This is a genomic window from Bradyrhizobium sp. dw_78 (assembly GCF_018449525.1).
Classification (GTDB): domain Bacteria; phylum Pseudomonadota; class Alphaproteobacteria; order Rhizobiales; family Xanthobacteraceae; genus Bradyrhizobium.
Map to the genome: position 1 here is coordinate 111479 of NZ_JAAVUS010000010.1, position 50752 is coordinate 162230.

Sequence of the window (50752 nt, forward strand, 5' to 3'; positions counted from 1 at the left end):
TCGGCGGACCCACAGACCTCGATGCCGGAATGCTTCTTGGCGAGGTCCGAATACGGACCGATCTCTTCAATCCTGCCGCCGATTTGAAGAATTGCGCCGTCATGCAGAATGTCGACCGTGTCGTCGTCGAGAGCCTTGAGCAATATATGCCGGCCGCGGACCAGTGAACCGCTCTTCTCGCGCGAAGCCATCGTCGAATTGTCCGTCATTCTTTCGGTAGTTGGTCCGGAGATCCTGTCTCGATCACGGCTTGCCGGCGGAAGCCGTGATCGTCCCCGTCTATTCCGCGGCCTTCATCGAATGCAGGGGACCGACCGCGTTGGTCATGGCATCTTCGTAGGCGTCCAGCCAATCGGTGCCCTTCTGAACAATGATGTCGCCGCCGCGCGCATCGCGGCAAAGATGCGGCTCGTCGACGATGCGGGGCAGCTTGCCGTTGTCCCGATAATCGATCGCGGCTTTCAGCAGGGCCCGGCGCGTCAGCATCACCATCCGGTCGCTGGCGGCCAGATGCTCCATGGTGCGATCGACAATCGAACCCATGCTTTCCTGGATCGCCTGGTCCTGCAGCGGAATTCCGATGATCCCGCTGTAGCTTTCTCCCGAGCGCTGCATGTCGCGGTCCATCAGATAGTCGTTGGCCGCATTTCCCTTGGGGCGCCAGCGTCCCATCCAGTCGGTCGTGCGCGGCAGGTATTCCACCGGCCGCGCCAGACCCGGCACCAGCGAGCCGTCGGCGTAGCGCATGGCCGTGTCCTTGCCGGTGCCCCGATATACATCGATATTGAAAATCATGGTGTGCTCGTCGTCGATCGGAACCCACGCATTCGCGGATACGTTGTTGGTGACGACATCGCTGGGATACGTCACCCAGAACGGAAAGATGAACGATGCGAACCGGTGATGTTCGTTGCCTTCATCGGCATCGCGCTGCGCCGAGTACATCGTCCCGTACTCGGTCTCCGTCACGTTGATTTCGGGCGACTTGTTGATGATCGTGTAGCTGAGCGGATCGTTCAGATCCAGCCGATCGACGTCGATGTTGCCGCCGTGCAGGAAGCCGGAATGCGATGTGTCGATATCCCCTTCCAGCGCCTGCAGCCAATTGCAGTCACGCTGCGTCAACGCGATGCCGACATCCTTGGTATCGACCATCGTGGCTTCGATGTCCGGCAGCGGCGGCGGAACTTCGCGGGCGCCCATGTAGAGGAAGACAATGCCGCCCCGTTCGGTGACCTTGTAGGCTTTCGCCTTCGTTCCCGCCGGATAGCGCTTCTTGTCCGGAACGTTCGGCTGGTCGAGACAATTGCCGTCGACGTCGAATTTCCATCCGTGATAGATGCACCGGATACCGCCCTGCTCGTTGCGCCCGAAAAACAGCGAGACGCAGCGGTGCGGACAGAGGTGATCCAGTATGCCAACCCTTCCCGCTGAATCGCGGAACGCGACGAGCTTTTCGCCCAGCAGCATCAGCCGCATCGGATCGCCGTCCGACACCAGCTCCGACGACAGGCATGCGGGGATCCAGAATTGACGAAACAGATTGCCCATCGGCGTGCCACGGCCGACGCGGGTAAGCAGTTCATTTTCCTCTGCAGAAATCATATCCACTCCTCATTCTGATCGCGGCTCGCTTGCGTTATGGTCGACAGATGCCAGCGCGGGACAGCGCGTCGATCGCTTCTCGAACGATCGGAATCGTCGCGTCGGCGTTGGTCATCGGCGTGTCGAGAAAACGGTTTGGCGGATAACCAACCGCGGCGGCGTAAAACGGCCGATACATATCCCATCGCGCCCGCGCCAGGGGGTTGGCGATCCCGATATCGTTGCGCGCCTCCCGGAGGCGCTGGAGGTCTATCTCCGCCGATACCGCGAGCGTTTCCCCGGCCCCCTCCTCAAAGGCGAGCGTGCATCCCCGGTAATCAAGGATGTGGGACCGTCCGCCCAGCACGCTTCCGTCTTTCGAGAATCCGATGCCGTTGGCGACGTTGGCGCTGACAACATAGACCATATTTTCCGCGGCGCGTGCCACCTTGGCGGCTTCCTGCGCCGCGCTTCTCTCTTCATTGGTCGGATGCAGGATGACTTCGGCGCCCCGCATCATGAAGACCCGCGCGACTTCGGGGATCGCGATCTCGCCGCAGGCCATCATCGCCAGCCGACCGAGTTCGGTATCGACGACCGGGAACGCGCCCTCGAACCCCTCCTCGGCGATGTAGGCATCCATGAAATCGTGCGGAGAAGGCCAGACGGCGGTATTGATCCGCCGAAACCGCAGGATGATCTCCCCGCTGGGATCGATCAGAAAGCACGCGTTGAAAAAGCGGCCGGGCCATTTTGCGTCGATCTCGAACTGATTACCGGCGATGAAGATGCCCTGACGACGGGCCACCTCCTGTAGCGGCTTGGTAATGGGCCCGGGTATCGGGGCGCAGGCTTTTTCAATCCATTGGCCAATGGTGGCGCCGTGCGGCGGCCCCTGCATGGCGAATTCCGGAAGCACGACAAGCTGCGGCTTTGACGCGGCACCGGCGCAGGCTCGATCGATCAGCCTTACGGCCCGCGCGATATTGCCATCGATTATCTTCCATGCCCCCTCCCGATCATCCGAAAGGGCCGCAAGGTCGCTCGTCATCTGAATGCAGGTCGCGCGCCATTTGTTCATAGAATTTCAATTCTCAACGATCGCGCGCCTCAGTACACAAATGGAATACCAACAGAATCCTGAGATGAAATCAACCATTTTATGATCGCCGGAAGGACGCCTTTATGGCCGCGGAAAAAATGGGCCGCCATCAAGGCGGCCCACGTCCGGCAGACCGATCGGTCGAAGCGCTATTCGGCGCCCGGCAGGAACTTGCTGGTGAAGATATCGCCCGGCTTCACCCCCTCGCGCATGCCGAAATACTTCTCCTGGATTGAAATGGTCTGCACCAGATCCTTTTCGGCGACCCAACCATATGGCTTGCCCGCGCTGTTGTCGGTGTGCAGGAATCTCGGCAGTTCCTTCATTTCGATGGCGAGAATCTCCGGGTCCGTTTCCGCATTTGCGGCATGGACGGCGGCAACGCCGGCCGCCGGATCCTTCTCGACGGCGTCAGCGCCCTTTTCCGTCGCGGTCATGAAGCGCTTGAGCACGTCGGCTTTCTTTTCCAGCGTGTCCTTGGTGACGAAAATGCCGGTGCCGAGGGTATTGATCCCTGAGTCGGAGAACATCATCGGCGGATTGATCGGCTTCACCTTGTTCACCTTGGTGCCATCCGGCACGGCCCAGGCGGCGATGAAGTCGACATCGCCGTTCAGGAGCGAGGAGTACATCGAGGCATAATTCAGCGAGATTTTCTTGATCTTCGACATGTCGATCTTGTTGACTTCCGCGTAGGCGTCAAACAGCCGCTGCGCCTGATCGCCCGGAACCGCGCCGAACTTCTTTCCTTCGAGATCGCTCGGCTTGGAAATGCCGGAGGTTTTCAGCGAAATCACCGACTCCGGGGCCCGTTGCATGATGCCGGCAATACCGATCACCGGGGCTCCCTTGGATTCCGCCAGCGCGAGCGCCGACAGGCTGGCAAGGCCAATGGTCTGGTTTCCGGAAGCCACGAGTTGCAAGGTCGGGACGCTACCCTGGCCGCTGAGGATTTCGACGTCGAGCCCCTGCTCTTCATAGAACCCTTTTTCCTTTGCAAGAAACAGCGCCGCATGGTCCGCGCCCGGAAGCCAGTCCAGCCTGACGCTGACTTTCTCGAGCGGCGCCGCGTCAATCGAGGGCATGTGGACGAACGCGATCGCTGCCGTGAGACAGCCCAGGATAAATCTACGATGGAAATGCCGATTAAAACTGAAACTGCGCATCACGGTTCCTCTTTTTGGAAGCTGCCGGCTCTGGGATAGACGTCGTCCGAACTCGTATTCACCTGGTATTCCATTAGTCGCCCGAAATAGATCATCAAATTTCAGCCTCTTCAAGAAGGCCTCTGCAAAGTTTCTTTATTGAGGGCGCGATTCGATGAAAACGCTTGTTATGAAGTCACGATGATCAATCCGAAAGCATGCGATGCCGTGAAAGAGGGCAAGTAAGCTCGGGCTCAAGGTGGAATGTTTGCGGCGACGCCGATCAATGCTGCGCGATGGAGGCGCGGTTCGGTTGCAGGCGCGTTGCGTGTTTTCCAACGGTCCGCGACGGGCTCAAGCGGCTCCGTCAGCCGATCCGGAGGATCGCCTGACCTTGCTAGGTCCCGGAACTCTGCATGAGGTTACGAACCGAATCCGACAGGCGCCGCCCGGACACGCGATCCGTAAATGTCATTCGACCTGCACGGCTCGCGAACAAAGAGCCTGGCTCATTCCGCCGCCTTGAGGGCCGAAGCTGCGGCGTCATCTTCTTCATGTGTCGAACGGGCAAGTCCGTAGCCAAATCGGTCGTCCATCTCGCGCAGCTGCGGCGAACGTTCCGACGGTTCACCATATCCGCCGCCGCCCGGGGTTTGCACATGGATGACATCACCGGCGCGAAGCTGGATGTCCTGATCCTTTGAGAGATGCAACGGCACATAGGTCTTGCCGGACTGGCGGATTTCGATGCGGTTGGGTTTGCCTGAGCCGCCTCCGAGAACGCCCGGTGGGCCCACCCGGCCATGATCCATGACGAAGGAAGCCCGCGCTTCGCCGCGCCGGAGAACGACGGCATAGCGAACGCCGAAACCGCCCCGGTGCCGCCCCGCTCCGGCCGAACCCTCGGCGATGGCAAACTCGTTGAAGAGGACGGGAAAGCGCTGCTCGAGAATTTCGATCGGCGGCGTCTTGGCGATGCCGATCGTGGAACAGCCATTCGAAATGCCGTCGAATTCCGCCGAGCCGCCATAGCCCCCGCCCGTCACGATGTACATGACGAAGCTGTTGCCGGTTTGGGGATCCGTGCCGCCGATCGCCAGATTGCCGCTGGTGCCGGCGGGAGCCGCAAAGAGGCGATCCGGCAGCGCATCGGCCAGCGCCAGAAACACGGCCTCGGCGATACGCTGGCTCACCTCGGCCGCGCAGCCGGAAACCGGCCTGGGATATCTGGCATCGAGGAAAGTCCCCTCGGGCACGGGGATGGTCAGGGGTTCGAATGTGCCGGCGTTGATCGGCACTTCGGGAAAGATGTGCTTGATGGCCAGGTAAATCGCCGATTTCGTGGTGGCGATCACGCTGTTCATCGGCCCCCGGCAAGGCGGGCTCGATTTCGAGAGATCGAATTCCATGCCCTCGCCGCGCTTGCGGATCAGGAGATTGATCTCGAGCGGCTCATCGATCACGCCGTCGGAATCAACGATCGCGACGCTTCGGTAATCGCCGTCGGGGATGGTGGCGATCTTGGCGCGCATCTGTTGCGCGGCGCCCCGCTTGAGCAGGTCGATGGCACGCTCGACCGTGTCTTCGCCATATCTGTCGAGCAAGGAAGTCAGGCGGCGTTCCCCGATCTCGAGCGCGGCGGCCTGCGCCCGGATGTCGCCAATACGCTGATCGGCGATCCGGATATTCGAGAGGATGATGGAGAGGATTTCCTCGTCGATCTCGCCCTTTTTGTAGAGCTTGACCGGCGGAAGCCGCAGTCCTTCCTGCTCGACCTCGGTCGCCTTCGCTGAAAACCCGCCGGGCACCATGCCGCCGGTATCCGGCCAGTGACCGGTATTCGCAAGCCAGGCGAACAGACGCCCTTTGTAGAAGAACGGCTTGACGAATTTGACATCCATCAAGTGGGTTCCGCCGAGGTAAGGATCGTTGACGATGAAAATATCGCCGGGGTCGATGCTCCTTGCGCGATCGATGACCGCCCGGGTCGAGAACTGCATCGTCCCGACGAAGATCGGAAGACCGAGTTCGCCCTGCGCGATCAACTCCCCGGTCGTCCGGTGATAGATGCCGTCCGAGCGGTCCAGCCCTTCGGCGATGACCGGGCTGAAGGCGGCGCGAACGAAGGCGGTGTCCATTTCGTTGCAGACCTGCTGCAGGCCGTTCTGGATGACCGCGAGCGTGACGGGATCAATTGCTGCCATCGTCATTGTCCTTCGGCGACATGGATGATGACGTTCCCCAGCACATCGACCTCGATGCGATTGCCGGGATCAACGACCGTTGTCGCGTCAAGTTGTTCCAGTATCGCCGGACCGCGGAATTCGCTGCCGAGCGGCAGGCGGTCGCGATCGAAGATCGGCGTGTCGAACCAGCCATCCTCAAACCAGACGCGGCGGGTGCCGCGCTTCGCATCGGCGACGGTCCGGGCCGCGGTGCGCGAGGTCAATGCATCGACGGGAAACGGCTTTCGCTTGCCGATGACCGCGGTGTGGAGATTGGCAAGGACGGGTTTGATTTCCGGAAGCGCGACCCTGAAGCGGCTCCAGTATGCTTGCTCAAACGCATTGTGGAGAGCCTGCGTTTCGAACTTCCCTTCGGGAATGGCGACGTTGAGGATATGTGTCTGGCCCTGAAACTGCATGTCCGCGGTGTGGAAGACCCGCACATCCTCGATCTGGACATCTTCCTTCGCGAGGATGCTTCGTCCCTCCTCGACATGCGCGCTCAACACGGCGGCCAATTCCTGCTCGCTGACCGCCGAAAGCGGCTTGTTGATCGTTCGCACGAAGTCGTGCCGCAAATCGGCGACCAGGCAGCCCAGCGCATTGGTCAGACCCGGGCGAGCCGGGATCAATACCTTGGGGATGCCGAGCTCCTTTGCCAGAGCCGCGGCATGCAAGGGTCCCGCGCCCCCGAATGCCAGCAGTACGAAGTCACGCGGATCATGCCCTCGCGAAAGTGATACGAGGCGAATGGCGCCCGCCATCTTGTCGTTTGCGACGCGAATGATCGCGGCCGCCGCCTGTTCTCCGGTAAGGCCGAGCGCGTCGCCCACATGCTCCCGCATCGCGCCCGCAACGGCGGTCATGGTCGTCGATCGTTCCACCCCCAGCAGCCGCTCCGGGTTGAGACGGCCGAGAACGAGATTGGCGTCGGTGATCGTGGGCTCCGTGCCGCCGCGCCCGAAGCAGATCGGACCAGGAATCGCGCCGGCGCTTTTCGGCCCGATCTGGAGAAGTCCCGCTTCATTGACGTGGGCGATGGATCCGCCACCCGCGCCGACGGTATGAACATCGACCATCGGAACGTGGATCGGCATCGCATATTCGATTTCCAGCTCCGACGAAACCAGCGGCACTCCCTCTTGAATAAGGGCGACGTCGGTGGACGTTCCGCCCATGTCATAGGTGACGACATTGGGGAATCCCGCGGCCGTCGCCGTGCGCGCGGCGGCGATCACTCCCGATGCCGGACCCGACATCACGGTATGAACGGCCGAACGCGTCACGATCGAAGACGATGCCGTGCCGCCATTGCCCTGCATGACGAGAAGCTGCCGCCGGAGTCCGCGCTGCTTCAGCTCCGCCTCCAGCCTGTTGAGGTAACGGTCCAGGATCGGCTGCACCGATCCATTCACCGCGGCGGTGACGCCACGCTCATACTCCCGGCATTCCCCGATGATCTGATGCCCTGCGGTGACATATTCGTTCGGCCATATCGCGCGGATGATTTCCGCGGCCCGCAGCTCATGCGCCGGATTGGCGTAAGAATGCAGGAAATGCACGACGACGGATTCCGCGCCGCGCGACAGCATTTCTTCGGCAACGGCCCGAACTTCCGCCTCGGAAAGCGGCTGGACCACCGCACCCGTTGCATCCATTCGTTCCGTCACCTCAAAGCGCAGATCGCGCGGGATCACGGGAATGAAGGTGCCGATCAGGCCGTATGGATGTGGCCGCGTGCGCCGGCCCAATTCCAGCACGTCCCTGAATCCCCTTGTCGTGATCAACGCGCATTTTGCGAGTTTTCGCTCAAGGAGAGCGTTCGTGGTGGCTGTCGTGCCATGAATGAAAAGATCGATTCCGTTGGGGTTCTTGCCCGTCTTCTCCAGCGCGGCGAGCACGCCGTGCGCCTGGTTCGCGGTTGTCGTCGGCACCTTTGCAAATTGTAATCCGTTGACGGGATCGTGCAGGATGAGGTCGGTAAACGTGCCGCCGACGTCGCAACCGACAATGACCGATCCCATCGCACGCTCTCCAGCCTTCTCTTCCATGGATTCCCGATGCATTTCCCGTGCCTGCCTCATGCGACCTAGCGGCATAGCCGGCTTGTTTCCCGGTCGCGGCGCGACATCGGCAGATCGTTCATGGCTTTGGCTGTTCCGGAATATTTTACATCCATGATATTTATCAATGTATCCAGAACGATTAGCATGCGAAACTATAGACGGGAAACGCCTTGTTTCGATCGGTGCTTTGGCCGCGCGCCATCCTATGGAAATCTATATTCCGGGGGATTGGCTTGCTCCCAATGTGATGTCTTCGTGCGAAACGACGAATTTAAAGAGAACAAGAGTGGCATTGAAAACCGCAGATTCTCCGAAGCTCATTGAAGACCTCGCCAACCGCATTCAGGCGAAAATCATCACCGGAGAATATCCGCCGGGAACGCGTCTCAAGCAGGAAGTCCTTGCGCAGGAATTCGACGTAAGCCGGACCCCGATACGGGAAGCCCTCTCGCGCCTCGAAGCCAAAGGCATTGTCAGCCAGGCCCAGCGTCGCAGCGCTGTGGTGCGAACGCCCTCGAGCCGGGAAATAACCGAGATGTACCAGGTCCGCGCCGAGCTGGAAGGGCTTGCCGCGCAACTGTCCGCGCGATGGATCACCGACCAGCAGCTTGTGGAGCTCCGCACGGCCCATGACGAGTTCGTGCAGGCGGTGAAGGAGCTGCGCAGCACCCGCGATTCAGAGGCCCGCTCGAAGCCCGATCCGAACTGGTTCGAACACGCCGCGCAGCGCTGGATCGACATGAACGCCAGGTTCCACAAGACCATCAACGATTCTTCGAACAACCGGTATCTGGCGCGCACGATCCAGGACGTGACCTCGGGATATGCCCGCAGCGTGTTGCTCTCGTCGGCATTTGGAATGAACAGCTTCCGCATCGAAGCCAACATCAGCCAGCACGAACGAATCCTCAAGGCGCTTGAAGATCGTGAACCGGCCCGGGCAAGGCGCGCGATGGTCGAACACATTCTGAAAGCGAGCGAATTCGTCATTGCGTCATTTGCAAATCACGTTGCCGAGGCGTGACGTCCGCCTTCGATAGATCGACCGGCCCCGCCAGTCGCTCCAGGCGCACACGCGTCTCGCCATAGGCGGCCATTTCGCCGAAATTCGATATCACGTCTTCGGTGAGAACGTTGGCGCCGCCGCCGCGCTTCATCCAGGTCCCGACCGGCATGATCACCATCCCCCGACCGACCCGCGGATCGACCAGCACTTCAACCTGAAGTTCGCCTACCGCCGACTTCAGGCGCGCGATCTCACCATTCTTGATGCCGGCTTCATCCGCAGCGGCCGGTCCAACCCGAACGGATGCGACTTTGGGATGTTCGGTCTCCAGCATCTGCGAGAGCAGCCATTTCTTGCTGAAATTTGTTACGAATGTGAGGGGAAATCCGGAATCCGACCGGGGCACGATATCGACCTCGGTCAGAAATTCGAATCGGCCGGATGCGGTCGGAAACTTCTTGTCGGCGAACGGGACCTGTGGCGCGACGGGGCAGCGTACCGGACCCTTCATCAATTCATCCACCGTCACGCCGTTGTTCGCCATCGGCTGGAGAAGGCGTACCAGCCATTCGCGCGGCGAACCGGCCATCTCCTCGCCGATGCCGAGACGTGTCGCGAGCTGCTGATAGATCCAAAGGTCGGAACGAGATTCTCCGACAGGCTCGATCGCGCGATTGACACCGCCGAGGATGTTGTGCCCCCAGGACACCAGCACATCCTCTTCCTCCAGGAAGGTGGTGGTGGGAAGAAACAGATGCGCGTAATCCGTCGTGTCGGTCAGAAAACTGTCGACGACCACGACACATTCGAGCTGGCGCAGCGCTTCCGCCACCAGGTTGGAGTTGGGCGACTGATTGACCGGATTGCCTCCGTTGACGAACAGCATCCGGACCGGCGGATCGCTGGCTTCGAGCAGCCCCCGTCCCAATAGCGGTTCAGGAATGGTGCGGTGATATTGCGCGCGGTCAGATGCCTCCAGGCGCTTGTCGAACAGGCGCTGGGTGTCGAACCCGTGCGTCACGCCGCCGCCGGCGATTCCGATCTGGCCGCAGATCGCCGCGAGCGCATCGACGCAACGAAAGATTTCGGCGCTGCTCCTGTATTTGTTGAGGCCCCAGCCGAGCATGATCGAGGCGGGCTTTGTCGTTGCGAATTCGCGCGCGAACCGCTGCAATTCCGCAATCTTGATGCCGCATCGGCCGCCGAGATCGTCGAGCGAATGCCGGTCAAGCAACGCACGGAACGTCTCGAAGCCGTGGGTATGATTGTTGATGAAGTCGCGATCTTCCAGGCCTTCGGCAAGAATTATCTTCGCAAGCGCCAGGGCGAAGGCGGCATCGGTCGCGACCAGCGGCTGGATGTGCTCATCGCAGATCGTCGCGGATTCGCTCTGCACAGGATCGATCAGGACGACCCGCCCGCCCTGCTCGCGAACCGCCTTCAGCAGCGGAACGAGATGAAGATTGGTCGCCAGCGGATTACGTCCCCAGAGCAGCACCAGCCGGCTGTTGAGAAGATCCGATGGATCGTGGCCGAGCCTGACGCCGAAATCGAGCTTCTGGCCCGCGCGAGCCGCGCCGCTGCACAGCGAGCCGCTGGCTGTCGTCACGCCGCCGAGCAGATTCCAGAAGCGATGGCTTAACTTTTTGGTCGCGCCCCAGGAGCCGGTGCGCTGATAATGCATGATCGACAACGGGCTGTCTTCACGCCTGAAAGATTCGATCTTCGAAGCAATGGTTTCAAGCGCCTCGTCCCACCCGATCCTCACCCACGGCGAGTTGATCGAGCCATCCTGCCTCCGGAGCGGGTGCAACTGACGTTCCGAACTGTAGAGACGCCGCGGAAATCGGTACGTCTTCGCGCACAAATACCCCTTCGTGAATTCGTGCCCCGAATGTCCTTCCAACTTGGTGACACGACCGTCTTCGACATGCGCGATGATGCCGCAGCCATCAGGGCAATCCAGCGTACACGAGGTGTAGATTTTTTCCGTCATTCAAGCGGCCGCCCAGAACAATGCGAATGCCGGCGCGCGAGCCGCGCAGTGCTGTCATCGATACAATATTGTATCCAAGATTACATGTCATGCATTCATAAAGAGCAGCATGGCGATCTTTTATGCAAGCTCAAAAGAAGCGCAATTAGCGATTAGAGGCCACATAAGTATCTGTAATTATGATATAATTTATAATCCATGCACGGCCCAGAGCGTCGAACGGGAGGTGGCACGGGTCTTGCGAACCGTGATTCGTCATTCCTTCATGGAGAAGCAGGATGAGCGCAGAAGCCGCCGTGACAATCGAGCGTCAGCCAGTAAGGGCGGCGGCCGCCGCCTTCGCCGGCACCACCATCGAATGGTATGATTTCTTCGTGTACAGCACGGCGTCCGCGCTGGCCTTTCCGCAGCTCTTCTTTCCAAACACCGATCCCACGGTCGGCCTGCTGGCATCGTTTGCGACCTTCGCCGTGGGATTCTTCGCCCGCCCCTTCGGCGGCTTCCTGTTCGGTCATCTTGGCGACCGGTTCGGCCGCAAGCGGGCCCTCATCGCCACGCTGATCCTGATGGGCACCGCGACGACGGCCATCGGATTTCTCCCGACCTACGCGCAGATCGGAATCTGGGCGCCCGTCCTGCTGATCCTGTGCCGCGTTATCCAGGGCGTCTCCGTCGGCGGCGAATGGGGCGGCGCCGTGCTGATGGCCGGTGAGCATGCCCCCGAGGGTCGGCGAACCTGGTATGCCTCGTTCGCCCAGCTTGGCAGTCCCGCAGCGGTGCTGCTCTCGATGGGCATTTTCGCACTGGCCACCCGCATGGCGGGAGACAGTTTCATCAACTGGGGATGGAGGGTGCCGTTCCTGTTAAGCTTCGTGCTGCTTGTGATCGGATTGCTGATCCGCCTCGGTGTGAAGGAATCGCCGGAATTTGCCGAGGCCAGCGAACGCGAGAAGCTTTCGCGATTTCCGATCATCGACGCGTTCCGGAATTCAACGAAATCGATCATCTTCACCTTGCTCGCATTCACGATCGGTACGGCAGGATTCTATTTCACCAACACCTTCCTGATCGCCTATTCCACCAGAACGCTCGGAATTGACCGGTCGCTGGTTCTGGAAAGCCTCACGATCGTTGCGATCGTGCAATTCATCGGACAGATCGCCGCGGCGCGGATCGCCGAAAAAATCGGCGACAGCAAGTTTCTGCTGGCCGCCTCGGCGCTCGCGATACTGGCTCCCTATCCGATGTTCAAGCTGGTGGAGTTGAAGAGCCAGTTTGGAATTGTAACGGGCGTATCGATCGCGACGCTGTGCGCGTCCGGTTTCTACGCCGTGATCGCCGGCTATGCGAGCAAGGTCTTCCCGGTCGAAGTGCGCTACACGTCGATCTCCGCGGCCTATCAGCTCGGCGGAGCCATCTTCGGCGGCTTTACGCCGATGATCGGCGTGGTCCTGTCCAACAACTATCCCGGAAGCTGGATGCCGCTGGCGATCTTCTACAGCATATTGGCCGGCATTTCGTTCCTGGGCGTATTCCTGCTTTCATCCGCCGGATTTGCCGGCAGCGAACAGCCATCCGGCGTCGCGTCCGTGATTTCCCCGGAGATCGCCGCGACAAACTGATCAGCGACGGGAGGCGACCGCGGTCGCCTTCTCTTTTTCGGGGCATGGAAGTCTTGATCGAGCGGCGAAACAGGCCGGCATCTACCGGCCAGGACATCTCGATCAGCATCGATGTCAGTTTCGAAGGATCGATGATCATGACGTCGTGCCCAGTGTCGATCTCGGCAACCTGCCAACCTGGCTGGCCGCGTATCTTCGCAAGATTGGCATCGAATGTCGGGCTGGCGTATCCCTTGGCGCGGATATAGTTGCGCTTGGCAATCTTGTCGCGGCCACCTTTGAAACTCGATTTCTCGGTGTAGGTGCCGATCGGTTGCGGGGTCGTCTTCGAATCGACCCACTCGCGGTCCTGTTGCGCAACGCCGAAGGCAGAGGCCGGCGGTTGCTTCACCGATATGTCACCACGGCCAAGCGCCGCCTCGATCGCGGACTTGAACGCCGGCGACGATTTGTCGAGCAGCGTGTCGCCGTCCTCGGGGAAGAACGCATCCAGGAATATGATGGACGATATCCGATTGCTCAGCTGATCGGCCACACCGCTGATGGCGAGACCTCCATAGGAATGCCCGACGAGTACGATGTCCGAAAGATCTTCCCATTTGATGACATTTGCGACATCGGCTACATGCGTGGAGACGTTCACGTCCTTCGAGACGAGATGGGAGCGTTCGCCCAAGCCGGTCAACGTCGGGAGGAATACCTTGTGGCCGCCCTTCTCCAGCAAGTCCGCCACCCGCCGCCAGCACCATCCACCATGCCAGGCACCATGAACCAGCACGAAGGTCCTGGTAGCGCCTTGCGCATGCAAGGCACGCGTTGAAACGGCACCATAGGCTGCCGCGGCCGCGGCAAGAGCCCCACGCCTGCTGAATCGCATTGCACCCATCGTTTCCTCCTCGAAGATTGTTCGTTTTGTGTTTGCCCAATAACGCGGGCTTGTTCGAGGCGGCAATCAGACGGAGGTCGTAACTAGAATTGGGACAATCACACAATTGTCGTACTGCGCGGAGAGTCGGCATGGAGGCGCGCAACAAAAAACGCAGGCCACGTTTCCGTGGCCTGCGTTTGGTTCGACCTGAATTCTCAGGGCTTCGCGATGCCCGCGATCAGCGCCTTGTCGAATTTTTCCGGGTCCGACATCTGCGGCGCGTGGCCGAAATCCGGAAACTCGACCAACTTGGCGCCGGGAATGGCCTTTGCCGCCGCCTTGCCCAATTCGGGATAATTGCCGAGCTTGGGCCGCAGCTCCGGCGGCGCGAAATCCTTGGCGATCGCCGTGGTGTCTTTCTGCCCGATCATGAGCAAGGTAGGCACCGAGATCTCGCTGAACCGGTACAGCACCGGCTCGGTGATGATCATGTCATAGATAAGCGCGGAGTCCCACGCGACGGCTTCCTTGCCCGGGCCGTTGTTGAGACCCGCGAGCATGTCGACCCAGCGGTCATAGCGCTCCTGCCACTGGCCCGCGTAATAGGTCGATTTCTCGTAAGCGCGGACGCCGTCGGCGTTGAGCTTCAGTTCGCGCGCATACCACTCGTCGACGGGGATCGGGGGAATGCCTTTGGCGGTCCAATCCTCGAGTCCGACGGGATTGACCAGCACCAGATGGCTAACGTCCTTCGGGTAAAGCAGCGCATAATGCGCGGCCAGCATGCCGCCGGTCGAATGGCCGATCACGACCGGTTTCTCCACGCCAAGCTTGGCAAGCAAAGCATGGGTGTTGCCGGCCAATTCCTTGAAGGTGAACTGATAGGCGGGGGGCTTGCTGGATTTGCAAAAGCCGATCTGGTCGGGCGCGATCACGCGATAGCCGGCGGCGGCGAGATCCTTGATGGTCGGCTCCCAGGTCGCGGCGCAGAAGTTCTTGCCGTGCAGCAGCACCGCCGTCCGTCCGTTCGGATGCTCCGGCTTGACGTCGAGATAGGCCATGTGGAGCGACTGCCGCTGGGAGGTGAAGTCGAAACGCTGCACCGGGAAGGGATAGTCGAATCCCTCGAGTTCCGGCCCGTAGGACGGTCCCGGCGCCGGCTTCTGGGCCGAAGCAGCCCCCATGACAGCGGCCGAAAGCATGGCGCCAGCGAAGATCGTCCATATCCTGAATTTCATGATTTTCCGCACAAGGCTGAGAGATTTCGAGTTTTTACCGTCGGTTGACTACCTGCCCACGGGCGGCACCGATAGTCAAAATACCTTGATGCGGCTGCGGTTCCTAGTCGCGGCCGCGTAACCGTTGCGGGGAAACCCAATCGGCCGCCGCGCCGCCGCGCCGCCTCGTCCAGGGCGGCCGGAACCAGGACCGGTCAGTCCGGGTTTCGGCTCTACCGCCCCTTGAAACGCGGCTTGCGGCGCTCGAGGAACGCTTCCACTCCCTCCTTATGATCCTCGGTCAGGCTCGCCAGCGCGAACTGGTCGACGTCCATGTGGCTGGCGAGATCGTCGAGCGCATGCGCCAGACGATTGACCGTGAGCTTCGTCATCGCCACCGATAGCGGCGGCTGCGCGGCCACCTTGTCGGCGAGCATCATCGCGGCATCGAATGCCTGGCCGGGATCCGTCACCTGCTCCACCAGCCCCCATTCATACGCCTCCTCGGCGCTGATACGCTGGTCAGCCAGGATCACCGCCTGCTTGGTGCGCGCCGGCCCCATCAGATGCAGCATGCGCGGGACGCTTTGCCAGCTCATATTCATGCCGAGACCGATTTCGGGGACCCGGATATGGGCGGCGCGGCTCATGACGCGAAAATCCAGCGCCACCGCCAACGCGACACCGCCGCCGATGCAGAATCCCTCGATGGCGCCGATCGTGACCTGCTCCATCTCCTGCCAGGCATGGCTCAGCCGGGGCCCGAGTTTCAGATGGCGGCGCAACGAACCGATATCCATGGTCCGGCGCGAACGGCCTTCGGGATCCTTGAGGTCAAATCCGGCGCTGAATGCCTTGTCACTGCCGGTCAACACCACGACCGAGCTGTCGCTATCATCCTCGAAGCTGCGCGCCGCGTCGGTCAGCTGGCGCAGCGCTTCCGGCGACAGCGCATTGACACCGTCGCCACGGTCGAACCGCACCACGGCGACGCGACCTTCGGGCCCGAGGCCTTTTTCAATGGTTACGAACCCGGTCAACTCTGCCTCCCCGTGCGCTATTGTTGTGTGACAATAGCGCACAAGTCGGCGGCGGAGGAAAGGCCGCTAGGCTGCGCTTCGCTGCGTATGCCTGCCCTCGCTGACCTCTTCGATGATCTTGGCGCTGAAGGCATTGAGGTCGCCCGGATTGCGCGACGTGATCACGCCGTTGTCGACCACGACCTCGGAATCCTCCCATTTCGCGCCGGCGTTCATCACATCGGTCTTGATCGACTTGTAGGACGTCATCTTGCGGCCCTTGGCGATACCGGTTTCGATCAGGAGCCAGGGGGCGTGACAGACCGCGGCGACGATCTTTTTCTGGTTGAAGATGTCCTTGATAAAGGCGAGCGCCTTCGGCTCGACGCGCAGCAGGTCCGGATTGATCTGGCCGCCCGGCAACACCACCGCGTCGTAGTCCGCAGCCGAAACCTGAGCCAGGGTCTTGTCGACCTTGACCGGCCGGCCCCAGTCCTTTTTGTCCCACCCCTTTATTTCGCCGGCCTCCAGCGAAATGATATCGACCGTGGCGCCGGCCGCCTTCAATTTGTCGCGCGGAACTTCCAGTTCGGCCTGTTCAAAGCCGTGGGTGGCAAGAATCGCTATCTTCTTGTTGTCGAGTTTCATGGATCGCTTCTCCAGAAGTGGCCGGCCCCCCAACCCGGCAATAAAGCCGTCGGGCGATGGTTCCTCGCGGCAAGGGCCCTTGCGTTCAAATCGCGCTCATACCTGCGTTGCCCGGAGAGGCCGGACCTCGACATTAAAGGGGTATTTCGCCTATCTTTGCCGCATGACCGATCATGACCACCATCACCACGAACACGACCATTCGGAATTGTCCGAAACCGAGCTGCGGGTGCGCGCGCTCGAAACCATCCTGACCGAAAAGGGCTATGTCGATCCGCCCGCGCTCGACGCCATCATCCAGGCCTACGAGACCAAGATCGGCCCGCATAATGGCGCGCGGGTCGTCGCCAAGGCCTGGTCCGACCCGGCGTTCAAGCGCGCGTTGCTGGAGGACGGCACCAAGGCCGTCGGCACGCTGGGCCATGTCAGCCGGGTCGGCGATCATCTCGTCGTCGTCGAGAATACGCCGCAGCGCCACAACATGGTCGTGTGTACGCTGTGCTCCTGCTACCCCTGGGAAATGCTGGGGCTGCCTCCCGTCTGGTACAAGGCCGCGCCCTACCGTTCCCGTGCCGTCAAGGATCCGCGCGGCGTATTGGCGGATTTCGACGTCAGCCTGCCGAACGAAACCGAGATCCGGGTGTGGGATTCGACCGCCGAGACCCGCTTCCTGGTGCTGCCGATGCGGCCCGCCGGCACCGAGGGCTGGAGCGAGCAGCAACTCGCCGAACTGGTGACGCGCGACTCCATGATCGGCACCGGCTTTCCCAAGATTCCGGGCGCCCCCTCATGAACGGCGTACACGACATGGGCGGCATGGACGGCTTCGGCAAGGTCGAGCCGGAGCCGAACGAACCGGCGTTTCACGCCGCATGGGAAGGCCGCGTGATGGCGATGGTGCGCGCGATGGGCGCAGCCGGCGCCTTCAACATCGACACCTCGCGCTATTATCGCGAGATCCTGCCGCCTGACGTCTATCTCAGCAGCTCGTATTATCAGAAATGGCTGCTCGGGCTCGAGGACATGCTGATCGACAAGGGCTATGTCTCCGCCGGAGATGTGGCTGCGGGTCACGCGGCGGCGCCGGCCAAGCCGCTCAAGCACGGCAAGTTCACGCTCGATGACGTCGAGCGCATCATGGTGCGCGGCAAATTCGGGCGCGAGGCGCAGGCGCCTGCGAAATTCAAGCCGGGCGATCGCGTACGCGCCAGGAACATGCATCCGGCGACCCATACCAGGCTGCCACGCTATGTGCGCGGCCATGTCGGCGTGGTCGAGCTCAATCTCGGCTGCAACGTGTTTCCGGACTCGGCCGCGATGGAAGCCGGCGATAACCCGCAATGGCTTTACACCGTCGTATTCGACGCAACGGAATTGTGGGGGCCGGACGCCGATCCGACGGTGAAGGTCTCCGTCGACGCGTTCGAACCCTATCTGGAGGCGGTGTGATGGACACGGCCGCGGCGCGCGCGACGAGCGCCCTCCCCGACATTCCCTGCGACGCCGAAGGACCGGTGTTTCGCGAGCCGTGGGAGGCACAGGCGTTCGCGATGGCGCTGGCGCTGCATGAGCGCGGGCTGTTCACCTGGAGCGAATGGGCGGCCACGCTCGCCAGCGAAATCAAGCAGGCGCAGGCCGCCGGCGATCCCGACACCGGCGAGACCTATTACCGGCACTGGCTCGCGACCCTGGAACGGCTGATCGCCGAGAAAGGCGTCACGACGTCCGAGACCCTGCACCGCTACCGCGCCGCCTGGGACCACGCCGCCGATCGCACACCGCATGGCACGCCGATTGTCCTCAGGCCGGAAGATTTCGACTGAGCCCTAATATTGCGGCGTCTTAAAGGGCTTTCGCCGCATATTCCCGCCAGCCCTTGGCGCGCAGCACACAGGCCGGGCATTCGCCGCAGCCATAGCCCCACTCGTGGCGCGCGCCGCGTTCGCCGAGATAGCAGGTGTGGGAGTGCTCGCGGATCAGGTCGACCAGCCCGGTCCCGCCGAGTTCATGGGCAAGCTTCCATGTGGCGGCCTTGTCGAGCCACATCAGCGGCGTGTGCAATTCGAATTTTCTGTCCATCCCGAGGCTGAGCGCGGCCTGCAACGCCTTGATGGTCTGGTCGCGGCAATCCGGATAGCCGGAGTAATCGGTTTCGCACATGCCGCCGATGACATGGGTGATGCCGCGCCGGTAGGCCAGCGCCGCCGCGAAGGTCAGGAACACCAGGTTGCGGCCGGGAACGAAAGTATTCGGCAGGCCGTCCTTGCCCATCTCGATCGCGACATCGCGGGTCAGCGCGGTATCGGAGATCTCGGCCAGCGTCGGAATCGCCAGCGTGTGGCTGTCGCCGAGCCTCGCAGCCCAATCCGCGCGCAACGATTTCATCCCATCCAGCAGGGCGCCGCGGCATGTGAGCTCGATGGCGTGACGCTGCCCGTATTCGAAGCCGATGGTTTCGACCTTCGCAAAGCGTTGCAGCGCCCATGCTAGGCAGGTGGCGGAATCCTGCCCGCCGGAGAACAGCACCAGCGCGGTTTCGGACCGGAACGGATAGCTCGATTGATCGCTCATGGCGTTGCCTAGCACCCATCGATGTCGGGGCCAACCGGTGGAAACTGCCGCCGGTCCGGCTCGTTTTGCTGGGATAGGCTTGCCTCTTGCGGCATACAGGTCAAATCAACTTCCAGCCGGTGTGCCCCATGCTTCCTTCCCGTGACATCCAAGGCTTGCTCGACATCATGGCGGCGCTGCGCACCCCCGGCAGCGGCTGCCCCTGGGACCTCGAACAGAATTTCGCGACCATCGCGCCCTACACCATCGAGGAGGCCTATGAAGTCGCCGAGGCGATCACGCGGGGCGATCTCCCCGACCTCTGCGATGAACTCGGCGACCTGTTGCTGCAAGTGGTGTTTCACGCCCGCATGGCGGAGGAACAGGGCGCGTTTTCGTTCGGCGACGTGGTCGAGGCGATCACGCGCAAGATGATCCGGCGGCATCCCCATGTCTTCGCCAACAAGGACGGACGCTTGACGCCCTCCGGCGTCAAGGACGCCTGGGACCGCATCAAGGCCGAGGAGAAAGCCGAGCGCGCCGCGCGGCGGCCGCCGGGAGAAGAAGCGACGGACAGGTCGCTGCTGTCCGGCGTCAAGGCGGGCCAGCCGGCGCTGACCCGCGCGATGGAATTGCAGCGCAAGGCCTCCAGCGTCGGCTTCGATTGGAACGATCCGCGCGCAGTGCTGCGCAAGATCCGCGAGGAAGCCGACGAGATCGAAGCCGCGCTCGATCATAACGACGCCGATGAAGTTGCGAGCGAGACCGGCGATCTCCTGTTCGCGCTGGTCAATCTGGCGCGGCATGTCGGCGCCGATCCCGATTCCGCGCTGCGCGGCACCAACGCCAAGTTCGAACGCCGCTTCGGCTATATCGAGCAAGCCCTGGCGGCGCAGGGACGTTCGCTGCAGAGCGCCTCGCTCGAGGAGATGGACGCGTTGTGGAACGAGGCGAAGGGCAAGGAACAGCCGTCGATACGCGCCAACGTCGAACAAGACCGGCGGTGATCGCTACATCTGGAGAGCATGATCGGTTCTGATTGAATCATAACCGAAGCTCTCAATTCTTGTTTTGATGCGTTTTCTTCACGCGAACCGGTGTCTACTTCGCTCAAAAACGCTCTATCGGCATCGCGCCTCGGTTCCAAAAATCAAAGTCTTCAAAAATCCTGACTGCACCTCACGCGGACAACTGAAGCCTTTGCATTTTCGAACGAAAAGTTTCGTATCGAAGACGCGCGAGCGGAAACTTAGATTCGCTCTTAAATAAATTCAATTTCCTTCGTCGCAGATGACATGAAATAGGCGTCCCTCACCAGGGCCGGTCGAAACGTGATGCGTGTTCTTACGCGCATATTTCATTGGTCTAATTCCAAAGTGTGGGGGCACTCGGCATGGCGGCGCATCTTGATTCATCGCGACTTGCTTTCGCATCGGCAGTTTCGATCATCGTCCTTGTTTTCGCAGGCAACGGAGCAAATGCGCAACAAGGCACGAGCGGCCCGTCCAGCGGCGAACTGCCGCCTGTCGTGATCCATTCGCCGCAGGCGCCGAGAGCGTCGGCGGCTGCTTCCAGATCGACGCGGCGCGCGGCAAGTTCCGGCGTGTCCCGGCGCGCCCATAATGCCGCTCGGGACGTGGCCGCGCCGAGCAGGCCATCGGCTCCGGGGCAGCAGAACATACAGGCCGGACAGGATCCGCGCGGCCCGATCAATGGCTACGTTGCCGACCGCTCGCTGACCGGCACCAAGACCAACACGCCGATCATGGAAACCCCACAGGCGATATCCGTGATCGGTCGCGATGAAATTCGCGATCAAAATCCGCATAATTTCGCGGAGGCGTTGCGCTACGCACCCGGCGTCGGCGCCGAGACGTTCGGTGCGGATACCCGCAACGACTGGTTCAAGATTCGCGGATTCGATGCCCAGGATGTCGGCCTGTTTCTTGACGGACTGCAGCTCTTTGCGGGTTTTGGATTCGCCACGTGGAAATTCCAGCCGTTCGGCATCGAGCGGATCGATATCCTGCGCGGACCGTCCGCCGTTCTTTACGGCGGCAGCGGGCCCGGCGGCATGGTCAACATCATCAGCAAAACCCCGCCTTTGACGCCGCAAAACTATGTCGAGACCGGAATCAATTCTTTCGGCAACGGCTATCTGTCGTTCGACTTCGGCGGTCCGGTAGCGACGCATTCCGGAGCGAACAACGATTTGTATTATCGCCTGCTCGGCACGGTCCAGGGCGGCAATACCCAGACCGATTTCATATACGACAACAACTATTTCGTCGCGCCGTCGATCACCTATAAACCCGACATCGACACGACATTGACGATCATGGCCTCGGCTTCGCGCAACGAAACGCGGGTGCAGAATTTCCTTCCCTATGTCGGAACCGTGGTCAACGCGCCGTTCGGCCGCATCCCGACCGGTCTTTTCGCCAGCGATCCCAGCGTCGACAGCTTCAGGCGCGAGCAGGAAATGATCGGCTATCAGTTCGAAAAGAACCTGACCGATGACCTGACGTTCCGGCAGAACGCGCGTTTTGCGCATGACGACGTCCAATTCCATACCCTGCTTGGCAATGGCTATGCCGGCGATGCCTCCAGTGCCCTGTTTTCGCGCTTTAACGATTTCGCGCACGACAGCGCCAACCAGGCCGATCTCGACAGCTCGTTCGAGTACCGCTTCGCTACCGGTCCGATCCAGCACAAGGCGCTGGTTGGCGTCGACCTCAAGCACTATGAGATCAGCGATTTGCAGGCGTTCGATTTCGCAACGCCGCCGCTCAACTTGCTGAACCCCGTTTACGGCATTCAACAAGGATTCCCGGCGACCGTCTTTCAAGATCAAAACATTACGCAGAAGCAGGCGGGTCTCTACGCCCAGGATCAGCTCAAGCTGGGCCGCCTGACCCTCGTTCTCAGCGGACGAAATGACTGGGTCAACACTTCGGACAACAACCGGGTGTTGCCCAGCGATAACCGCGACGACAGCAAGTTCAGCGGCCGCGCCGGCCTGATCTACAACACCGACCTCGGGATCGCTCCGTATATTTCCTATGCCACGAGCTTCAATCCGGTCATCGGGACTAATTCAAATACCGGTCAGCTATTCCTGCCGGAGACCGGCGAACAAACCGAGGCGGGTGTCAAAATCGAGCCGACCGGATTCGACGGCCATTTCGGCGTATCCGTCTTCGATCTCAAGCGGCAGAATGTTCTCACCACCGATCCGAACAATCCCAACCCTCTCGTCTCGATCCAGACCGGGGAAGTCACCTCGCGCGGCATCGAACTGGAGGCGGTCGCCAATGTCATGCCCGGGCTGAAGGTGACCGGCGCCTTCACCAGCTTCGACATCTTCGTCAGCAAGGATCTCAATCCCGCTCTGGTCGACACCGTGCCCACCAACACACCGAGCGATATCGCATCGCTCTGGGGCGATTATACGTTCCAGACCGGACCGCTGACAGGTTTCGGCTTCGGCGCCGGCGTCCGTTACAACGGCGTATCCTATGCCGATACGGCCAATACGCTCGAGGTCCCCGCCTTCGTCCTCGGCGACCTCGCCGTCCATTACGAGATCAACAACTGGCGCCTTGCGCTCAACGTCACCAACATCACCGACAAAATCTATGTCGCCAATTGTCAGACGCCGACCGCCTGCTTCTACGGTGATCGCCGTCGCGCCGTCGCAAGCCTCTCCTATAAATGGTAAATCGATAGAAATGCCGGGTGACGAAGCGAAGGTGAGATCGGTTAAATCTGGTCCAGCGTGCGCCGGACGAACACCGTAGCTCAGTCTACATCGCGTGCGGCACGGCGTCGAAACGGTTGACCACGATGTCGCGCTTGGTCTCGTCGACCCGCACGGTCATGTCGAAACGTCCGTCGTGGAGCTCCTTATTGAGCACCTCCGAATTGCGGTGCAGCCAACTGATGCCGGCGCCGTCGGAAGCGTCGATCGACAGGTCCAGCGTCATGCGCGTCACGGCCAGCCGGTCCTCGATAGCGGCCAGCAGCGCGTCGATCCCCTCCCCGGTTTCGGCCGAGACCAGAAAACAAGGCCGTTCCGGCGGACGCCGAGCGGCGATGTTGTACAGGTTCTCGCGCTGTTCGGGATCGAACCGGTCGATCTTGTTCCAGACTTCAAGGATGCGCTGTCCGGCCTCCGGATCGATGCCGAGCTGCCGCAGCACCGCGTCGACGTCGCGCTCCTGGGCCTCCGCGTCTTCATGCGAGATATCGCGGACATGGAGAATGATATCGGCTTCCAGCACTTCTTCCAGCGTCGCGCGGAACGCCGCCACCAGTTGCGTCGGCAGGTTGGAAATGAACCCGACCGTGTCCGACAGCATCGCCTTTCCGCCATGCGGCAGACGAAGCGCGCGCAAGGTAGGGTCCAGCGTCGCGAACAGCATGTCGGCGGCCTGCACGTCGGCGCGCGTCAGGCGGTTGAACAGCGTCGATTTGCCGGCGTTGGTGTAGCCGACCAGCGCCACGACCCGATAGGGCACGCGCTGGCGGCCGGCGCGATGCAGCCGCCGCGTCGCCTGGACTTTTTTCAACTCGTTTTCGAGCCGGGAGATCCGATCGCCGATCAGGCGTCGATCGGCCTCGATCTGGGTTTCGCCGGGGCCGCCCATGAAGCCGAAGCCGCCGCGCTGGCGCTCCAGATGGGTCCATGACCGCACCAGGCGGCTGCGCTGGTAGTTCAGATGCGCGAGTTCGACCTGCAACGAGCCTTCCCTGGTCTTGGCGCGGCGTCCGAAAATTTCCAGGATCAGGCCGGTGCGGTCCAGAACCTTGGTATTCCAGGCCTTCTCGAGATTGCGCTGCTGGATCGGCGAGAGCGCGCAATCCATCACCACCAGTTCGATGTCATGGCCCGTGATGAGACCTGCGATCTCCTCGACCTTGCCCTTGCCGAGATAGGTCGCAGGCCGGATCTGACCGATCGGCGCGATCAGCGAGTCCGCGATGGTCAGGTCGATGGCGCGCGCCAGGCCCACGGCTTCGTCGAGCCGCGCTTCCGAATCCCGGGCGACATGAAGCTCCGTCTGCGCCTCGGCATCGCCGCGGCGCAGACGTAAATAAGGGCCGATGACGATCACCCGCCCGGTTGCTTGGTCCCCGGCCGACCGCGGACGGTCGGCCTCCCCGCTAAAATTCCGGGGTTCCAATCAAATCACCCTCAAGCCTGGGTATCCTCGCCACCTTCGAACAACTGGATCGGAGCGCCCGGCATGATGGTCGAGATCGCGTGCTTGTAGACAAGCTGCGAATGACCGTCGCGCCGCAACAGCAGGCAAAAATTGTCGAACCAGGTGACAATCCCCTGCAACTTTACCCCATTCACCAGAAAGATTGTCAGGGGTGTTTTGGTTTTACGAACGTGATTGAGGAAGGTGTCTTGTAGATTTTGTGCGCGGTCTGCCGCCATTGTTTTTATCCCGCCGTCTTGTTTGCTTTTTATTATTGGACCGGCCGCAGCTTTCATTAGATGCGTTCCGGTGCCGGCCACCCCTGAGATCCCCCTCCGGGGGGCGCGACTGTTTGATTAGAGGGCAGGTGCGGTTTTTAGGCAAGCCGGTTCGCGCCCCGGGGGCTCCGCGGGGCACGAAATTTCCTGGAAAGATCCGGAAACAATTCAAATTTTACAAGCAAATGCATGGAGATAGGCCGGGGACGGCTTTTAGCCGACCCCCAGCGCCTTGAGCTTGCGGTGGAGCGCCGAACGCTCCATGCCGACGAATTCCGCCGTGCGCGAGATATTGCCGGAAAAACGGCTGATCTGGGCGATCAGATAGTCGCGTTCGAACACTTCCCGCGCCTCGCGCAGTGGCAGACCCATGATGTGTTCGCCATTGTTGCTGGTGGGCATCGCCGGTACCATCGAACCAACATCCTGCGGCAGCATATCCGCGGTGATGATGATTTCCGGTCCCCCGCCCGCCAGAATCATCACCCGTTCGACATTGTTGCGAAGCTGCCGGACGTTTCCGGGCCAGACATGGGATTGCAGAACCGCCATCGCGTCCTGGCCGATCTGCCGTTTCGGCAGGCCGGTCGAGGCCGAAATCTGGTCCATGAAATAGTCGATCAATTCGGGAATATCCTCGCGCCGCTCCGACAGCGGCGGCACCCGGATCGGCACCACCGAGAGCCGGTGATAGAGATCCTCGCGGAAGTGCCCTGCCGTGATCTCCTCTTCCAGGTTGCGCGCGGTTGAGGAAATGATGCGGACGTCGACATTGACCTTGGTGGTGCCGCCGGAGCGCTGGAACGTCTGATCGACCAGCACGCGCAGGATCTTGTTCTGGGTCTCGCGCGGCATGTCGGCGATTTCATCGATGAAGAGCGTGCCGCCGTGGGCTTCCTCCAGCGCACCCGGCTTGCGCGGTTGCTCGCCATTGGTCTGTTCGACACCGAACAGCTCGACTTCCATGCGCTCGGGCGTGATCGCCGCGGCGTTGATGACGACGAACGGCCCGTCGGCCCGGCTCGATGCATTATGCAGCGTGCGCGCCGCCAGTTCCTTGCCCGCCCCCGACGGGCCGACAATCAGGATGCGGCTGTTGGCCTTGGCGGCGCGGTCGATGGTCTGGCGGAGCTGGTTCATGCAGGCCGAACGCCCGGTCATGATGCTTGCCGTCGGCGCGAGCTGCTTGAGCTCCCGCACCTCCCGCTTCAGGCGCGAGGTCTCCAGCGCCCGCGTCGCTACCAGAATCAGCCGGTCGGACTTGAATGGCTTTTCGATGAAGTCGTAAGCGCCGCGCTTGATCGCGGCGACCGCGGTTTCGATATTGCCGTGTCCGGAAATCATCACCACCGGCATCTCGGCGTGGTCGCGCTTGATCTGCTCCAGCAGTTGCAATCCGTCAAGCTTGCTGCCTTGCAGCCAGATGTCGAGGAACACCAGATGCGGACGGCGGTTGGCGATTTCCGCCAGCGCCGAATCGCTGTCGCGCGCGGTCCGTGTCGCGAACCCCTCGTCCTCAAGGATGCCGGCGACCAGATCCCGGATATCCGCCTCATCATCGACAATCAGAATGTCACTTGCCATGGATCACGCCTGTGTTGTCAGTTGCCTGTCGCGGCTTTGATTTTTGTTTCGCTGCTGGTTGCGCTAGCCGGTTCAGCGGCTTCGCTCTGCGGTTGTTGTGGTTCGGCGGCCGGCGGCGGCTTGGGGCCGGCAGCCTGTTCTTTGGCGTCGGCCTTGGCGGCCTGGCCCGAGACCGCAAACCGCAGCCGCATCCAGGCTCCGCGCTGGCCGGGCCGGAAGTCGGATGCGTCCTTGAGTTCTATCCGCCCGCCATGATCTTCCAGAACGCGGCCGACGATGGCGAGACCAAGGCCGGTGCCTTTTTCGCGGGTGGTGACGTAGGGTTCAAGCAAACGCGCGCGCGCGGTTTTTGGCAGGCCGATGCCGTTGTCGATAACGTCGATCACGATGTCGTCGTTTTCGCGCGCGGCGATGACATCAATACGACCTTTCTCCATCTCCTCCGGCGGCACCGCCTCGATCGCCTCGGTCGCGTTCTTGATGATGTTGGTCAGCGCTTGCGAAATCAGCCGCCGGTCGAACTGCGCCCGCAGCGGGTCCTGCTTGATATCGGTCTCGATATCGATAGCAGGATGCGCGACCCGCATCAGGAACACCGCCTGCCGCACCGTGTCGGCGACGTCCTCGCCTTCCATGACCGGTTTCGGCATCCGCGCAAAGCGCGAAAATTCATCGACCATCCGCCTGATATCGTCGACCTGCCGCACGATCGTATCGGTACATTGCTCGAACACCGACTTGTCTTCGACGATAACTTTGCCGAACTTGCGGCGGATGCGTTCGGCCGAGAGCTGAATCGGCGTCAGCGGATTCTTGATCTCATGGGCGATGCGGCGGGCAACATCGGCCCATGCCGAGGTCCGTTGCGCCGAGACCAGTTCGGTGATGTCGTCCAGCGTGATGATATAGCTGTCGCTCGACTGGCTGGTCTGTTCGGCGCTGACGCGAACCGACAAATTGCGCTCAAGTCCGTCGCGATTGATCGTGACCTGGCCCTGAACCAGCCGCTGGGTGCCTTCCCGCGCGGTCTTCATCATGTCGTCGAGTTCGGGCAGCACGTCCGACAGCGGATGGTCCAGCGTCTCGGATTCGGCATGGCCGATGAGTTTTTCGGCGGAGCGGTTGAGAATGCCGACGCTGCCGGAGGCATCGACGCCGATGATGCCGGCGCTCGCTGACGACAACACCGCCTCGATGAAGCGCCGCCGGCTGTCGATCAACTCGCTGGCGTTGACCAGTTCATCGCGCTGGGTGCGCAATTCCTGCGTCATCTTGTTGAAGGTCTCGCCGAGCTGGGCCAGATCGCCCTCCGACCTATGCACCGGCACCTGGACATGAAGATCGCCGGTCGAGACCAGGCTGGCCGCACTCATCAGCCGCCGGATCGGCGCCACCAGCCAATTGGCGAAGTTCAGCCCGATCAGGATCGAGGCCATCAGGATCGTCAATGCGATCACGGCGAACATCAGCGCCAGGCTCACCTGGATGCCAAGCCGGCGGGATTCCACCGCGGCGTATTCGGCGACGCTGGCCTGGGTCTGTTTGAGTTGCGCCACGACGCGCGGATCGAGCAGCCGCGCCACGTACAGAAAGGTATCGTCGAAGGCTCGCAACCGGATCACGGCCGCGACATAATTATCCTCGACCGCGATTTCGGGTTCGTTTTCGTTGACGTTCTTGAGGAATTCCGGCGGCGGCGGCGCGAAGGCCAGATTGATGCCGGTTTGCGCCGTCTCCAGGAGGTGGCTGTCCTTGTCGATCAGCATGGCCCCCGGCAAATTGCGCGCCGCCGCGCTGGCGGTCAGAAGCTGGCGAAACGTGCCGCGGTCCTGGTCGTATAACGGCCGCGCGCGGGCGATATCGTTGGTCATCCCCAGAATATCGTCCCGTATCAACTGGGCATGCTCGTAGGCATAGGCGCGGGCAATGGTCAGCGAATTCTGGATCGCCTCGCGGGTCGGGCCGGAAAACAGCCGATCGAGGCCACGATCGATGGTGACATTGGCGACGATCGCCACCAGCACGGCCGGCAGCACCGCAATGATGGAAAACAGGCTGACGATCTGGATGTGCAGCCTTGCCGCCGCCCGGCCGCGCCGCCGGGCCTGCATGACCTGCCAGACCTCGCGGACGATGATGCCGACCTGCAGAAGGATGGTGGCGGCATTGATGAGGATGAACGAATAGACCACCGTCGGCGTCGGCTCGATCGGCGTCAGGCCGGTGAGCACCACGAAGGTCAAGCAGGCCGACAGCAGGGCGAGAGCGACCGCAAACGCCGCCAGCAGCCTCCAGAGGGACCATCCCCTGGACTCGGCAAGCGACGGATCGAACGATGGGACCGCGGAATCTGCGCTGGTCATTCCGGCTTTGGGGTGAGCTGATGGCCTTCCGTCCGCCGGCATAATGCCAGCGGCGGACTGATGCATTCATATCACAATGTTGCCGAATTGCGACAATTCCACGGCGCATCCTGCGGCGAAATGCGCCTTACCCCGTGACAATCTGTTGATGACTGGCCCGCGATTGGCGGATCGCCTTCGCGGTATCCTCAACTGCCGCTGCGGTAGACCTGAATATCGAGGTCGCGAATCTTCTTCCGCAGTGTGTTGCGGTTGAGACCCAGGAGATCGGCGGCGCGGATCTGGTTACCCCTGGTCGCGGCCAGCGCAGCGGTCAACAGCGGTACCTCGATCTCCTTGAGAATACGGTGATAGAGGCCCGGCGGCGGCACGCCATTCGGGAAACCGGAGAAATGCGACGACAGATAGGCCTCGACGGCGCCGCCGAGATTATCGACGCCGTGGGGAACGTTGCCGCCGGAACTGACCGCCGGAGGCGCCAGTTCGCCGTCGATGACGGAGGCCGTGATCACGTCCTGCGGATACAGCGCCGCCAGCCGGCGAGCGAGGTTTTCCAATTCGCGCACATTGCCGGGCCAGCGATGCTGCTTCATGCGCTCGAGCGCCTGGGTGTCGAGCTTCTTCGGCGGCAGGCCGTCCTTCTCCGCCAGCGCGAAGAAATGCCGGATCAGATCCGGCAGATCCTCGATCCGCTCGCGCAGCGGCGGCAGGCGCAGCGGCACCACGTTGAGGCGGAAGAACAGATCCTCGCGGAACAGTCCCTGCTGAATCAGGATGCGCAGATCCTTGTTGCTCGCGGCGACGATCCGGACGTCGGTCTTGATCGGGGTACGGCCGCCGACGGTGGTATATTCGCCTTGCTGAAGCACGCGCAGCAGCCGGGTCTGCGCCTCCATCGGCATGTCGCCGATTTCGTCGAGGAACAGCGTGCCGCCCTCGGCCTGTTCGAAGCGGCCGGAGGCGCGGGTGTTGGCGCCGGTGAAGGCGCCGCGTTCATGGCCGAACAGTTCGGATTCGATCAGATCGCGCGGGATCGCCGCCATATTGACCGCGACGAACGGGCCGTTTCGCCGCTTGCCATAGTCGTGCAGCGCGCGCGCGACCAGTTCCTTGCCGGTGCCGGACTCGCCCGAGATCATCACGGTGAGGTCGGTCTGCATCAGGCGCGCCAGCACCCGGTAGATTTCCTGCATCGCCGGCGAGCGGCCGACCAACGGAATGGAATCGAATTCCGTCTCGTCGGCGGGGCTCGCCACCCGCTCCTTCGGCTCGGCCAGCGCGCGGCCGACAATGGCGATTAGTTCCTTCAGGTCGAACGGCTTCGGCAGATATTCATAGGCCCCGCGTTCGGAGGCGCGGATCGCAGTCATGAAGGTGTTCTGCGCACTCATCACGATGACCGGCAGGTTCGGCCGCATCTTCTTGATCCGCGGCAGCAGATCGAACGCGTTCTCGTCCGGCATCACGACGTCGGTGATGACGAGATCGCCCTCGCCCTGGCTGACCCAGCGCCACAGCGTCGCCGCGTTCCCCGTCAGCCGGACCTCATATCCGGCGCGCGAGAGAGCCTGGTTCAGGACGGTACGGATGGCCGTATCGTCGTCGGCGACAAGAATGCTACCTGCGGGCATTGTTATTCCTCATCTTCTGTCCTGCGAGGCATGCGGTGACGTACCCGAAACGTCATCGCGATGACTTTGATCCAGATGTTTGGCCGTGTTGAACATGGGCAGCAGCACGCGGAAGATGGTTTTCCGCGGCTGCGACTCGCATTCGATGATGCCGCCGTGGTCGCCGACAATCTTGGCCACCAATGCAAGTCCGAGGCCGCTGCCGGTCGCCTTGGTGGTGACGAAGGGATCGAACAGGTTCGGAAGCAGATCTTCCGGCACGCCCGGGCCGTTGTCCTTGACGCAGAATTCGAGCGGCAGCGACACCCGCGATTTCTTGCCCGGCACCGACAGCCGCACGCCCGGCCGGAACGCCGTGGTGAGCTGGATTTCCGCATCGGAGCCCAGATCGGCGACGGCTTCGGCGGCGTTCTTCACCAGATTGAGGAACACCTGGATGAGCTGGTCCTGGTTGGCCAGCACCGGCGGCAGCGACGGATCGTATTCCTCGACGAAGCGGATGTTACGCGCGAAACCGGATTGCGCCAGCCGCTTGACGTGATCGAGCACCGAATGGATGTTGACCGGGCCGCGCGCCACCGGCCGGTCGTCGCCGAACACTTCCATGCGGTCGACCAGCGTCACGATGCGATCCGCCTCGTCGCAGATCAGCCGCGTCAGCATGCGGTCCTCCGCCGAGGCCTGCTGCTCCAGCAATTGCGCCGCGCCGCGGATGCCGGACAGCGGATTCTTGATTTCGTGCGCCAGCATTGCCGCCAGCGCGATCACCGAGCGGGCGGCGCTGCGATGCGTCAATTGCCGGTCCATCTTGTCGGCGATGGTGCGCTCCTGCAGCATCACGACGATGTGGCCGGGCCGCTCGGTCAGCGGCGCGACATGCAGATCGACCTGGCGGTCGCCGCCGATCCGCGGCGTGCCGAGGTCGACCTTGTATTCATTGACCGGCGAGCCGGTCGAACGCACCTGATCGATCAGCGCCAGCAAGGGGCTGCCGAACGGCACCAGTTCCTTTAGCGATTGCCGTTGCAGGAATTGCGTCGAAATCTCGAAGAACGATTCCGCCGCCATGTTGGCATCGACGATCCTGCCGTCCGGCGCCACCAGCAGCACCGGATTGGGCAGTGCGTTGAGAATGGCCTCGCTCTCTGACGGCACAGGCCGGAGATGTTCCGCGGCTAGAGTCATGCAGCAGCGCTCCATGCAAAGTCGTCGAATGCGTCCTGCAGCGCGCGACGCACACTCGCTGGATCTTCCGACGTCAAAATCTTTTGCCGCCACCCCTTGATCACCGTTGCCTGCGCCCGGCCGCAGCGGGCCGCGACGTCGAGCGCCCAGCCGAGATGCTTGCGCGCGTGGCGCAGGCCGATGCGCAGCCCGTAATGGCTGCAGATCTCGTCATAGAGCGCGCGGATATGGTTCTGCTGTTCCGCCAGCGACGGCGCGGATTCGGCAATGCCGGTCTCGAGACGGCGGCCGATCTGGCCCGGCAGCCAGGGCTGGCCCTGCGCGCCGCGGCCGATCATCACCGCATCGGCGCCCGACAGGTCGAGCGCGGCGACGGCGTTTTCATACGAGGTGATATCGCCGTTGACGACGAGCGGAATTCCAACCGCATCCCTGACCGCGCGCACCGCGACCCAATCGGCCTCGCCCTTGTAGAACTGGCAGCGGGTGCGGCCATGCACGGTGATCATTTGCACGCCGGCGGCTTCAGCGCGCCGCGCCAGTTCGGGCGCGTTGAGCGAACGCTCGTCCCATCCGAGCCGCATCTTCAGCGTCACCGGAATTTTCACGGCCGAAACCGTCGCCTCGATCAGCCTCAGCGCATGATCGGGATCGCGCATCAACGCCGAACCCGACTGGCCGCCGGTGACATGGCGGGCCGGACAGCCCATATTGATATCGATGATGTCGGCGCCGGAACTCTCGGCGATCCGCGCGCCCTCCGCCATCCAGCGGGCCTCGCATCCCGCGAGCTGAACGATATGCGGGCCAACCCCGGTTGCCTCGCACCTCAAGCGTGACATCGGCCGCCCATTGATCAAATCGGAGCTGGCGGTCATTTCCGAGATCACGAGCCCGGCGCCCAGCGCCGCGGCCAAACGCCGGAACGGCGCATCCGTGATGCCCGACATCGGCGCAAGAAAGACCCGGTTGGCGGGTGTAATACCACCAACTTTCAAGGACTTACCGTGAAATTCTACCGGGCTGGCCACGAATTGCTCATTGTTCTGACGGACGCGTCACGACGTCGAGGTTGTATTTTGAGCACAATTCTTGTGCAGTCAAGCATCTTGCCTACAGTTTAGACAGTTCTATCAAATGTGCAAGTGCAGTGCAGCAAGAACTGCTTTTCACACAGCGCCCAGGAAACGCTCTGTTTTTAAGCTGCCGGCATGATAAGGGCTGTACGGCCAGCGCGCGACATGCGCCTTCATTGCAATTTTGAATCACCCTTCATTGTGTCCGATGTCCAGACCTGATCGTACCGCAGTCGTCCTTGTTGCAGCCGGGCGCGGGCTCCGCGCCGGCGCGGGCGGCCCCAAACAATACCGAACCATCGGTGGTCAAACCGTGATCCATCGGGCGATGCAAGCATTTTGCGAGCATCCACAGGTGTTCGCGGTGCAGCCGGTTTTGCATCCCGATGACACCGTGATGTTCCATGAGGCCGTCAGCGGCCTGCGTCACCAAACGCCGGCGCACGGGGGCGCGACGCGGCAGGCCTCGGTTCATGCCGGACTGGAGGCGCTGGTGGATCGGAAACCTGACATCGTTCTGATCCATGACGCAGCGCGACCTTTCGTCACGGCTGCCGTGATCTCGCGCGCGATCGAAGCGGCCGGGCGCACCGGCGCCGCCGTACCGACCATCGCGGTCACCGACACGATCAAGCTGGTCGGCGACAGCGGAAATGTCGAGGCGACACCGGAGCGCGCGCGGCTGCGGATCGCGCAAACGCCGCAGGCGTTCAAGTTCGATGTGATACTCGAAGCCCATCGCCGCGCGGCCCGCGACGGCCGCAGCGATTTCACCGATGATGCCGCGCTGGCGGAATGGGCAGGATTGACGGTTGCGACCTTTGAAGGTGATCCTGCGAACATGAAACTCACGACACCGGAAGATTTCCTGCGCGAGGAAGCCCGCCTCGGCGCGGCGCTCGGCGATATCAGGACCGGCACCGGCTACGACGTTCACGCCTTCGGCGATGGCGACCACGTCATGATTTGCGGCATCCGCGTGCCGCATAATCGCGGCTTCCTCGCCCATTCCGATGGCGACGTCGGACTGCATGCGCTGGTCGACGCGATTCTCGGCGCGCTGGCCGACGGCGATATCGGCTCGCACTTCCCGCCCAGCGACAACAAGTGGAAAGGCGCCTCCTCCGACCGCTTCCTGAAATATGCGGTCGATCGCGTCAGCGCCCGCGGCGGCCGCATCGCCAACCTTGAAGTGACTATGATTTGCGAGCGCCCGAAAATCGGACCGCTGCGCGACGTCATGCGGGGACGGATCGCCGAGATCACCGGGCTCGACATCTCGCGCGTCGCCGTGAAGGCCACGACCAGCGAGCGGCTCGGCTTCACCGGCCGCGAGGAAGGCATCGCGGCCACCGCAAGCGCCACCATCCGCCTCCCTTGGGACAGTGAAGGCCGGGACAACGAAGGCCGGAGCGACTGAGATGAGCGGCAGCGACGCCCGTGCTTTGTCCCGCTCGCTGCTCGACCTGTGCCGGATGCGCAAGCTGACGATCGCAACGGCGGAATCCTGCACCGGCGGCCTGGTCGCCGGCGCCCTGACCGACATTCCCGGCTCATCCGATGTGATCGACCGCGGCTTCGTCACTTATTCCAACGACGCCAAACGCGCCATGCTCGGCGTCAAGGCCTCGACGCTGGCGACATTCGGCGCGGTCAGCAAGGAAACCGCAACCGCGATGGCGATCGGCGCCTTGGAGAAAGCCGGAGTCGATCTGGCCGTCTCGATCACCGGCATTGCCGGCCCGGGCGGCGCGACGCCAGGCAAGCCGGTCGGGCTGGTGCATTTTGCGGCGGCTTCGCGCGATGGCCGGATCCTGCACCGCGAATGCCGCTTCGGCGCGATCGGGCGCACCAGCGTACGCCAGCGCTCGGTGGTGGAGGCCCTGCGCATGCTGATGGAATTGGCGCGCGGGCCGCAGCCGTTAGCCGCGCCGCGCAGCGCGGCCGCCGGCCATCGGCATCAGCGTGTCGCGCGTTCACCGCGCCGGACCGCGGTCAAACGGCGCCGTCCGCCGCGGGCATAGGCGCTGGAAGGGCAAAGCCGAATGGCTGCCCTCGATCCGAAATGTCTCGCGTGAGCGCAGACGTCAGGATGGGTCAGCCGTCGCCTTGATAAAATCGATGAACGCCCGCAACGGGGCGGGCACGAGGCGCCGTCCGGGGTAATACAGGAACGGCCCCGAAAAGCGCTGCCACCACGGTTCGAGCACGGGTTCGAGCGCCCCGTTATCGAAGTACGGGCGCAGCCAGTCCTCGAACAAAGGCACGATACCGGTACCCGCGATCGCGGCGTCGACGAGGAGATCGGTGGCCCCGCCGATCTGCACAATCAGCGGCCCGGTGGCGTCGACCTGTACGACCTCGCCATCGCGCTCGAATTCCCAGGCCATCATCGCCCCGCTCGGAAACCGGCCTCGCAGGCAGCTATGGCCGAGCAGATCGCGCGGGTGCTCCGGCCGGCCGCATCGATCGAGATAAGCCGGCGCGGCGGCGACGGCATAACGCTGCACGCGCGGCCCGATCGGCACCGCGATCATGTCCTGCTCCAGCCGCTCGCTGTAGCGGATGCCGGCGTCGCAACCGGCGGCGAGCACATCGACGAAATTCTCCTCGGCGACGACCTCCAGGCGAATGTCGGGATAGGCCGCGAGGAATGGCGGAACGATGCGCGGCAGCACCAGCCGGGCCGCAGAGACCGGGACGTTGAGTTTGAGCGTGCCCGCCGGCCGGTCGCGAAAACCGTTCACCACATCCAGGGCGGCCTCGACCTCCGTCAGTGCGGGGTTAAGCCGCTCCAGCAAGCGCTCGCCCGCTTCGGTCGGAGCCACGCTGCGCGTGGTCCGGTTGAGCAACCTGACGCCAAGCTGCGCCTCCAGGCGGCGCACCGCTTCGCTCAAGCCCGACGCGCTCACGCCACTGGCGCGCGCGCCATCGCGAAAGCCGCCGGCCCGCGCCACCACCACGAAGCCGTTCAGATCGCCCAGATCGGCCTTCATTGTTCGTTATTCCATACAGCCTGTTCATATTGTGCCGGATTGTCACACAGAAGGTCAACGTCTAACTCGACGGTCTAGCCATGAGATGACTTCAAAGGAGACCCGCCATGTCCGTCACCAGCCTCTCCCGCACTTTCACGCTCGGCGACCGCACCGTGAAGCGGCTCGGTTATGGGGCCATGCAACTCGCGGGACCCGGCGTGTTCGGGCCGCCCAAGGATCGCGACGCCGCATTGGCGGTGCTGCGCGAGGCCGTCGCGCGCGGGGTCGATCACATCGACACCAGCGACTTCTACGGCCCGCATGTCACCAACCAGATCATCCGCGAAGCGCTCCACCCCTATCCCAACGATCTCGTCATCGTCACCAAGATCAGCGCCCGGCGCGGCGCGGACGGATCGTGGATCCCGGCGATGTCGCCCGCCGAACTTACCCAGGCGGTCCACGACAATCTCCGCAATCTCGGTTTGGACGTCCTCGACATCGTCAATTTGCGCAGCATGTATGACGTGCATGGCCCCGCCGAGGGGTCGATCGAAGCGCCGCTCACGGTGCTGGCCGAACTTCAGCGCAAGGGCCTTGTGCGTCACATCGGCCTGAGCAACGTCACGCCGACGCAGATCGCGGAAGGGCGCCGGCTCTGCGAGATTGTCTGCGTCCAGAACCATTACAATGTGGCGCATCGGAGCGACGATGCCCTGATCGACGATCTCGCCCGCGCCGGCATCGCCTATGTGCCGTATTTTCCGCTCGGCGGATTCCAGCCGCTGCAATCCTCCATCCTGTCCGACGTCGCTGCGCGCCTTGGCGCCACGCCGATGCAGGTCGCCCTCGCCTGGCTGCTTCGCCGGGCGCCCAATATCCTGCTGATTCCCGGCACCTCGTCTGTCGCGCATTTGCGGGAGAACCTCGCTGCGGCCGAGCTCGATCTGCCGGACGACGTGGCCAAGGAGCTGGACAATGTGGCGAGTCTTGCCTCCGCCTGACCGCTTACAAAGGCCGAGCGATCCGATGGCTTCAAACCGCTCCTCACGCACCCGGCGTCGGCGCGTGAACTCCTCATGCCCGCCGCACCTCGCAGTGGGCGATCGACAAAGCGCTATCATTTCTTTCCGCTGCTCAACCTAAATTTCCTGCATCGGTTCAATGCGGTTGGCGTGCTCGCTCGCGACAGGCGAGCGCTTCGGCGAGGATGGCAGTCAACGACAGGATTGACACCGACTTTGACAAACTTCTATCGTCATCGGTGACGGTTCCCTTCACGGGGATCAAAAGGGAATGCGGTGCGGGAATTTTCCCAATGCCGTAGCTGCCCCCGCAACTGTAAGCGGCGAATCTTTCGTCATCAGCCACTGGGAATCTCGGTCCTGGGAAGGCGACGGAAGGTAGCGACCCGCGAGCCAGGAGACCTGCCGTCAGCCGTGGTCACACGCGAAGATGTCGGTCGGGGAGTACAGACATTGTCTTCATCTGGCGTCGCGGCAAAGCGCGCCTGGGTGAGACCTCGTTCGCTGTGACGTGCCACTGACGTCATGCCGAGGTCCACTCGTGTCCTATATCATCCCTGTCGCAAGGCGGCATCGCGCTGCCGTGCTCGCTTTCAAATACCTCCTTCCAGCCCTGCTGCTCCCGTTTTGCCCTGCCAAGGCCCAGCAGTCTGATTCGTCTTCGCCTCATGCCTTGCCGCCGGTGAGCGTTGGTCCGCCCCAGAACCGTCTGGCGAAGCCCAAGCGCCTCGATCGCGAGCGTTCAACCGCGGCGGCGCGACCGCAGCCGAACCGGGCCGCGGCGGCGCGCAGCGCAACGGCGCCGGTCGCAACATCTTCCCCCTCGCCTTCGGCCCTGAACCTGAACCGGCAGAACGCGAGCGGCAGCCGTCTTGGTCTCACGCCGCTGCAAACGCCCGCCAGCGTCGAGACGATCACGGCGCAGACCATCGAAGAACGTGGCCAGCATAATCTGACCGATGCGGTCGTCCAAAATGCGGTCGGATTTACCGCAAGCCCCGCCCCCGGCAATGGCGGACTGTCCTTCGCGACGCGCGGCTTCACCGGCAGCAATTCGGTGATGACGCTCTATGACGGCACGCGCCTCTATGTCGGCGCCGGCACCGTGACCTTTCCATTCGATACATGGTCGGCGGAGCGCATCGAGGTCCTGCGCGGGCCGGCTTCGGTGCTGTATGGTGAAGGCGCCATCGGCGGCATCATCAACGTGATCCCGAAAAAGCCGATCACAACGCCCTATAATGATGCCGAAATGTCGTTCGACACCAATGGAACGCGACGCGTTGCGGTGGACAGCGGCGGCCCGATCAATCCCAACGTCTCCTATCGCATCAACGCCACCGGCAACATGTCGAACGGCTGGGTCGACGGCGACAAGACCTCGAATCTGGCGGTCTCCGCCGCGGTGCGGGTCCAGGCCGCCGACAATCTCGCTTTCACGCTCTCGAACGATTACGGCGATCGCAGCCCGTCGCGTTATTTCGGCACACCCTTGATCAACGGGGCGATCGACGACGCGCTGCGATTCAAGAACTACAATGCACTGGATAGCGCGATCCACTACCAGGACAACTGGACCCAGTTCAAAACCGAATGGGACGTGACCGACGGCATCACCGTTCACGACACGCTTTACTACCTGACCAGCCAGCGACACTGGCGCGACATCGAGAGCTACAGCTTCAATCCCGCGACCCAGTTGATCGACCGCGCCAACTATATCGAGATTTTCCACGACGAGAATCAGGTCGGCAACCGGATGGACACGACGTTCAAAGGCCATGTGCTGGGCTTTGAAAACGAGTTCGTCTCCGGCTTCGATGTCAACCGGATCGATTTTACCCACATCAACAATTCGCCCTATGGCGGTGCCTCTTCGGTGAGCCCCTTTGCGGTCGATACCGGATGGGGGTCGTTCTCGGCCACGACGACGCCAACAACGCCCGGTTTCAACGCGATCGTCGATCAATATGCGCTGTTCGCCGAAGACCGGCTGTCTCTGACCGATCAACTGTCTTTCGTGAGCGGTGTGCGGCTCGATCGGCCATCCGTTGACCGCACCGACGACAAGACGCCCTCGAACAGTTTCGATACCACCTTGTCGGGCACGAGCTGGCGCACCGGCCTGGTCTATACGCCGATCAAGGACCTCGCCTTTTACGGGCAATATGCGACGGCGGTCGATCCCGTCACCAATCTGATCTCGCTCTCCACCACCCAGAAAAACTTCCAGCTTGCCACCGGCAAGCAAACCGAAATCGGCGTCAAACAGTCGTTCTGGGGCGGCCGTGGCGAATGGACGCTGGCGGGCTATCAGATCGTCAAGAACAACCTTTTGGTCCCGGACCCCAATAATCCGGCCGGTCCGGCGCTGCAAATCGGCCAGCAATCATCGCGGGGGGTCGAGACCTCGATCGGCCTGGCGCTGAATGGCAGCTGGCGCGTGGATGCCAATCTCGCGCTGTTGCAGGCCAGGTACGACAATTTCAGCCAGGTGGTGAGCGGCCAGCCCGTCAGCTACGCTGGCAACATTCCCATCAATGTGCCGGAGCAGGTATCGAATGTCTGGCTGACCTGGGACTTCGCCCCGAACTGGTCCGCCTATGGCGGCGTGCAGATCGTGGGCCGCAGCTTTGCAGACAACGCCAACACCCAGGCTCTCCCGGCCTACACGGTCGTCAATGGCGGCCTGCGCTGGAAGCCGGACGAGCGGACCACGTTCGCGTTGCGAATCTACAATCTGTTCGACACGGTCTATGCGACATCGGCGCCCTATTCCGGACAATGGTTGCTGGGCATGCCGCGCACGGCGGAAGTGTCGATGAACGTGAAGTTCTGACCATGCGCCGCGCATTGATCCGGCGAGGACGGCGATGGCTTTACGTCATCCATCGCTGGATCGGCATCGTGACCTGCCTGCTGTTCGCGATGTGGTTCGTCTCGGGCATCGTCATGATGTATGTGGCGTTCCCGCAACTCACCAACCGCGAGCGCGTGATGGCGCTGCCTGCGATCGCCTGGGACCGCGTGCTCGTGACGCCGGATCGCGCCATGACAAGCGCCGGTGTCGCCAGCTACCCGCGCGATCTGCGCCTCATGATGCTGGACGACATCCCGGTCTACCGGCTCGTGGAATGGAATGGCGCGCATAAAACCATATCGGCAATGGACGGGCGCCTGATCGACGGCATCACGTCCGAACAGGCGCTGGCGATCGCAAGCCATCATCCGGGCGCGGTGCATCCGCAGATGATCGGCACGATCACCCGCGATCAATGGAGCGTGACGGCGCGCTACGATTCGCTCCGGCCACTGTTTCTGGTGTCGCTCGGAGATCGGGAGGGAACCGAGTTGTACATCTCGGCACGGACCGGCGAACTCGCACTCGACACCACACGACGTGAGCGGATCTGGAATTGGCTTGGCTCGATCCCGCACTGGATCTATCCGACCGTCCTCCGCCGGGACGGCGCAGCCTGGCGGCAGGTGGTGCTCTGGATATCCGGAATCTGCATCGTGGTGGCAGTGACCGGATTCTGGATCGGCATTCTGCGGCTGCGATGGCGCCGGCGTTATGCTCGGGGCACCGTCACGCCCTATCGCGGCTGGATGGCCTGGCATCACATCGCCGGTTTGATCGGCGGAATCTTCGTCCTGACCTGGATATTCAGCGGCTGGCTGTCGCTCAATCCGGGTGAATATTTTGCGGCCCGAGGTCCGACTGAGAACATGGCCGTCCGCTATGCCGGACATGAAGCGCCGCGGATCATCGCTTCCTTCCGATCGACGCCGCCGCCGGGCGCGGTCGAAGCTCGCTTTGTCTGGATCGGCGGCCGTCCGCTGATGATGCTCACCGATCGCGAAGGCCACCAGACCGCGGCGGGCCCCGAGAATGGCGTCGCGACAATGCTTTCCGACGATGAGATTTTCGCAGCCGCGCGCCGGCTATTGCCGGACGCCGCCATGACCACCCATCTGCGCCTTCAAGAGTTCGACGCCTATTGGTATTCGCATCACAACGAACGCGCGCTCCCGGTGTTGCGGGTGGGCTTCGACGACGCGGCCAGGAGCTGGTTTTACATCGATCCGCGCAACGGCGACGTTCTCGGACGAATCGATGACAGCCGGCGGACCTATCGCTGGCTGTTCAACGCCCTGCACAGCCTCGATTTTCCACTGCTGCTGCGCTACCGCCCGGCATGGGACATCGTGATGTGGCTGCTCTCGCTGACTGGCATGATCGTGTCCGCCAGCGGCATCGTGATCGGTTGGCGGCGCTTGCGCCTCACGCAAAATTCCTAAAGCGCTTCGAGCTGATTTGGGTCGTCCACCCCTCGGACGAAAAATATTCCGCTTCTCAACCGGCGCAAATCAGGTGCTATCCCGCATCGTTCCCTGCCCTTTGGAGGGGCGTTTCGCGATCGTCACGAACGTTGGGCGGGGAATGCGATGGACGCGGAGCGCCGCAAGACGAACGGCGCCCAGCGGACGGCGAAGTCGTGTGGTCCTGGCACCTCGACGCTGGTGTCAAGTTGGCGATGATGCCAGCGCACACCAGTGACGATGCTTCGCATCGCACTAAAGTGATGTCGCTTCGCATCACGCCGGCGACGGTGGCAACAAAGCCCGATCACCGGGGAGAGCACGAAGGAAGCCGTTAAAACCATTGTGCAGGAAACGCCGGGTGTTCCGGTAAACCTGTGGTGGATAACTCGTGTGCTTTTTTATTTTGCACGCGAGGCCGCGGGTGCGGCGGGCACCCGGCGTTTCCTGCGCCCTCCCTGTTAGAGGACGTGATCCGTGCAACAACTCGGGTGCGAACCGCGCCGCGAGAACGCGAAGTCGCATCCCGCCGTTGTTTGACAATTGAATCGGAACAACGACGCCATGCGCCGTCTACGCCGGCGCGCTGCCGGGCTTTCCATAGACCGCATCGGCACGCTTCTCGAATGCGGCGGCAAACCGCTGGAACGCGGCGTCGAACATCGAGCCCATCAGCAGGGCCAGCATCCGGCTCTTGAATTCGTACGAAATGAAAAAGCCGACATCGCAGTCGGTTTCCGACCTCGGTTCGAACGTCCAGCGGTTCTCGAGACTGCTGAACGGCCCCCTGAGATATTCGACCAGGATCTTCAGATTGGGACGATCCAGCGTCACCTGGCTGGTGAAGGATTCGCGCACCAGCTTGAACGAGACCGTCATGTCGGCGATCACGATTTCGGTGCCGTCGGATTTTGGCGTCCGCTCGCGGATCTTGAGCGACTGGCACAGCGGCACGAATTCGGGATAGCGCTCGACGTCGGCCACCAGATCGAACATCTGGAGCGCGCTGTGGTGAACCCGGCGCTTACTGGAAAATCTGGGCATTGGATTCGCTCAGCGGGAGAGCGCCGCTCGCGCTGCCTTCAGTTTGGCAAAATCATCGCCGGCGTGGTGCGACGAGCGCGTCAGCGGACTCGCCGACACCATCAGGAACCCCTTGGTATAAGCGACCTTCTCGTAACCGGAGAATTCGTCCGGTGGCACATAGCGCATGACCGCCTGATGCTTGCGGGTCGGCTGCAGATATTGCCCGATGGTGAGAAAATCGACATCGGCGGTGCGCAGATCGTCCATCACCTGCAACACTTCGTGACGCTCCTCGCCAAGCCCGACCATGATGCCGGACTTGGTGAAGATCGTGGGATCGATCTCCTTCACCCGCTGCAACAGCCGGATCGAATGGAAATAGCGCGCGCCGGGACGCACGGTGAGATAGCGCGACGGCACGGTCTCGAGATTGTGGTTGAACACGTCGGGCTTCGCGGCCACGACGACCTCAAGCGCGCCCTCCTTGCGCAGGAAGTCCGGGGTGAGGATTTCGATGGTCGTATTCGGGCAACGGGCGCGGATCGCGCGGATGGTCTGCGCGAAATGCTCGGCGCCGCCGTCGGCCAGATCGTCACGGTCGACCGAGGTGATGACGATATGGGCGAGCCCGAGCTTGAAGGTCGCTTCGGCAATGTGTTCCGGCTCGCTGGCATCAAGCGCGCCGGGCATGCCGGTCTTGACGTTGCAGAAGGCGCAGGCCCGGGTGCAGGTATCGCCCATGATCATGAAGGTGGCGTGCTTCTTGTCCCAGCACTCGCCGATGTTCGGGCAGCCGGCTTCCTCGCACACCGTGACGAGGCCGTTTTCCCTGACGATGTTGCGGGTGTCGGCATAGCCGCGCGCGCTCGGCGCGCGAACCCGGATCCAGTCCGGCTTCGGCGGCGACAGGGAATCCGGCCGGTTGACCTTTTCAGGGTGACGCGGGCGCAGCGGCGTGGCGGAAACGGTATCGATGAGGACGACCATGCAATGTCCATGAAATGCGGCAGCTGATTAGGTAATCCGTCTGACGGACGCCCGCAACCGGCTCGCCGAACCTAGCAGAACATGCCACACTTAGGCAGATTTCCTGCCGATGTCCGGTTGATTCACCTCAAAATGGCTCAAAATCCCAGGCCGGCCGATACGACTTCGCTTCACCCGGCTGCACTTCCCTTGGGCAAGCCGCTGAAGCGCGCGTTTTTCGACCGCAGCGTGCATGAGGTCGCCCCCGAGCTGATCGGCGCGACGATGCTGTTCAACGGCGCCGGCGGCCTGATCGTCGAGGTCGAGGCCTATCATCACACCGATCCGGCCGCCCATTCCTTCCGCGGGCCGACGCCGCGCAACAGGGTCATGTTCGGACCGCCCGGCTTTACCTATGTCTATCGCTCCTACGGCATTCACTGGTGCGTGAATTTCGTCTGCGAACCGGAAGGATCCGCCAGCGCGGTGCTGATCCGCGCCCTGCAACCGACCCACGGCATTCCGGCGATGCGCCGGCGCCGCGGCCAAGAGGATGAACGATCGCTGTGTTCGGGGCCCGGCAAACTGTGCGAGGCGCTCGGCATTACCGTCAAGCACAGCGGATTGCCGCTCGATGCGCCGCCATTCGCGCTGCATGCGCGCGCTGGCAACGTCGATGTCGTCGCCGGCGTGCGGATCGGGATCACCAAGGCGGCCGATCTGCCGTGGCGCTATGGGCTCAAAGGTTCGAAATTCGTCAGCAAGCCGTTTCCGGCCTGAACGATGCAGTCGGACCGCAGCGTCATTCAGGTCGCGTGCTTCAGCCGCTCCATCGCCTCGAGGATCTTGGCCCGGCGCGCCATCGCCGCTTCGCGCTTTTCCTTTTCCTCCTCGACGATCTCCTCCGCCGCGTTGGCGACGAATTTTTCGTTCGAGAGCTTGGCGTCGGCGCGCTTGATGTCGGCGTCGGCCTTGGCGAGTTCCTTTTCCAGCCGCGCCTGTTCGGCCGTGAAATCGATCACGCCTTTCAGCGGCAGCGCCGCGAGCTCGCCGCGCACCAGCAATTGGACCGCGCCCTGCGGCGCGGAATCGGCAAACGAAATCTCCGACAGCCGCGCCATCCGCTTGACCACGTCGTTCCAGCGCCGCGCGCGATCCTTGGTCTCCACTGATGCCGCGGCAAGCACCAGCGGCGTCAGGGTTGCCGGCGGAATATTCATTTCCGCACGCACCGAACGGATTGCGGTCACGAGGTCGACCACCCAGCCGATCTCGGCTTCCGCCGCCGGATCGCTGAAGTCTTCGGCGGTCGGCATCAGCAGGATCGGCGGAACAAGCGGATCGTTCGGGCCCGTCATCGACGATATCAGGGCCAGTTGATCCGGCGTCAGTTCAACCGTCTGGCGCGGCCACGGGGCCAGGGTCAGGACCTGATCGCGCCTGGCCGTCACCGCCCAGAGTTCTTCGGTGATGAACGGCATGAACGGATGCAGCAATTTGAGGATCTCGTCGCGCGCCCATGCCACCATCGCCCGGGTCTCGGTCTTGGCGGCTCCCTCTGCGCCCAGCAATACCGGCTTGGCGAGTTCGAGATACCAGTCGCAATAGACGTTCCAGACGAAGCGGTAGATCGCGCCTGCGGCGTCGTTGAAACGATAGGCTTCCAGCGCTTCCGTCACCTCGCGCGCCGCCTGCACCGTCTCGTGCGCGATCCAGCGGTTCAGCGTTTCCTTTGCTTGCGTGGCGTCGAAACCGGCCGGCTGCACGCACCCGTTCATTTCCGCGAAACGACAGGCATTCCACAGCTTGGTCGCGAAATTGCGATAGCCCTCGACCCGGCTTGCGGCGAGCTTGATGTCGCGGCCTTGCGCCGCCATCGCCGCCAGCGTGAAACGCAGCGCGTCGGCGCCATATTCGTCGATCAGATGCAGGGGATCGATGACATTGCCCTTCGACTTCGACATCTTGGCGCCCTTCTCGTCGCGGACGAGGGCGTGGATGTAGACAGTCGAAAACGGAACCTCCTTCATGAAGTGGAGGCCCATCATCATCATTCGGGCCACCCAGAAGAAGATGATGTCGAACCCGGTGACGAGGACATCGGTCGGATAATATCGCGCCACGTCCTTGTTATCGTCGGGCCAGCCAAGCGTCGAGAACGGCCACAGCGCGGACGAGAACCAGGTGTCGAGGACATCTTCGTCGCGGGTGATGAAACCTTCGCGCTTGGCGCGGTCGAGCGCCATCTCCCGCCCCTGCTCCGGCGTGATGACCTCCTGCTCGACGTAATAGCCGAGCGCGTTGCCGACGGCTTCCTCTTCGGTTTCCGCGACAAAGACCTTGCCGTCCGGCCCATACCACGCGGGAATCTGATGCCCCCACCAGAGCTGGCGCGAGATGCACCAGGGCTGGATGTTCTCCATCCACTCGAAGTAGGTCTTCTCCCAGTTCTTCGGCACGAACGCCGTCGCGCCGCTACGCACCGCTGATATCGCCGGCTGCGCCAGCGTCTTGGCGTCGACATACCACTGGTCGGTGAGATAGGGCTCGATCACAACGCCGGACCGGTCGCCATGCGGCACCATATGCGTGTTGGGCTCGATCCGTTCCAGGAAGCCGAAATCCTCCAGCCGCGATACGATCTTCTTGCGCGCGGCGAAGCGTTCGACGCCGTTCAATTCCTCCGCAAGCTGCGACGAGCCCTCGGGCAACCCGCGCAAATAATCCTCGTTGCCGACGAGCGCGAGACAGCCTTCCTGATCGAGCACGCTGATCTGCGGCAGATTGTGCCGCCGGCCGACCTCGAAATCGTTGAAGTCGTGCGCGGGCGTGATCTTCACCGCACCGGAGCCTTTCTCGGGATCGGAATATTCGTCGGCGACGATCGGAAGCCGGCGCCCGACCAGCGGCAGGATGACGTGCTTGCCGACCAGCTTGGCGTAGCGCTCATCGCCCGGATGCACCGCAACCGCGCTGTCGCCGAGCATGGTCTCGGGCCGTGTCGTCGCGACCACGATAAAGGTCGCGGGATCGTCCGGATTGAAGGTTTTGCCTTCGATCGGGTAGCGCAGGTACCACAGGCTGCCCTTGACCTCGACCTGCTGCACTTCGAGATCGGAAATCGCCGTCAGCAATTTCGGATCCCAGTTCACCAGCCGCTTGTCTTTGTAGATCAGCCCTTCGCGATGCAGTTCAACGAACACTTTGACAACGGCGCGCGACAGGCCCTCGTCCATCGTAAAACGCTCGCGCGACCAGTCGCAGGACGCGCCAAGCCGCTTCAACTGGTTGACGATGACGCCGCCGCTTTCGGCCTTCCACTGCCAGACCCGCTCGAGGAATTTGGCGCGGCCCATATCGCGCCGGCCCGGCTCCCGGCGTTCCGTCAATTGCCGCTCGACCACCATCTGGGTCGCGATACCGGCGTGATCGGTGCCGGGCTGCCACAAGACGTCGCGGCCCCGCATCCGCTCGAAACGGCACAGCACATCCTGCAAGGTATTGTTGAGCGCGTGCCCCATATGCAGCGAGCCGGTCACGTTCGGCGGCGGAATCACGATCGTGAACGGCACGGCGTCGCGGCGCTCGGGGCGCCCGGCCTTGAACGCCCCGGCCTCCTCCCAGAGGCGGGACATGCGGCCTTCGATGTCGGCGGGCTGGTAGTTCTTTTCGATCATGGCGGAACCATAACATCACGATCCGACCAAACTGGATCAGATCACGACCTTATCTCTTTGTTTGAGTGCGATCTTTCGGAAAACCGGGTCCCGGTTTTCCGGATCGCGCTCTGGGGGTTCGGAACCGGCTAGAAACCTGCCGGAACGGGCCGAGTCAACACGGCAGGCACGCCGAAATACAGATAAGGCCCGATGTAGTGGCTGAATGCGGCTGGGGACAGGTCCGCCCCCGCGAAACTAGCGGCCGCGCGAAACCCGCTCGATTTCCGCCTTGACGATGCGTTCCACCAATCCCGGCAGATTATCGTCGAGCCAGGATTTCAGCATCGGCCGCAGCATTTCCTTGACGAGGTCTTCCAGCGTCCGCGCATTGTTGCTCAACACGGTATTGGCGAGGCTGTTAAACGCGGATTCAACGGCCGAGACCGTCGAATGCGACAGGATCTGCTGCGATGGCGACGGAGCCGGGCTGCTTTCGATCGGCGGCGGCTCATACACGGGCGGCCGATAGGCCGTTTTGGCGGCTGCGGCTTCAGCGAATTCAAGATCGTCTTCCGGCTCGACCTTCTGGAACGAAGTCCGCGGCGGATTTGGCAGCGCCATCTCGTCGGTCAATTCGAACACTTCGGCCTCCGGCTGGGATGGCCGTATCTCGGCCTCGGTCGTTGCTTCATCAAGTCCCGACAGCAACGCGTCGATGTCATCCTGGCTGTTGGACACGACGGGAGCCGGGGCCGGCGCGGGCTTTGGCGGGGCCGGCGGTGGTGGAGGCGCGGCAGCTGCCGGCGCGGCTTTCGCGGGGGTTGCCTTCGCCGCGGGAATGTTTGATGGCGGAATACCGTTCATCGCAGGCTTGGCTGGCGGCGCCGCGACAGCAACAGGCTTGTCCGGCTTCGCCGGAGGAGCTGGAGCTGGCGGCGGCGGGCTCGGCGCTTTCTCGGCCGCCGCCGGCTTGGCTTCATCGTCGGCGATGATACGCCGGATCGACGCCAGAATCTCCTCCATCGAGGGCTCTTGGACCTTTGCAGGCTGCGTCATCTCCGACTCCACATCATCAACGCCTTCGCATGCGTTTTACCACCAAGCACGACAGGATTTGCCTGTTCCAGAATTGCGGGCCGGGATTTTCATCGCACGAGCCCGACTTGTCCCCAGATCAAGCGACGTTCGAGACCTCGCGCTGCCCTGCCCCCCGCTCAAGGCATCGAAGCGTCGCAGGCCAAGGAACATCAGATGCGGCGCGAATCGTTCTGCTGCCTCTGGAAACGGTACGTCAGGGCAACAAAAGATTGCAAGCAGACGCCTCGCGCGCTTCGGGAAAGCACGCGGCGGAAGCCAAGCATGATCAAGAACCACATGATCCCGAACTAAGAGCCGCGTCAGCGCGATACACAATCCGGCCCGTGGAAAAGATCCCGTCCAAACCAAAGGATGGAGCAACGAGTCCGCTTCAGCGAGGCTGCGACAAATTCTGCGATCGCACCGCGATCATCGGATCGATAAATGGCAAAAGCCCGGTTCTGATTTAATCAGAACCGGGCTTCAAGATCGGAAATCTCGATCAGGCGTTCAGCGGCCGTCGGGCGTCCGCAGACCGAACCAGCTGTCACGTACCTGCTGGTAATGCACGCTCGGATCGTAGGTCGTAGTCGGCAGCTTGAGCACCTGCGGCGACAAGCGGCCGACCGCAGCCAATACAGCGTAGGATGCGACAACGCGATCATGCTGCGCGGTGACAAGCGCGACGCGGGCGTTGACCAATGCCTGTTGGGCATTGAGGACGTCAAGCGTGGTTCGCTGCCCGGCCTTGGCCTCCTCGCGCACGCCGTTGAGCGCGATCTCGGATGCCGTCACCTGTGCCTGCGCGGAAGCCACCTGCGCCTTGCCGGCCACCAGCTGGCCCCACGCGGTGACCGTGTTGGCGCGGGTCTGGTCGCGGGTCTGTTCCAGGACCAGACGCTGCTGCGCCAGATTTTCCTTGGACTGGCGGATCAGCGAGTATTCGGCACCACCCTGATATACCGGGATCGACAATTGGGCGATCGCCGAGGCGCCGAACGAGCGGTAGGTCGTCAGTTGTTCTTCGTAGGACTGTTGGACCGCCAATTGCGCGGTAACCGTGGGCAGCAGCGCGCCTTCGTTGATCTTGACCTGGAGAAAATTGACGTCGATGCCGAACATCGCGGCGGTGACGTTTGGATTTTCCATCAGGCTGAGTTCGATCGCAGCAGGCAAGGCGGCCGGCAGGAAGCGATCCACCGGGGAGCCCGGCGCAAGGGCTTCCGGCTCGTTACCGATGATGCGGCGAAAATTCGAACGCGTCGTCGTCAGTTGGGACTCCGCAGCCAGCTGCTGCGTCCTTCCGGCGGCAAGCTGCGCTTCGGATTGCGCGACGTCGGTGCGCGTCACCTCGCCGACGTTGAAGCGATCCTGCGTCTGCTTCAACGTCTGTTCGAGCACGCGCGTGTTGCTACGCTGCACCTCGACGATCGCAGCATCGCGCAGGTAGTCCATGTAGATCGTCGCCGCGGAGAGCAGAACCGACTCTTCGAGCACGCGCAGGCCTTCACGGGCGCCCGAAACCTGACTTTCGGCCGCACGGGTTTTGTTGGCGGTTTGATTGCCATTATACAATGTCTGCGTCGCGGTAATGCCGGCGGCGCGCGGCGCATCGACGCCGTGAAACTCGCTTTTGACGAGGTCGGTGGCGGTCCCGCCCTGCGTGCTGTTGAAGTCGGTATATTGAACGCCTGCGCTAGCGGTTATCGCCACCTTGGGCCGATAACCGGATAGCGCCTGCGGCACGTTCTCGTCGATCGACCGGACCGAGGAACGCTGCGCATTGAGCTGCGGGTTATTTTGATAAGCCCGAACCAGCGCCGCCTCAATCGTATCGGCAAGCACGGGCGCCGGGCCCGTCCACGCCAATAGAAGGACCGCAGCCGCAGCTCCGGTAACGACCTTCACACCACCCATTCCAGGTAATCCATTCATTTTTTCCGCCGATTCGAATGACTGAATCGACGCCGCCTCTTTGTGAGTCACCAACATATGCTGGGTGCGGGCGAGACGGAACCACCCGGCCAAGAAACCCAGTGGAAACTCTTCAGATGGGGCAATCCGGCCACACTTCTGATTCAGAACGGGATTTTAACAGGCGCCAAGCGCCCGGCCTGCTAGAAAACGAAGGCGGGCAGCCGTTCCAGACCCGGCAAAATCGGAGCTGAGGCGTCAAAAAGCGGCCGGTGCCCGAAATCATCATGGGACCGGGTCACGATCGCGGCCCGTGGCGGCTGCGTGATAGCAAAGACGCCGACCAGCCGCCCGCCTTCCTTGAGCTGCCGGAACAGCCCGTCCGGTATGATTTCGGTCGCACCGTTGAGGACGATCACGTCATAGGGCGCATTTGCCATGTCACCGGCGGCCGCTGCCGCGACCTGAACCGTCACACCGAGCCCAAGTTCCGCCAAGACCGCCTTGGCCTTGCTCGCCAGCGCCGGATCGCTTTCGGTCGCCGTCACCTGGCCTGCGAATTTGGCGACCACGGCAGCCACGTAGCCGGTTGCGCAACCGACCACCAGAACCTTGTCGGCGCCTTTAATATCGGCTGCCTGCAACATCCGCGCGGTTACCGCAGTCTTGAGCAGGAAACGCTTGGCCTGTTCCCCCCCGCTGACGTCGAGATCGAGGTCCATATAGGCCAGCGCGCGCTGATTCTGCGGCACGAAAGCCTCGCGGGGCACTTCGAGCATCGCGTCGATAATCCTGATGTCGGTGACGTCGCTCGGACGCACCTGACAATCGACCATTTTTTGACGAGCGGCCGAAAAAGCGGACATGGACGGACCCCAGAATCGAGCGGACATCGCCGCGGAAAAGCTCAAGACCGGTGATCTTTTGATACAATGAACGCCAAAACGCAACATGGCGATTGACGCCCGGCGACGGCCTTTCGCCCCTGCCCTGCGCTTTCGGCGCGAGCACGGCCGATTCGATGGTAATAGCCAGCCGCCCGATCGGCATCGCCGGTTGATCCCGATCATCTTCGAGGATCCGGTGCGACCGGACCTGGGCGGCGGATGCGGCGATCCGGCGGTTGATGCGGGGTAACGCGCCGGATCATGGAAAAACCCGGGTGCGCAAGCCGCGACCGCAGCCGCCATTTCGTCCTTTGCAAGCCCGGATGGCTTTGTTATACGCACGGCCGGCGAGCGGTTGTCTCGCCCTATTCCTCGGTAGCTCAGCGGTAGAGCATTCGACTGTTAATCGAATGGTCGCTGGTTCGAATCCAGCCCGGGGAGCCACTTCGGTACAAAACTGCGAACTTCTGACCCCGAAGTTTCCACTCCCCTCTTTCCCCCAGACCCTACGAGCGTCTGGAAGAG

General features: G+C 62.4%; 40 protein-coding genes, 1 tRNA gene and 1 riboswitch (1 of these 42 only partly in view). Of the genes, 16 read left to right on the top strand and 25 right to left on the bottom strand.

Annotation, left to right across the window (positions count from 1 at the left end; translation table 11 throughout):
- The 6 genes from HB630_RS23940 to HB630_RS23965 all read right to left on the bottom strand — a co-directional run.
- Nucleotides 1-209 carry the start of an amidohydrolase family protein gene (locus HB630_RS23940; protein WP_213775170.1) on the bottom strand. The gene continues 1366 nt to the left of window position 1, outside the view, so only the first 209 of its 1575 coding nucleotides appear in the window; its start codon is at nt 207-209; its stop codon lies beyond the left edge, outside the window.
- A gap of 70 nt (nt 210-279) precedes the next feature.
- Nucleotides 280-1605, bottom strand: a complete 1326-nt coding sequence (locus tag HB630_RS23945; protein WP_213775171.1) for a Rieske 2Fe-2S domain-containing protein — start codon at nt 1603-1605, stop codon at nt 280-282.
- A gap of 34 nt (nt 1606-1639) precedes the next feature.
- Complete coding sequence (locus HB630_RS23950; RefSeq protein WP_213775172.1) at nt 1640-2665, bottom strand: nitrilase-related carbon-nitrogen hydrolase; 1026 nt, start codon at nt 2663-2665, stop codon at nt 1640-1642.
- 170 nt (nt 2666-2835) lie between these two features.
- On the bottom strand, nt 2836-3771 hold the full coding sequence (locus tag HB630_RS23955; protein ID WP_213775173.1) for an ABC transporter substrate-binding protein: 936 nt from the start codon (nt 3769-3771) through the stop codon (nt 2836-2838).
- A gap of 569 nt (nt 3772-4340) precedes the next feature.
- Nucleotides 4341-6035, bottom strand: coding sequence for a hydantoinase B/oxoprolinase family protein (locus HB630_RS23960; protein ID WP_213775174.1), 1695 nt, complete (start codon nt 6033-6035; stop codon nt 4341-4343).
- Between the two features lie 2 nt (nt 6036-6037).
- Nucleotides 6038-8122, bottom strand: a complete 2085-nt coding sequence (locus tag HB630_RS23965; protein ID WP_249781020.1) for a hydantoinase/oxoprolinase family protein — start codon at nt 8120-8122, stop codon at nt 6038-6040.
- A gap of 124 nt (nt 8123-8246) precedes the next feature.
- Here HB630_RS23965 and HB630_RS23970 point away from each other — a divergent pair, with 124 nt between their 5' ends.
- Complete coding sequence (locus tag HB630_RS23970; RefSeq protein WP_213775175.1) at nt 8247-9146, top strand: GntR family transcriptional regulator; 900 nt, start codon at nt 8247-8249, stop codon at nt 9144-9146.
- Here the strand turns inward: HB630_RS23970 and HB630_RS23975 are convergent.
- Nucleotides 9109-11124: a molybdopterin-dependent oxidoreductase gene (locus HB630_RS23975; RefSeq protein ID WP_213775176.1), complete on the bottom strand. Its 2016-nt coding sequence runs from the start codon at nt 11122-11124 to the stop codon at nt 9109-9111. The two genes, HB630_RS23970 and HB630_RS23975, sit on opposite strands and share 38 nt — an antisense overlap.
- 278 nt (nt 11125-11402) lie before the next feature.
- Between HB630_RS23975 and HB630_RS23980 the strand changes: the two genes are divergently transcribed.
- Together HB630_RS23980 and HB630_RS23985 are read left to right on the top strand one after the other, a co-directional pair.
- Entirely contained in the window at nt 11403-12746 is a 1344-nt protein-coding gene (locus tag HB630_RS23980; protein WP_213775177.1) for an MFS transporter, read from the top strand.
- A 145-nt stretch (nt 12747-12891) separates the two neighbouring features.
- On the top strand, nt 12892-13566 hold the full coding sequence (locus HB630_RS23985) for a hypothetical protein (protein ID WP_213775219.1): 675 nt from the start codon (nt 12892-12894) through the stop codon (nt 13564-13566).
- A gap of 263 nt (nt 13567-13829) precedes the next feature.
- On the opposite strand, the gene HB630_RS23990 is transcribed toward HB630_RS23985, so the two are convergent.
- The 3 genes from HB630_RS23990 to HB630_RS24000 form a co-directional block, all read right to left on the bottom strand.
- The gene (locus tag HB630_RS23990) at nt 13830-14852 is read right to left on the bottom strand and encodes an alpha/beta hydrolase (RefSeq protein WP_213775178.1); all 1023 of its coding nucleotides are present in this window, start codon (nt 14850-14852) and stop codon (nt 13830-13832) included.
- A gap of 212 nt (nt 14853-15064) precedes the next feature.
- Complete coding sequence (locus HB630_RS23995; protein ID WP_213775179.1) at nt 15065-15871, bottom strand: enoyl-CoA hydratase/isomerase family protein; 807 nt, start codon at nt 15869-15871, stop codon at nt 15065-15067.
- Between the two features lie 66 nt (nt 15872-15937).
- Nucleotides 15938-16498, bottom strand: coding sequence for a type 1 glutamine amidotransferase domain-containing protein (locus HB630_RS24000; RefSeq protein WP_213775180.1), 561 nt, complete (start codon nt 16496-16498; stop codon nt 15938-15940).
- Between the two features lie 163 nt (nt 16499-16661).
- On the opposite strand from HB630_RS24000, the gene nthA reads away from it, so the two are divergent.
- Genes nthA through HB630_RS24015 form a run of 3 tightly spaced genes read left to right on the top strand, consistent with a single transcriptional unit; the run spans nt 16662 to nt 18321 of the window.
- Nucleotides 16662-17291: a nitrile hydratase subunit alpha gene (nthA, locus tag HB630_RS24005; RefSeq protein WP_213775181.1), complete on the top strand. Its 630-nt coding sequence runs from the start codon at nt 16662-16664 to the stop codon at nt 17289-17291.
- Nucleotides 17288-17947, top strand: coding sequence for a nitrile hydratase subunit beta (nthB, locus tag HB630_RS24010; protein WP_213775182.1), 660 nt, complete (start codon nt 17288-17290; stop codon nt 17945-17947). Before nthA ends, nthB begins: the two co-directional genes overlap by 4 nt.
- Nucleotides 17947-18321, top strand: coding sequence for a nitrile hydratase accessory protein (locus HB630_RS24015; protein ID WP_213775215.1), 375 nt, complete (start codon nt 17947-17949; stop codon nt 18319-18321). Before nthB ends, HB630_RS24015 begins: the two co-directional genes overlap by 1 nt.
- A 19-nt stretch (nt 18322-18340) precedes the next feature.
- On the opposite strand, the gene queC is transcribed toward HB630_RS24015, so the two are convergent.
- Nucleotides 18341-19069 carry a 7-cyano-7-deazaguanine synthase QueC gene (queC, locus tag HB630_RS24020; protein ID WP_213775183.1) on the bottom strand — a complete coding sequence of 243 codons (729 nt, stop codon included), beginning with the start codon at nt 19067-19069 and terminating at the stop codon, nt 18341-18343.
- 128 nt (nt 19070-19197) lie between these two features.
- Between queC and mazG the strand changes: the two genes are divergently transcribed.
- Both mazG and HB630_RS24030 read left to right on the top strand, forming a co-directional pair.
- A complete protein-coding gene (gene mazG, locus HB630_RS24025) occupies nt 19198-20055 on the top strand; it encodes a nucleoside triphosphate pyrophosphohydrolase (protein ID WP_213775184.1) in 858 nt (285 codons plus the stop codon).
- A 386-nt stretch (nt 20056-20441) separates the two neighbouring features.
- The gene (locus tag HB630_RS24030; protein WP_213775185.1) at nt 20442-22769 is read left to right on the top strand and encodes a TonB-dependent siderophore receptor; all 2328 of its coding nucleotides are present in this window, start codon (nt 20442-20444) and stop codon (nt 22767-22769) included.
- An 85-nt stretch (nt 22770-22854) separates the two neighbouring features.
- On the opposite strand, the gene hflX is transcribed toward HB630_RS24030, so the two are convergent.
- From hflX to dusB, 7 genes are all read right to left on the bottom strand, one after another.
- Nucleotides 22855-24234, bottom strand: a complete 1380-nt coding sequence (gene hflX / locus HB630_RS24035) for a GTPase HflX (RefSeq protein ID WP_213775186.1) — start codon at nt 24232-24234, stop codon at nt 22855-22857.
- Between the two features lie 11 nt (nt 24235-24245).
- Nucleotides 24246-24494, bottom strand: coding sequence for an RNA chaperone Hfq (gene hfq, locus HB630_RS24040; RefSeq protein ID WP_213775216.1), 249 nt, complete (start codon nt 24492-24494; stop codon nt 24246-24248).
- Nucleotides 24495-24746: 252 nt separating this feature from the next.
- Complete coding sequence (locus tag HB630_RS24045) at nt 24747-26117, bottom strand: sigma-54 dependent transcriptional regulator (protein ID WP_213775187.1); 1371 nt, start codon at nt 26115-26117, stop codon at nt 24747-24749.
- Nucleotides 26118-26134: 17 nt separating this feature from the next.
- On the bottom strand, nt 26135-28480 hold the full coding sequence (locus tag HB630_RS24050) for a PAS domain-containing sensor histidine kinase (protein WP_213775188.1): 2346 nt from the start codon (nt 28478-28480) through the stop codon (nt 26135-26137).
- 188 nt (nt 28481-28668) lie between these two features.
- Nucleotides 28669-30111: a nitrogen regulation protein NR(I) gene (gene ntrC, locus HB630_RS24055; RefSeq protein ID WP_213775189.1), complete on the bottom strand. Its 1443-nt coding sequence runs from the start codon at nt 30109-30111 to the stop codon at nt 28669-28671.
- A gap of 9 nt (nt 30112-30120) precedes the next feature.
- Nucleotides 30121-31296 (bottom strand): nitrogen regulation protein NR(II), encoded by a 1176-nt coding sequence (locus HB630_RS24060; RefSeq protein ID WP_213775190.1) that lies wholly within the window; start codon nt 31294-31296, stop codon nt 30121-30123.
- Nucleotides 31293-32294, bottom strand: a complete 1002-nt coding sequence (gene dusB / locus HB630_RS24065) for a tRNA dihydrouridine synthase DusB (RefSeq protein ID WP_213775217.1) — start codon at nt 32292-32294, stop codon at nt 31293-31295. Before dusB ends, HB630_RS24060 begins: the two co-directional genes overlap by 4 nt.
- 286 nt (nt 32295-32580) lie before the next feature.
- Between dusB and HB630_RS24070 the strand changes: the two genes are divergently transcribed.
- Nucleotides 32581-33792 carry a bifunctional 2-C-methyl-D-erythritol 4-phosphate cytidylyltransferase/2-C-methyl-D-erythritol 2,4-cyclodiphosphate synthase gene (locus tag HB630_RS24070; RefSeq protein ID WP_213775191.1) on the top strand — a complete coding sequence of 404 codons (1212 nt, stop codon included), beginning with the start codon at nt 32581-32583 and terminating at the stop codon, nt 33790-33792.
- A gap of 1 nt (nt 33793) precedes the next feature.
- Entirely contained in the window at nt 33794-34396 is a 603-nt protein-coding gene (locus HB630_RS24075) for a CinA family protein (protein WP_213775192.1), read from the top strand.
- A 63-nt stretch (nt 34397-34459) separates the two neighbouring features.
- Here HB630_RS24075 and HB630_RS24080 read toward each other — a convergent pair whose 3' ends face one another.
- Nucleotides 34460-35368, bottom strand: coding sequence for a LysR family transcriptional regulator (locus HB630_RS24080; protein WP_213775193.1), 909 nt, complete (start codon nt 35366-35368; stop codon nt 34460-34462).
- Between the two features lie 107 nt (nt 35369-35475).
- Between HB630_RS24080 and HB630_RS24085 the strand changes: the two genes are divergently transcribed.
- From HB630_RS24085 to HB630_RS24095, 3 genes are all read left to right on the top strand, one after another.
- Nucleotides 35476-36354, top strand: coding sequence for an aldo/keto reductase family oxidoreductase (locus tag HB630_RS24085; RefSeq protein ID WP_213775194.1), 879 nt, complete (start codon nt 35476-35478; stop codon nt 36352-36354).
- A gap of 247 nt (nt 36355-36601) precedes the next feature.
- Nucleotides 36602-36800: riboswitch (cobalamin riboswitch) on the top strand.
- A 257-nt stretch (nt 36801-37057) separates the two neighbouring features.
- Nucleotides 37058-39214, top strand: a complete 2157-nt coding sequence (locus HB630_RS24090; protein ID WP_346656128.1) for a TonB-dependent receptor — start codon at nt 37058-37060, stop codon at nt 39212-39214.
- A gap of 2 nt (nt 39215-39216) precedes the next feature.
- Complete coding sequence (locus tag HB630_RS24095) at nt 39217-40677, top strand: PepSY domain-containing protein (RefSeq protein ID WP_213775196.1); 1461 nt, start codon at nt 39217-39219, stop codon at nt 40675-40677.
- 594 nt (nt 40678-41271) lie between these two features.
- Here HB630_RS24095 and HB630_RS24100 read toward each other — a convergent pair.
- Both HB630_RS24100 and lipA read right to left on the bottom strand, forming a co-directional pair.
- On the bottom strand, nt 41272-41742 hold the full coding sequence (locus tag HB630_RS24100) for an SRPBCC family protein (protein WP_213775197.1): 471 nt from the start codon (nt 41740-41742) through the stop codon (nt 41272-41274).
- 9 nt (nt 41743-41751) lie between these two features.
- On the bottom strand, nt 41752-42711 hold the full coding sequence (lipA, locus tag HB630_RS24105; protein WP_213775198.1) for a lipoyl synthase: 960 nt from the start codon (nt 42709-42711) through the stop codon (nt 41752-41754).
- 132 nt (nt 42712-42843) lie between these two features.
- Between lipA and HB630_RS24110 the strand changes: the two genes are divergently transcribed.
- Nucleotides 42844-43470 carry a DNA-3-methyladenine glycosylase gene (locus tag HB630_RS24110; protein WP_213775199.1) on the top strand — a complete coding sequence of 209 codons (627 nt, stop codon included), beginning with the start codon at nt 42844-42846 and terminating at the stop codon, nt 43468-43470.
- 26 nt (nt 43471-43496) lie between these two features.
- On the opposite strand, the gene HB630_RS24115 is transcribed toward HB630_RS24110, so the two are convergent.
- From HB630_RS24115 to HB630_RS24130, 4 genes are all read right to left on the bottom strand, one after another.
- The gene (locus HB630_RS24115) at nt 43497-46367 is read right to left on the bottom strand and encodes a valine--tRNA ligase (RefSeq protein ID WP_213775200.1); all 2871 of its coding nucleotides are present in this window, start codon (nt 46365-46367) and stop codon (nt 43497-43499) included.
- Nucleotides 46368-46604: 237 nt separating this feature from the next.
- On the bottom strand, nt 46605-47405 hold the full coding sequence (locus tag HB630_RS24120) for a DUF2497 domain-containing protein (RefSeq protein WP_213775201.1): 801 nt from the start codon (nt 47403-47405) through the stop codon (nt 46605-46607).
- 531 nt (nt 47406-47936) lie between these two features.
- Nucleotides 47937-49343, bottom strand: a complete 1407-nt coding sequence (locus HB630_RS24125) for a TolC family outer membrane protein (RefSeq protein ID WP_213775218.1) — start codon at nt 49341-49343, stop codon at nt 47937-47939.
- Between the two features lie 200 nt (nt 49344-49543).
- The gene (locus HB630_RS24130) at nt 49544-50206 is read right to left on the bottom strand and encodes a protein-L-isoaspartate O-methyltransferase (protein WP_213775202.1); all 663 of its coding nucleotides are present in this window, start codon (nt 50204-50206) and stop codon (nt 49544-49546) included.
- A gap of 85 nt (nt 50207-50291) precedes the next feature.
- Here HB630_RS24130 and HB630_RS24135 point away from each other — a divergent pair, with 85 nt between their 5' ends.
- Together HB630_RS24135 and HB630_RS24140 are read left to right on the top strand one after the other, a co-directional pair.
- The gene (locus HB630_RS24135) at nt 50292-50477 is read left to right on the top strand and encodes a hypothetical protein (RefSeq protein ID WP_213775203.1); all 186 of its coding nucleotides are present in this window, start codon (nt 50292-50294) and stop codon (nt 50475-50477) included.
- Nucleotides 50478-50596: 119 nt separating this feature from the next.
- Nucleotides 50597-50671 (top strand) — tRNA-Asn (locus HB630_RS24140).
- The last annotated feature ends 81 nt before the right edge of the window (nt 50672-50752 follow it).

Coding starts and splice junctions, on each gene's coding strand:
- HB630_RS23945 (WP_213775171.1), bottom strand. CDS start 1,605: ATGATTTCTGCAGAGGAAAATGAACTGCTTACCCGCGTCGGCCGTGGC.
- HB630_RS23950 (WP_213775172.1), bottom strand. CDS start 2,665: ATGAACAAATGGCGCGCGACCTGCATTCAGATGACGAGCGACCTTGCG.
- HB630_RS23955 (WP_213775173.1), bottom strand. CDS start 3,771: ATGCCCTCGATTGACGCGGCGCCGCTCGAGAAAGTCAGCGTCAGGCTG.
- HB630_RS23960 (WP_213775174.1), bottom strand. CDS start 6,035: ATGGCAGCAATTGATCCCGTCACGCTCGCGGTCATCCAGAACGGCCTG.
- HB630_RS23965 (WP_249781020.1), bottom strand. CDS start 8,122: ATGCATCGGGAATCCATGGAAGAGAAGGCTGGAGAGCGTGCGATGGGA.
- HB630_RS23970 (WP_213775175.1), top strand. CDS start 8,247: ATGTATCCAGAACGATTAGCATGCGAAACTATAGACGGGAAACGCCTT.
- HB630_RS23975 (WP_213775176.1), bottom strand. CDS start 11,124: ATGACGGAAAAAATCTACACCTCGTGTACGCTGGATTGCCCTGATGGC.
- HB630_RS23980 (WP_213775177.1), top strand. CDS start 11,403: ATGAGCGCAGAAGCCGCCGTGACAATCGAGCGTCAGCCAGTAAGGGCG.
- HB630_RS23990 (WP_213775178.1), bottom strand. CDS start 14,852: ATGAAATTCAGGATATGGACGATCTTCGCTGGCGCCATGCTTTCGGCC.
- HB630_RS24000 (WP_213775180.1), bottom strand. CDS start 16,498: ATGAAACTCGACAACAAGAAGATAGCGATTCTTGCCACCCACGGCTTT.
- nthA (WP_213775181.1), top strand. CDS start 16,662: ATGACCGATCATGACCACCATCACCACGAACACGACCATTCGGAATTG.
- nthB (WP_213775182.1), top strand. CDS start 17,288: ATGAACGGCGTACACGACATGGGCGGCATGGACGGCTTCGGCAAGGTC.
- HB630_RS24015 (WP_213775215.1), top strand. CDS start 17,947: ATGGACACGGCCGCGGCGCGCGCGACGAGCGCCCTCCCCGACATTCCC.
- queC (WP_213775183.1), bottom strand. CDS start 19,069: ATGAGCGATCAATCGAGCTATCCGTTCCGGTCCGAAACCGCGCTGGTG.
- mazG (WP_213775184.1), top strand. CDS start 19,198: ATGCTTCCTTCCCGTGACATCCAAGGCTTGCTCGACATCATGGCGGCG.
- HB630_RS24030 (WP_213775185.1), top strand. CDS start 20,442: ATGGCGGCGCATCTTGATTCATCGCGACTTGCTTTCGCATCGGCAGTT.
- hfq (WP_213775216.1), bottom strand. CDS start 24,494: ATGGCGGCAGACCGCGCACAAAATCTACAAGACACCTTCCTCAATCAC.
- HB630_RS24045 (WP_213775187.1), bottom strand. CDS start 26,117: ATGGCAAGTGACATTCTGATTGTCGATGATGAGGCGGATATCCGGGAT.
- HB630_RS24050 (WP_213775188.1), bottom strand. CDS start 28,480: ATGACCAGCGCAGATTCCGCGGTCCCATCGTTCGATCCGTCGCTTGCC.
- ntrC (WP_213775189.1), bottom strand. CDS start 30,111: ATGCCCGCAGGTAGCATTCTTGTCGCCGACGACGATACGGCCATCCGT.
- HB630_RS24060 (WP_213775190.1), bottom strand. CDS start 31,296: ATGACTCTAGCCGCGGAACATCTCCGGCCTGTGCCGTCAGAGAGCGAG.
- HB630_RS24070 (WP_213775191.1), top strand. CDS start 32,581: ATGTCCAGACCTGATCGTACCGCAGTCGTCCTTGTTGCAGCCGGGCGC.
- HB630_RS24075 (WP_213775192.1), top strand. CDS start 33,794: ATGAGCGGCAGCGACGCCCGTGCTTTGTCCCGCTCGCTGCTCGACCTG.
- HB630_RS24080 (WP_213775193.1), bottom strand. CDS start 35,368: ATGAAGGCCGATCTGGGCGATCTGAACGGCTTCGTGGTGGTGGCGCGG.
- HB630_RS24085 (WP_213775194.1), top strand. CDS start 35,476: ATGTCCGTCACCAGCCTCTCCCGCACTTTCACGCTCGGCGACCGCACC.
- HB630_RS24095 (WP_213775196.1), top strand. CDS start 39,217: ATGCGCCGCGCATTGATCCGGCGAGGACGGCGATGGCTTTACGTCATC.
- HB630_RS24100 (WP_213775197.1), bottom strand. CDS start 41,742: ATGCCCAGATTTTCCAGTAAGCGCCGGGTTCACCACAGCGCGCTCCAG.
- lipA (WP_213775198.1), bottom strand. CDS start 42,711: ATGGTCGTCCTCATCGATACCGTTTCCGCCACGCCGCTGCGCCCGCGT.
- HB630_RS24110 (WP_213775199.1), top strand. CDS start 42,844: ATGGCTCAAAATCCCAGGCCGGCCGATACGACTTCGCTTCACCCGGCT.
- HB630_RS24115 (WP_213775200.1), bottom strand. CDS start 46,367: ATGATCGAAAAGAACTACCAGCCCGCCGACATCGAAGGCCGCATGTCC.
- HB630_RS24120 (WP_213775201.1), bottom strand. CDS start 47,405: ATGACGCAGCCTGCAAAGGTCCAAGAGCCCTCGATGGAGGAGATTCTG.
- HB630_RS24125 (WP_213775218.1), bottom strand. CDS start 49,343: ATGGGTGGTGTGAAGGTCGTTACCGGAGCTGCGGCTGCGGTCCTTCTA.
- HB630_RS24130 (WP_213775202.1), bottom strand. CDS start 50,206: ATGTCCGCTTTTTCGGCCGCTCGTCAAAAAATGGTCGATTGTCAGGTG.
- HB630_RS24135 (WP_213775203.1), top strand. CDS start 50,292: ATGGCGATTGACGCCCGGCGACGGCCTTTCGCCCCTGCCCTGCGCTTT.